The 57,671-nt window shown below is 56.4% G+C and carries 43 protein-coding genes, 2 pseudogenes and 2 riboswitches (1 of these 47 running past the window's edge); of the genes and pseudogenes, 5 read left to right on the plus strand and 40 right to left on the minus strand.

The genetic code is table 11. The features are described 5' to 3' along the window. Positions 1-846: 846 nt before the first annotated feature. Positions 847-2,609 (minus strand): annotated as a pseudogene (gene thiC / locus D3H35_RS10045) (phosphomethylpyrimidine synthase ThiC). 338 nt (positions 2,610-2,947) lie between these two features. Then, positions 2,948-3,053: riboswitch (TPP riboswitch) on the minus strand. A gap of 244 nt (positions 3,054-3,297) precedes the next feature. Here thiC and D3H35_RS10055 point away from each other — a divergent pair. Continuing rightward, on the plus strand, positions 3,298-4,785 hold the full coding sequence (locus tag D3H35_RS10055; RefSeq protein ID WP_147355805.1) for an ABC transporter substrate-binding protein: 1,488 nt from the start codon (positions 3,298-3,300) through the stop codon (positions 4,783-4,785). 203 nt (positions 4,786-4,988) lie between these two features. Here the strand turns inward: D3H35_RS10055 and D3H35_RS10060 are convergent, their stop codons facing one another. The 5 genes from D3H35_RS10060 to D3H35_RS10075 all read right to left on the minus strand — a co-directional run bounded on the left by D3H35_RS10060 (position 4,989) and on the right by D3H35_RS10075 (position 8,943). Next, the gene (locus D3H35_RS10060; RefSeq protein WP_119148954.1) at positions 4,989-5,624 is read right to left on the minus strand and encodes a YcnI family copper-binding membrane protein; all 636 of its coding nucleotides are present in this window, start codon (positions 5,622-5,624) and stop codon (positions 4,989-4,991) included. Positions 5,625-5,739: 115 nt separating this feature from the next. Next, positions 5,740-6,423 carry a response regulator gene (locus tag D3H35_RS10065; RefSeq protein ID WP_119148955.1) on the minus strand — a complete coding sequence of 228 codons (684 nt, stop codon included), beginning with the start codon at positions 6,421-6,423 and terminating at the stop codon, positions 5,740-5,742. Further along, positions 6,420-6,845 (minus strand): sensor histidine kinase, encoded by a 426-nt coding sequence (locus D3H35_RS32220; protein ID WP_233567852.1) that lies wholly within the window; start codon positions 6,843-6,845, stop codon positions 6,420-6,422. The genes D3H35_RS10065 and D3H35_RS32220 overlap by 4 nt, the downstream gene beginning before the upstream one ends. Then, a complete protein-coding gene (locus tag D3H35_RS32225) occupies positions 6,806-7,261 on the minus strand; it encodes a histidine kinase (protein WP_233567853.1) in 456 nt (151 codons plus the stop codon). The genes D3H35_RS32220 and D3H35_RS32225 overlap by 40 nt, the downstream gene beginning before the upstream one ends. A 23-nt stretch (positions 7,262-7,284) precedes the next feature. Further along, positions 7,285-8,943, minus strand: coding sequence for a copper resistance CopC/CopD family protein (locus D3H35_RS10075; RefSeq protein ID WP_119148956.1), 1,659 nt, complete (start codon positions 8,941-8,943; stop codon positions 7,285-7,287). Between the two features lie 154 nt (positions 8,944-9,097). Beyond that, a riboswitch (cobalamin riboswitch) is annotated at positions 9,098-9,247 on the plus strand. Between the two features lie 175 nt (positions 9,248-9,422). Here D3H35_RS10075 and metE point away from each other — a divergent pair. Beyond that, the gene (gene metE / locus D3H35_RS10080) at positions 9,423-11,711 is read left to right on the plus strand and encodes a 5-methyltetrahydropteroyltriglutamate--homocysteine S-methyltransferase (RefSeq protein WP_119148957.1); all 2,289 of its coding nucleotides are present in this window, start codon (positions 9,423-9,425) and stop codon (positions 11,709-11,711) included. Between the two features lie 557 nt (positions 11,712-12,268). Here the strand turns inward: metE and D3H35_RS10090 are convergent. From D3H35_RS10090 to pxpB, 4 genes are all read right to left on the minus strand, one after another. After that, positions 12,269-12,667 (minus strand): gamma-glutamylcyclotransferase family protein, encoded by a 399-nt coding sequence (locus D3H35_RS10090; protein WP_233567854.1) that lies wholly within the window; start codon positions 12,665-12,667, stop codon positions 12,269-12,271. Continuing rightward, positions 12,664-14,757 carry a putative bifunctional diguanylate cyclase/phosphodiesterase gene (locus D3H35_RS10095; protein ID WP_119148961.1) on the minus strand — a complete coding sequence of 698 codons (2,094 nt, stop codon included), beginning with the start codon at positions 14,755-14,757 and terminating at the stop codon, positions 12,664-12,666. The genes D3H35_RS10090 and D3H35_RS10095 overlap by 4 nt, the downstream gene beginning before the upstream one ends. Positions 14,758-14,866: 109 nt before the next feature. Beyond that, the gene (locus D3H35_RS10100; protein ID WP_119148962.1) at positions 14,867-15,640 is read right to left on the minus strand and encodes a LamB/YcsF family protein; all 774 of its coding nucleotides are present in this window, start codon (positions 15,638-15,640) and stop codon (positions 14,867-14,869) included. A 4-nt stretch (positions 15,641-15,644) separates the two neighbouring features. Next, entirely contained in the window at positions 15,645-17,420 is a 1,776-nt protein-coding gene (gene pxpB / locus D3H35_RS10105; RefSeq protein WP_119148964.1) for a 5-oxoprolinase subunit PxpB, read from the minus strand. Positions 17,421-17,549: 129 nt separating this feature from the next. Between pxpB and D3H35_RS10110 the strand changes: the two genes are divergently transcribed. Next, complete coding sequence (locus tag D3H35_RS10110) at positions 17,550-17,864, plus strand: hypothetical protein (RefSeq protein WP_119148966.1); 315 nt, start codon at positions 17,550-17,552, stop codon at positions 17,862-17,864. A 122-nt stretch (positions 17,865-17,986) separates the two neighbouring features. Here D3H35_RS10110 and D3H35_RS10115 read toward each other — a convergent pair whose 3' ends face one another. Then, positions 17,987-18,565 (minus strand): TetR/AcrR family transcriptional regulator, encoded by a 579-nt coding sequence (locus D3H35_RS10115; RefSeq protein ID WP_119148968.1) that lies wholly within the window; start codon positions 18,563-18,565, stop codon positions 17,987-17,989. Between the two features lie 157 nt (positions 18,566-18,722). Here D3H35_RS10115 and D3H35_RS10120 point away from each other — a divergent pair, with 157 nt between their 5' ends. Next, complete coding sequence (locus tag D3H35_RS10120) at positions 18,723-21,773, plus strand: MMPL family transporter (RefSeq protein WP_158594051.1); 3,051 nt, start codon at positions 18,723-18,725, stop codon at positions 21,771-21,773. Here the strand turns inward: D3H35_RS10120 and D3H35_RS10125 are convergent. From D3H35_RS10125 to D3H35_RS10200, 17 genes and pseudogenes are all read right to left on the minus strand, one after another. Continuing rightward, the gene (locus tag D3H35_RS10125; RefSeq protein ID WP_119148972.1) at positions 21,718-22,686 is read right to left on the minus strand and encodes an aldolase catalytic domain-containing protein; all 969 of its coding nucleotides are present in this window, start codon (positions 22,684-22,686) and stop codon (positions 21,718-21,720) included. The two genes, D3H35_RS10120 and D3H35_RS10125, sit on opposite strands and share 56 nt — an antisense overlap. A 421-nt stretch (positions 22,687-23,107) precedes the next feature. Further along, entirely contained in the window at positions 23,108-23,383 is a 276-nt protein-coding gene (locus D3H35_RS10130) for a HesB/YadR/YfhF family protein (protein ID WP_119148973.1), read from the minus strand. Positions 23,384-23,537: 154 nt separating this feature from the next. Further along, complete coding sequence (locus D3H35_RS10135) at positions 23,538-24,515, minus strand: aldo/keto reductase (RefSeq protein ID WP_119148975.1); 978 nt, start codon at positions 24,513-24,515, stop codon at positions 23,538-23,540. 292 nt (positions 24,516-24,807) lie between these two features. Further along, positions 24,808-26,340, minus strand: coding sequence for a gluconokinase (gene gntK, locus D3H35_RS10140; RefSeq protein WP_119149137.1), 1,533 nt, complete (start codon positions 26,338-26,340; stop codon positions 24,808-24,810). 65 nt (positions 26,341-26,405) lie between these two features. Next, positions 26,406-27,767 (minus strand): GntP family permease, encoded by a 1,362-nt coding sequence (locus tag D3H35_RS10145; protein WP_119148977.1) that lies wholly within the window; start codon positions 27,765-27,767, stop codon positions 26,406-26,408. Between the two features lie 120 nt (positions 27,768-27,887). Next, the gene (locus D3H35_RS10150) at positions 27,888-28,577 is read right to left on the minus strand and encodes a GntR family transcriptional regulator (RefSeq protein ID WP_119148979.1); all 690 of its coding nucleotides are present in this window, start codon (positions 28,575-28,577) and stop codon (positions 27,888-27,890) included. Between the two features lie 145 nt (positions 28,578-28,722). Then, positions 28,723-29,241, minus strand: a complete 519-nt coding sequence (locus D3H35_RS10155; RefSeq protein ID WP_158594052.1) for a Ger(x)C family spore germination C-terminal domain-containing protein — start codon at positions 29,239-29,241, stop codon at positions 28,723-28,725. Continuing rightward, on the minus strand, positions 29,205-29,933 hold the full coding sequence (locus D3H35_RS10160) for a Ger(x)C family spore germination protein (protein ID WP_158594053.1): 729 nt from the start codon (positions 29,931-29,933) through the stop codon (positions 29,205-29,207). Before D3H35_RS10160 ends, D3H35_RS10155 begins: the two co-directional genes overlap by 37 nt. Before the next feature lie 5 nt (positions 29,934-29,938). Beyond that, positions 29,939-31,029 (minus strand): annotated as a pseudogene (locus tag D3H35_RS10165) (spore germination protein). Between the two features lie 24 nt (positions 31,030-31,053). Further along, on the minus strand, positions 31,054-32,559 hold the full coding sequence (locus tag D3H35_RS10170; protein ID WP_119148987.1) for a spore germination protein: 1,506 nt from the start codon (positions 32,557-32,559) through the stop codon (positions 31,054-31,056). A gap of 4 nt (positions 32,560-32,563) precedes the next feature. Beyond that, on the minus strand, positions 32,564-32,689 hold the full coding sequence (locus D3H35_RS33455) for a hypothetical protein (RefSeq protein WP_267901373.1): 126 nt from the start codon (positions 32,687-32,689) through the stop codon (positions 32,564-32,566). 115 nt (positions 32,690-32,804) lie between these two features. Then, positions 32,805-33,311, minus strand: a complete 507-nt coding sequence (locus D3H35_RS10175) for a hypothetical protein (RefSeq protein ID WP_158594054.1) — start codon at positions 33,309-33,311, stop codon at positions 32,805-32,807. 321 nt (positions 33,312-33,632) lie between these two features. Beyond that, the gene (locus D3H35_RS10180; RefSeq protein WP_119148991.1) at positions 33,633-36,314 is read right to left on the minus strand and encodes a glycoside hydrolase family 78 protein; all 2,682 of its coding nucleotides are present in this window, start codon (positions 36,312-36,314) and stop codon (positions 33,633-33,635) included. Between the two features lie 123 nt (positions 36,315-36,437). After that, complete coding sequence (locus D3H35_RS10185) at positions 36,438-37,943, minus strand: FGGY family carbohydrate kinase (protein WP_119148993.1); 1,506 nt, start codon at positions 37,941-37,943, stop codon at positions 36,438-36,440. Further along, entirely contained in the window at positions 37,940-38,893 is a 954-nt protein-coding gene (locus tag D3H35_RS10190) for a transketolase family protein (protein ID WP_119148995.1), read from the minus strand. The genes D3H35_RS10185 and D3H35_RS10190 overlap by 4 nt, the downstream gene beginning before the upstream one ends. Further along, a complete protein-coding gene (locus D3H35_RS10195; protein ID WP_119148997.1) occupies positions 38,886-39,755 on the minus strand; it encodes a transketolase in 870 nt (289 codons plus the stop codon). Before D3H35_RS10195 ends, D3H35_RS10190 begins: the two co-directional genes overlap by 8 nt. 1 nt (position 39,756) lies before the next feature. Next, positions 39,757-41,190: an L-fucose/L-arabinose isomerase family protein gene (locus D3H35_RS10200; RefSeq protein WP_119148998.1), complete on the minus strand. Its 1,434-nt coding sequence runs from the start codon at positions 41,188-41,190 to the stop codon at positions 39,757-39,759. A gap of 246 nt (positions 41,191-41,436) precedes the next feature. Here D3H35_RS10200 and D3H35_RS10205 point away from each other — a divergent pair, with 246 nt between their 5' ends. Continuing rightward, a complete protein-coding gene (locus D3H35_RS10205; RefSeq protein ID WP_119149000.1) occupies positions 41,437-42,513 on the plus strand; it encodes a LacI family DNA-binding transcriptional regulator in 1,077 nt (358 codons plus the stop codon). A gap of 155 nt (positions 42,514-42,668) precedes the next feature. Here the strand turns inward: D3H35_RS10205 and D3H35_RS10210 are convergent, their stop codons facing one another. The 12 genes from D3H35_RS10210 to D3H35_RS10260 all read right to left on the minus strand — a co-directional run. Then, positions 42,669-45,308: an SLC13 family permease gene (locus D3H35_RS10210; protein ID WP_119149002.1), complete on the minus strand. Its 2,640-nt coding sequence runs from the start codon at positions 45,306-45,308 to the stop codon at positions 42,669-42,671. A gap of 192 nt (positions 45,309-45,500) precedes the next feature. Continuing rightward, entirely contained in the window at positions 45,501-46,100 is a 600-nt protein-coding gene (locus D3H35_RS32230) for an MFS transporter (protein WP_325050039.1), read from the minus strand. Then, positions 46,001-46,798, minus strand: a complete 798-nt coding sequence (locus D3H35_RS32235; protein WP_233567856.1) for an MFS transporter — start codon at positions 46,796-46,798, stop codon at positions 46,001-46,003. The genes D3H35_RS32230 and D3H35_RS32235 overlap by 100 nt, the downstream gene beginning before the upstream one ends. Before the next feature lie 32 nt (positions 46,799-46,830). Continuing rightward, positions 46,831-48,372 carry a leucyl aminopeptidase gene (locus D3H35_RS10220; RefSeq protein ID WP_119149004.1) on the minus strand — a complete coding sequence of 514 codons (1,542 nt, stop codon included), beginning with the start codon at positions 48,370-48,372 and terminating at the stop codon, positions 46,831-46,833. Positions 48,373-48,408: 36 nt separating this feature from the next. Then, positions 48,409-49,791, minus strand: coding sequence for an ATP-binding protein (locus D3H35_RS10225; protein ID WP_119149006.1), 1,383 nt, complete (start codon positions 49,789-49,791; stop codon positions 48,409-48,411). A gap of 124 nt (positions 49,792-49,915) precedes the next feature. After that, positions 49,916-51,283, minus strand: a complete 1,368-nt coding sequence (locus D3H35_RS10230) for an anti-sigma-I factor RsgI family protein (protein WP_119149008.1) — start codon at positions 51,281-51,283, stop codon at positions 49,916-49,918. Then, positions 51,284-52,078, minus strand: coding sequence for an RNA polymerase sigma-I factor (gene sigI, locus D3H35_RS10235; protein ID WP_119149010.1), 795 nt, complete (start codon positions 52,076-52,078; stop codon positions 51,284-51,286). A gap of 142 nt (positions 52,079-52,220) precedes the next feature. Beyond that, complete coding sequence (locus D3H35_RS10240) at positions 52,221-52,646, minus strand: hypothetical protein (RefSeq protein WP_119149012.1); 426 nt, start codon at positions 52,644-52,646, stop codon at positions 52,221-52,223. 1,069 nt (positions 52,647-53,715) lie between these two features. Continuing rightward, positions 53,716-54,264 carry a peroxiredoxin gene (locus tag D3H35_RS10245; RefSeq protein WP_119149014.1) on the minus strand — a complete coding sequence of 183 codons (549 nt, stop codon included), beginning with the start codon at positions 54,262-54,264 and terminating at the stop codon, positions 53,716-53,718. 125 nt (positions 54,265-54,389) lie between these two features. Next, positions 54,390-55,469: a 3-isopropylmalate dehydrogenase gene (gene leuB, locus D3H35_RS10250; RefSeq protein WP_119149139.1), complete on the minus strand. Its 1,080-nt coding sequence runs from the start codon at positions 55,467-55,469 to the stop codon at positions 54,390-54,392. Between the two features lie 178 nt (positions 55,470-55,647). Beyond that, a complete protein-coding gene (locus D3H35_RS10255; protein WP_119149015.1) occupies positions 55,648-56,844 on the minus strand; it encodes an aminotransferase-like domain-containing protein in 1,197 nt (398 codons plus the stop codon). Between the two features lie 17 nt (positions 56,845-56,861). Beyond that, a protein-coding gene (locus tag D3H35_RS10260) for a 2-isopropylmalate synthase (RefSeq protein WP_119149017.1) crosses the window boundary here: on the minus strand, positions 56,862-57,671 show its 3' portion. It continues 744 nt past the right edge of the window; only the last 810 of its 1,554 coding nucleotides appear in the window; its start codon lies off the right edge, out of view; its stop codon occupies positions 56,862-56,864.

A 57,671-nucleotide genomic window follows, 5' to 3' on the forward strand; every position in this document is an offset into this window, starting at 1 on the left:
CGGTACCTCATACCACTGTTGAGCACTCGTTCACACTTTCCGCCGAATGTACGGTACCTCATACCACTGTTGAGCGCTCGATCGCACTTTCCGCCGAATGTACGGTACCTCATACCACTGATGCGGGCTCGTTCACACTTTCCGCCGAATGTACGGTACCTCATACCACTGTTGAGCGCTCGTTCACACTTTCCGCCGAATGTACGGTACCTCATACCACTGATACGCGCTCGACCTCACTTTCCGCCGAATGTACGGTACCTCATACCACTGATGCGCGCTCGACAGCACTTTCCACCGAATGTACGGTACCTCATACCGATGTTGAGCGCTCGACCGCACTTACCGCCGAATGTACGGTACCTCATACCACTGATGCGCTCTCGACCGCACTTTCCGCCGAATGTACGGTACCTCATACCACTGTTGAGCGCTCGATCGCACTTTCCGCCGAATGTACGGTACCTCGTACCACTGTTGAGCGCTCGTTCACACTTTCCGCCGAATGTACGGTACCTCATACCACTGATGCGCGCTCGACCGCACTTTCCGCCGAATGTACGGTACCTCATACCACTGATGCGCGCTCGACCGCACCCGCTTTCCGCCGAATGTAAGGTACCTCATACCACTGTTGAGCGCTCGTTCGCACTTTCCGCCGAATGTACGGTACCTCATACCACTGATACGCGCTCGACCGCTCGACCACATTGAAGTAGGAGCTGTCCCTATTGTCTTGCAGACCTTTTGGAATAGCTCCTTTCTTCTGGTGTCCTCCATATGCCGGGCCAGCGGCGCGGCTAGCGCTTCCGACCCGACGACGATCAATGCGCAGCATGCGTCCGGTCAAGCATAAATCCGGCTTCCCGAATCCTTGAACGATTCCGCCTTCTCCTTCATCCCCTCCTCGATAGCTTCTTCCGTCTCCAGCCCGTGCTCGGCGGCATAATCCCGGATGTCCTGCGTAATGCGCATACTGCAAAATTTCGGACCGCACATCGAGCAAAATGCGCCGATTTCGCCGCTTCGGCCGGCAGCGTCTCATCGTGGTACGACATCGCCCGCTCCGGATCGAGCGACAGATGGAACTGGTCGCGCCAGCGGAACTCGAATCTCGCCTTCGACAGCGCGTCGTCGCGCAGCTTCGCCCTCGGATGCCCTTTGGCGAGATCGGCGGCATGAGCGGCAATCTTGTAAGCGATAACGCCGTCCTTGACGTCTTCCTTGTTCGGAAGGCCCAAATGCTCCTTAGGGGTTACGTAGCAGAGCATTGCCGTTCCGAACCAGCCGATCATCGCCGCTCCGATGGCGGACGTAATATGGTCGTAGCCCGGCGCAATATCCGTCGTAAGCGGGCCCAATGTGTAGAACGGAGCTTCCTTGCACAGCTCCATCTGGAGATCGACATTTTCCTTGATGAGATGCATCGGAACATGGCCCGGCCCCTCGATCATAACCTGCACGTCGTGCTTCCAGGCGATATGGGTCAGCTCTCCCAGCGTCCTTAGCTCCGCGAACTGGGCTTCGTCGTTGGCGTCGGCGATCGATCCCGGACGAAGGCCGTCCCCGAGCGAAAAGGCGACATCGTATGCTTTCATAATTTCGCAAATCTCTTCGAAATGAGTGTAGAGGAAGTTCTCCTTGTGATGAGCGAGGCACCAAGCCGCCATGATGGAGCCTCCGCGCGAGACGATTCCCGTCACTCGCTTCGCCGTCATCGGTATGTAGCGCAGAAGCACGCCCGCATGAATGGTGAAATAGTCGACGCCTTGCTCGGCTTGCTCGATCAGCGTGTCGCGGAATACTTCCCAGCTCAGATCCTCCGCCTTGCCGTCCACTTTTTCGAGCGCTTGGTAAATCGGAACCGTGCCGACCGGCGCCGGAGAGTTCCGGACGATCCATTCGCGCGTCGTATGAATGTTTTTTCCGGTCGACAAATCCATAATCGTGTCCGCTCCCCATCGGGTCGCCCACGTCATCTTTTCGACTTCCTCCTCGATGGAGGAGGCGACGGCGGAATTGCCGATGTTGGCGTTGATCTTCACGTGGAATCGGCTTCCGATAATCATCGGCTCGGTTTCTGGATGGTTGATGTTCGCCGGAATGATCGCGCGGCCGCGGGCGACCTCGGAACGTACGAATTCCGGGTCCATCCCTTCCCGTATGGCGACGAACTCCATCTCGGGGGTAATAATCCCTTGGCGGGCATAGTGAAGCTGCGTAACGTTGCGCCCCGGCTTCGCCCGGAGCGGCTTGCGGTTCAACCCTGGAAAAAGCTCCGCTCCCTTGAGGCTCGCCCTTTCGATCGTGGAAAAGCCGTTATCCTCCGGCTTCACCTCCCGACCCTCGTACGTCTCCGTATCGCCGCGTTCGGCAATCCAGCCGCTGCGCAGAGCGAGCAGCCCTTGCCGGACATCCGCCGTATAACCTTCGTCCGTGTACGGACCGCTCGCGTCGTAGACGGCGATCGGCTCGTTCGGCTGCGCCGAGCCATCCCTTCCTTCGCTGTCGGCAAGAGCGATTTCGCGCATCGGAACCCGGATATCTTCCCTTGATCCCATCACATACGTTTTGCGGCTGCCCGGCAGCGGCGTCGTCAAAATCGGCATAACGAAAAACCTCCCGTGAACATTCGATTGGATTCGGAATGTCCCCTAGATGGCCTCTGTACGGATATGGACTTACATGCGCGGAGCTGCCGAAAAGCGGCTGCCTTATTTCGCGAAGCTCCTTTCACCTTGCGGACGCTTGACGCCGTACTCGCATTTCGAATACGGGGAAGCTCCCGGCGCTCCTACGAAACGATTCCCCGCCGACTCCGCCAATAAAACGGAAACAACGAAAAGCCGCCCCATAGGGAGCGGCCTGAGGTGTCGGGATACGGAACGGACGAACGGAATGCATGCCCGTTGCCGGGCGAGCACACCGTTCCTCCTGCCTATCGCTGACTCGCACAAGTCCACTTTCCTACGCTGGCATGACCCAGATCAGGTTCAGAGGGACCAAGGCGGTCTGCCTTATCTCAGCCCTTGCGGGCGCCCCTAGTGGAATTCCTAGTCAGACTTTACCTGTGATCGATACGTGCTGTCAAGACGTTTTTCGGATAACAAATCGGTCATATGGGACAACGCCGCACAACTTCCGCTCATCCGATTGCTTCGAAAGGGGAGTCCTTAAGAAAAAATTAATATAATCTTTAGCTGGAATTAATGCCCTAGAAATGCAGATTAGCGACAATGTTATGGTACAATCATACATATTTAGCCATAATATTTCCAATGTTTGAGAGAAAAGGGAGTGGATGAATTGAAGGTTTTCCACAGAAAGCGCCTTACGGCTCTGTTCGCTTTATCGGCGACCCTCATGATGACGGGCTGCAACATAGGCGGGACGGAGAACAAATCCGAAACTGAGAAAGCGACTATCAAAGTAATGTATTATGACGAAAGGTCGTTCTTCGACCAATTCGGCATGCTCTATTCCGCTCTTCATCCGGAAGTCGAATTTCAAATCGTCACCCAGCAGTATAACAATAGCGAGCCCGGAAAAGACTTGGAAGCGGAAATGACGAAATTCATCGATGAGAATAAGCCCGACATCCTATTTCTGTCGTCGGAGCAATTGACCAAATACGGGAACGACGGCAAGCTTCTCGAACTCGACTCCATGGTTGAGGACAAGAAATTCAACAAAGAAACCTTCATTCCCGGCTTGATCGATTATTTCAAGGAATTGGGCGGAGGCAAGCTTTACGGACTCACCCCCAACTACTACAGCCAGGTTCTCTACTATAACAAGGATTTGTTCCAAAAGTACTCCGTAGATCTTCCGACGGACAAGATGAGCTGGGAGCAAATGCTCCAACTTGCCCAACGGTTTCCTACGACCGGCTCCAAGGAGGAGCGGGTTTACGGCTTGAGTCTCGGCTACAATAGCGATCCATATCAATTCGGCAGCATGATCGGAGCCTCCAGCAACCTTAACTTCGTCAACCCGACTACGGCGCAAGTTACGATCAACACCGACGCCTGGAAGAAGACGTTCGACCTAGCCTTTAAAGCGTTAAAATCGGGAGCGCTTCATACCCAGGATCCATCCGCTCCATCGGCCACTTCATCTTATGAGGATTATCTGCTTCAGGATCCTTTCGTTGCCGGTAAAGTAGCGATGAAGTTGGAAGGCAATTATTTGATCGATCAGATCAAGCAAGCCCAGCAGCAAGTCAAAGACAAAGCGATCAAAAATTGGGACATGGTAACCGTGCCGGTCAATCCTCAAGCTCCCGATAGCAGCCCTAACGTCGGACTCAGCCAATTTTTTGCCGTCAGCTCCCAGAGCGCCAATGCAGATGCGGCCAAAGAGTTCCTTCAATACGTGATGAGCGACGAGTATGCGAGAGTGACCTCGAAGCTGAACCGCGGCAATCTGCCGGTAAGAACGACCTATTACAAAGACGACGAAGGACATAACATGAAGGCTTTCTATACTTTGAAGCCGACGGAATCGACCATCTACAAAAATTACGACAAGCTTCCGTCCGATTTTCTCATGCAGTTCATGACCATTGCCCAGCAGGAGCTAAAGTCGGCGTTCGACGGCCAGATTACACTGGATGATGCGCTGAACAACGCGCAAACGAAGGGGCAAGCCGCGCTGCTGCAAGGACAAGCCCAGCAGAAGGACAAGGAAGCTGCCGCTCCGGCATCCGGCCAAGCGAGCGCTCAGTCATCCGTCCAAGCCGGCGTTCAAGCGGAAGCATCCTCCAGCTCGGCGGAAGCCAAATAAAGCGACAGTCTGCTGACAAAATGAACAATAGGCAATCCCTAAGCCGTTCGGCCTTGGGATTGCCTATTGTTTTGGCGGCACTTTTCTGTTCGATGCATCGCGGACCGTTGCTGCCCCCATTTGCCTCCTCCGATCCGGTTTTGTGAGAATAAAAAAACCGTCAAAGAGCGGATCAATCGCTCCTTGACGGTTTTCAATATTCGTTACGCCCGCTTGCCGCCGCGGCGAAACAGCGCTACTAAAAGCGCCAGAACGCCAGCCGCAAGTCCGGCAATCGCTAGAGACAGCGTGAGAGTGTCCCGATCCGAGCCGTTATCTCCGTCGTCATGAGCTGCGCCGCTCGCGCTTCCTGCGGCTCCGTGGCCGTCGGAGCCCTCGACCTTCGCCGTCACGGTCGTTACGGATGCCGGCTTCTCGGCGTCCGCAGCGCCCGTCCATTCGACGACGCTGTTATCGGCGTACGTCTGGTACGATTTCCAGACAAGCTCTTTCGCCTCGTCAGCCACTTTCCCCTGGAAGAGGAACTGCCCGAATTCCGTCGCGGACAAGCCTTTGCCCGTCGATTTCCAAGTGACGGATACGATCTTGCCGTCTGCGTCCTTCTCTAAATCATAGGTCCAATCCGACTTCGGCTCGAATCTCGATACCGTTACTTCGGCTGGAACTTCAATTTTCACCTGGGTTGTGGCGACATCTTTTTCCGTCGGCACCCGAAGCGTGAACACTTGATAGGAGCCAGCGGCTACCTCTTGGGGCTGTACGGTGACATGCGCGCTTGCCAGCCCCGCTCCAGCGATTGTGAACAATAATACCAATAAGACGACCAGACTTTTTTTCAACTCCGACTCCTGCCTCTCGCTCTATTTATTTTTCATAATTCGAGTATAGCTTGAGCCGGAATCTCGCGCATGACTCGAAAGAGTCAGTCCGGACAAAAAATATCGGCCGGGGCGATTACTCGCCCTCGACCAACCCTTGCTCGTACGCATATCGAGTCAATTGAACCCTGTTGTCGAGATGCAGCTTTTGCAAAATGTTCTTGAGATGGTTTTTCACCGTATGCTCGGACAATCCGAGAACGGCTGCTATTTCGCGATTTTTTTGCCCTCTTGCGACCTCCTGCAAAATGCCGCGTTCCCTCGGAGTCAGCCCTTCCTGCATAACCGTGCCGTCTTCTCCCCGAGCTCTCTCCGAAGCCGACGCCGGCTTTCGTCCCGAAAATTCCCTCAGAATGGACAGCGCCAAATCGGCGTTGAGCGGAGCCTCGTCGAACGCCACGCCTCGCAAATAGTCTCTCCACGCGGACGGGTTCAAGTTTTTAAGCAGATAGCCTTGCGCCCCTTTTTTGAGAGCTTCGAACAGATGGGCCGCATCGTCGGATACGGTTACCATGACGATTTTGATAGGAGGATGCCTCCCCTTAATCGTCTTGACCGCTTCAAAGCCGCCCATTCCCGGCATGTTGATGTCCATCAGGACGAGGTCCGGCAGCAGCCGGTCGACCAGCTCTATCGCTTCTTCCCCGCTTGCCGCCTCGCCGACGACCTCCATATCCGGCTCGGCCCCGACGATTTCCGACATCGCCTGCCGCGCATGCCGATGGTCGTCCGCCAGCAGCACTCGTATCGGACCGTTCATCCCTGCTTCTCTCCCCGCTTCACGATTTCCACGACCGTTCGGCCGCCCCTCCGCTCGGCCGTGAACGACCATCCCATCCCGCGCGCCCGGTCCCTTACCATGCGCAGGCCGAACCGTCCGGGAGCTTGCAGCGGATCTCCGGCAAAGCCGACCCCGTCGTCCTCTACCGCGCACCGGAAGCCGCCCGAATCGTCGGTTTCGCCGACGACGAGCACATGCGCCGCCTTCGAATGCTTCCGAACGTTAATAAGCGCCTCCCTCAAGCAAGCGTGCAGCTCGACCTTCTCCTTCTCGGACATGCTCCGGTCCGGAATCGACCACCGGAATTCGGCCTCCGCCTCGGTTACCTGCGCGGTTTCCCCAAGCAGCTCCCTGAGCGGGACTACCCACGCCGAGACGGCAGTCGTAGGCGGCAACCGCAAATTCGCAATCGCTTGCCTGACGTCCTCGTGAACGACTCGTACCGTTTCCCGCAGCTGCGAGGAAAGCTCCATGACCGGGCCTTCGGAGCGATCCGGTCCAGCTGATCAAGCTTTACCGCGAGCAGGAACAGCGATTGCGCAATGCCGTCGTGAAGCTCGCGCGCAAGCCTCTCTCGCTCTTCGAGAGCAGCGCTTAGCGTTCGTTCCGCCTGAAGCGCAACTTGCGAATGCTCCAAATGGGAGAACAGCCCCCGCACAACGGTCAACGTAACAGCCAGCACGATAAACGGTGCGAGAAGATTTCCGAGATCCATCGTCATATAAGGCAATAAGAACGCATGGCGCACGTATTCCCACAGTCCGATCGTCAGCGTCGGAATGAGCAGGATGAGCCACTTGATTTTGCGATTGAACATCCCGCTCCTCCTTTCCCGAGCCGCTAATAAACCCGGAACGTCGTTTCTCTCACCAGCTCGGTGCCTTTCGAATCCGTTACGCGAATTTGCGCTTTCCATTCTCCTGCGAACGGCATATACGGACCTTCGGCTTCGAATGCAAACTTCGCATATTCCGGAAAGCTGTCCATTTCGTCGTCTTCGAACGCTTTAATCGGAACATCGATAAACCCGACATCCTCGCGCCCCGCAGGCAATAGCCTCAGTTGGACCTGCTTCGGATTTCCGAGCGTCTCGGGCAGCCACACCTTCAAAATATAGGAGTTGTCCCCCGGCGCGTTGGGAGTGACCCGCAGCGTCACGTGCAAATCGGCGCCCATCTCATGATAGTGAAGCGGTTCGTTGGCCGGAAGCGGCGTTTGATACGTCAAAATTCCAATCGTCAATACGATCGCAGCCAGCAAGCCGACGTCCGCTTTCAGCAGCCCGTTCGGCGGCAAATCCCCGCGTGCGAGCCGTCTTCGGATGAGAAAAGCGGCAATGGCGACCAGCAGCGAAATCGCTGCCTTGGCAATAAGCCATTTTCCCCAAGCGGTGTAGAACAGATAAGCAAGCGACGGCAAAAAGTCGAGCGTAGACAAAATGCCGGTTACCCACAGCACGAGGAATGACAGCAGCGCCCAGCGGGAAAAGACGAGCGCAAACCTTCCGGCTTCCGGCCTTTCCTTGCGCCATACGACATACAGAAGGATAAGCCCCCCTGACCAAAGAGAAGCGGCAACCAAATGCACGTAGTCAAGACCAACCGTATAGATGACGGGCTTGAAAACAGAAGCGTGCCCCGACCAAGCCTCTACGAACAGCATGACGGCTGTCCAGAACAGCCTTGCCGCCAGCCCGATTCCGCCGACGAGCGGCGCCGCAAAGCCAAGCAGGAGCGTAGCCGCGTAAAGCCGTCCCGTCGTCGTATCCGTCAAAATATCCAGCCAGGCCGACACCGGCTCTCCCCTCATCAAATCCATCATGCTGATGAACACATAGGCGAGCGCCGCAAGCAGCATGAACTTGCCCGCTATATCAATCGCCTTGTCTCTGGCTTGCTTTAACGTTTCGCTTGGGCTGCGCTGGACGCTCCATAGGAGCAGTCCAGCGAACACTAGCAGCGCCGCATAATAAACGATTCTCGCGGCATAGAGCAGGAATAGCCGGTCGGTCAGCGCCGTACCGCCGTGATCGTGGCTCGAATGTCCTACCTGCTTGTGGGGATCGAGCTGGCTCGCGTCCGGAAGCGGAGCCGGATTTCCTACGGTGAACACGTAAGCCCCCGAAATGGGATGACCGTCCTCCGAGATAACCGAATAAGAGACGGTGTAGTGTCCTTCCCCGAGCTTGGGCAACGGAATTTGCAGCCCTTTGCCCTGCTCGATACGCTCGGGATCCCTGCCGCCTGCGACCTGCTTGGACAATTCGTCAAGCACGAACAGCTTCGCTCCGCCCGTATCCAATCTTTCGTTGAACACGATCCGGACGGCTTCGGGGCTCGCGTCCATGCGAGCGTCCGCGGAAGGCTCCGTCTTGGTAAGCGATGCATGCGCGCCGGCCGTCGATGCTCCGGCGAACAAAATCGCCCCTATCGCAATTAATCCTAAAATTAGCCAAGCAAATCTGTGCGTTCTCCATTGTCCATTCCATGGCTGGATCATTAATAAGTACCTTCTTCCGCGTCCAAGAGTCCTATTCGAAAGGAGCCAAACAACTCCATCGTAACTGAAAGAAATAGTCTCTTCAACCGAACCTTCCGTGACGAAAGCGGTATTGCATATGTATACATTGTTATGTATACTTATTAAGCCAACCGCATAACTAATGAATGAAGGCACCGCAGCCGAAGAAATTCGGCGGTGAGCGGTTTAATAGGAAAGCCGGTGAGAATCCGGCGCGGTCCCGCCACTGTAAGAGGAGTCGTCTCCTCCAGCCAGAGAAGCCTGCCTTTATTCATTTTAGCCACGGAACCTACGGTAGATAGGGATTTTCCGGCATTTACACGCTTATTTGAGTTTTTCAAAAAGCATGTTTGCCCTCCCCGAACCGACGACAGGAGCGCAAGGATGCTTTTTTTTGTTGCCCTCGTCACGGCTCAGGCAGGCGGTTGATTTTATGGAGGGAAAGGTGTGTTGCAGCAATGGCCAACGTCTTAACGGCCGGATTGGGCTACCCGAGAATAGGGGAGCAACGGGAATGGAAAAAAGGATTGGAGCAGTTCTGGGCGGGCAAGCAGGATGAGGAAGCTTTCCGCAAGGAAATGCGGGAGCTGCGGATTCGCCGCTTGCTTCGGATGAAGGAATCGGGAGTCGCTTTGCTGCCTTCCGGCGATTTCACGCTGTACGACTCTATGCTGGACCATATCGCGGCATTCGACCTCGTTCCCGAGCGGTTCCGCAAATTTGGAGCATCCGACTCTCTTGCCGTTTACTTCGCCATGGCTCGCGGCAAAGAAGGAGCGCCCGCGTGCGAAATGACGAAATGGTTCGATACGAACTACCACTATCTCGTCCCCGAGCTTGCCTCGAAGCCGCAGCCGCGTTTGGCGTTCAACCCTTGGCGCGATGCATTCCTGGAAGCGAAAGAAGAAGCCGGATTGACGACGCGTCCCGTGCTGATCGGACCTTATACCTTCGTCCGACTTGCAAAAGGAGTTGCCAAAGGCGAATTCGCGAACGTTGTCCGTTCTTACATTGCGGTCTACAATGCCGTTTTGGCCGAGCTGGCTCAAGCGGGCGCCGAGTGGGCTCAGCTGGACGAGCCTTCGCTCGTAACGGATGTTCCCGAAGAGCATCTGGCTCTGCTGCATGAAATATACGATGGCTTAAAAACCGCCAATCCCGGCTTGAAGCTGCATTTGCAAACGTATTTCGGCTCGGTCGAGCATGCCGAATCCGTGTTCGCGCTGCCGGTCGACGGAATCGGACTTGATTTCGTTCGCGGCGGAGAAGAAAATCTAAAAGCCGTCAAAACGGTCGGATGGAGCACGGGCAAAAAGCTCGGCGCCGGAGTCGTTGACGGCCGAGGCATTTGGCGCGTCGATCCGGACCGCGCTCTCACTGTGCTGGAGGCGCTTGCCGCTCTCGTTCCTGCCGGAGACTTGATCGTTCAGCCGTCTTGCAGCCTGTTGCACGTTCCTGTCACATCGAAGGTAGAAACGTCGGGCGATCCCGTCGTTCGCGAATCTCTTGCATTCGCAGACGAGAAGCTGCAGGAGATCGTCTCGCTCGCCGAGGCTTTCGAAGCTCGCCTCTCCGGCAACGGCGCGGCCGCTTTGCCTGCCCGCTTGGAAGAAAACCGCACAGCGCTGGAGGCGCTTCGCAACCATCCGGGACGCCAGCGCGCCGCTCAAGCTGCTACAGCAGATGCTTCTTCCGCCCGCGCCGCATTCGCGCAGAGACATGTCCTGCAACGAGAGCGCTTTAAGCTTCCGCTGCTGCCTACGACGACGATTGGCTCGCTTCCGCAGACGGCCGAAGTGCGCAAAGCGCGTCTCGATTGGCGTCGCGGCAAGCTGTCGGAGAACGACTACCGCTCGCTCATCAACGGCTTGATCGAAACATGGATTCGCCGTCAGGAAGAGCTCGGCATCGACGTGCTCGTACACGGGGAATTCGAGCGCACCGACATGGTCGAGCATTTTGCCCACTTGCTTGACGGGTATTATTTTACGTCCAACGGCTGGGTGCAGTCTTACGGCTCCCGCTGCGTGAAGCCGCCGGTTATATTCGGCGACGTCGTCGACCGCGGCCCTATGACGGTAGCCGAGACGGTATACGCGCAATCGCTCACCGACCGTCCGGTCAAAGGCATGCTGACAGGTCCGATTACGATGCTCGCCTGGTCGTTCTACCGCGACGATCTGTCCCGTCGGGAAATCGCCGAGCAGATCGCCCGGGCTCTCGATGCCGAAGTGCTGCGCCTGGAAGCGGCGGGCATTGGTATGATTCAGGTCGACGAGCCGGCACTGCGCGAAATCGCGCCGCTCAAAAAATCCGAATGGCCCGCCTATCTGGATTGGGCGGTCGAAGCCTTCCGCACGAGCGTGTCCGGCGTACGCAACGAGACGCAAATTCATACTCATATGTGCTATTGCGATTATCACGAAATCATCGATGCGGTTGAAGCGATGGACGCCGACGTCATCTCTCTTGAGACGTCCCGCAGCCACGGCTCGCTGATCACTGCGCTTCACGATCAGCCGTACGGCAACGGCATCGGTCTCGGCGTCTACGACATCCACAGCCCGGTCGTACCGGAAGTAAGCACAATGCTCGATGTCATCCGCGATTCTCTCGCCGTCGTTCCTGCCGACCGCCTGTGGGTCAATCCCGATTGCGGATTGAAAACGCGCGGCGAGCCGGAGACGATCGCAGCCCTTCAACGGATGACCGAAGCGGCCGCTTTGGCCCGTCAGTCTCTCCAATAGTTTCGCAAAAAAAAGGATTGAGCGCCTGCTCAATCCCTTTTTCATTCGAACACACCCCATGCGGCAATTGTACGGGAGCTATTCCCCCTGCTCAGCCAATCCCCCAGCCAACCGCCGAATGTACGGCACCTCTTCCCACTATTCCGCCGTTCCGCCTGCCGACCGCTGAATGTATGGTACCTCTTCCCACTGTTCCGCCGTTCCGCCTGCCGACCGCTGAATGTATGGTACCTCTTCCCACTGTTCCGCCGATCCGCCTGCCGACCGCCAAATGTACGGCACCTCATCCCACTGTTGCTCCGATCCGCCTGCCGACCGCTGAATGTATGGTACCTCTTCCCACTATTGCGCCAATCCGCCTGCCAATCGCCGAATGTATGGTACCTCTTCCCACTATTGCGCCAATCCGCCTGCCGACCGCTGAATGTATGGTACTTCTTCCCCCTACTCAGCCGATCCGCCAGCAAACGGCCGAATGCGCCTCTCCCCGCAATAAAACCAAAGAACAGCGCCAAAGTCCAATAGACCGTTGACGCTGCCCTTTTTCGCTGCATGCATTATTCGTTCTTCCTCGCCCATACCGACACCCAGCATTCGCTGCCCGCCCAAGGGTATCCTCGCGTATCCGCCCATACGTAGACCCATCCCGACAATGCGGGGTCGGCCGAGTCGGTCATCCACACCCGCTCGTAGTCATTGGCTTCCTCGATGCCGACGAAGCCTTCGAGCTCGTCCAGAACGGGCAATCCTGCGCGGCGAATGTCCACCCACAGGCCGCGAACCGTATGCTTATCGTCCTGAACCACAGCCGGGTATTCCCCAACATCGACCAATCGGCCCCGAACGCTTCCCGGTACGCAGGCAAGCCAGAAAGGCTCAATAACCCCATGATTGCTCAGACCGGGAAGGAGGGAGCCGTAAATGAAGAGACGTTGGCTGCCGTTCGTATGCATCATATCGCGGCTTCCTTCGCAAACAAACGAACGAACATATCAGGAGCTACCGGCTTGGAAAAATAATACCCCTGCGCTTCCTGACACCGCTGCAGCTTCAAAAATTCCACCTGACCTTCGCTTTCGACGCCCTCAGCCGTTACTCTCAAATTCAGGTTGCGCGCCATCGCCGATATACCCGACACGATAGCCGCATCGTTGCGGTCGCTGAGCACATCGCTCACGAACGAGCGATCAATTTTCAGCTTGTCGATCGGAAACCGCTTCAAGTAATGCAAAGAGCTATAGCCCGTCCCGAAATCGTCGATGCTGATCCGAACGCCGATGTTCTTCAGATTGGCCAGCATATCTACGGCAAAAGCGACGTCGGCCATAATGCTCTCCGTTATTTCAAGCTCCAGCCATTCCGGCTTCACGTCGGCTTCCTGCAGCGTCTTGCGAATCCGATCACACAGATCGTGCTGACGGAACTGCCGGATCGACAAGTTGACGGACATTATGATCGGAGGGTAGCCTGCCAATTCCCATTCTTTCATCTGACGGCAAGCTTGCTGCAGCACCCATTCTCCAAGAGGCAAAATAAATCCGTTCTCTTCACAAATCGGAATGAACTCGGCCGGAGAAATTTCCCCACGCTGCGGATGATGCCAACGGACCAGCGCTTCCGCGCCGACCAGCTTGCCGCTTTCCAGATCGACGAGCGGTTGGTACACGAGACGAAATTGATCGAGCTCCAAGGCAATTCTCAAATCGTTCTCGAGCAAGAGCCGTTCCTTAGCTCTCAAATTCATGTCCGGGGTATATCGCGTCCACCCGTTCCGCCCTTCTTTCGCCCTGTACATAGCGGTGTCCGCGTTCTGCAGCAAAAGATCGAGGGACGAGCCGTCGTCCGGATACAGCGCCATACCGACGCTTCCGGTCAGATGAAAGGCGGATTGCCCAAGCTTGATCGGGGTATCGAGCAAGCTCACGAGCCGATCCGCGGCCGATTCGGCCGCCCGCTCGTCCGGTACGCCGGGAAGCAGAATCGTAAACTCGTCGCCCCCCATTCGAAAAACGTTTTCCCTCCGATCAGAAAATTTTTCGAGCCGCAAGGCCACTTCCGCGAGCAGCTTGTCTCCGAATGCGTGCCCCATAGAATCGTTGATCGTCTTAAACCGATCCAAGTCGAGCCACAGCAGCGCGAACCGATGATGGCCGAGCCGGGCCCGATCCATCTCCGACTGCACCCGTTCCTTGAACAGCCGTCTATTCGGCAGTCCCGTCAGCTCGTCGTGATAGGCGAGAAAATGAATTCGCGCTTCCGCTTTCTTTTGCCGCTTGAACGGCTCTTCGATCAGCACATAATAGATGCCTTTAAGCAAATGGTAGTAACCGGCAAGCTTGAACGCTTCGGACAAAAGCATGTGAGCGTCGTTCGCGCCCGCCGCCATCTCCAGCTTCGAGAACAGCAGCCAGACGAGCGCCTGGACGATCGTCAGCATCGCTTGGGGACGTTCTCTGCGGTGCCGGTACAAAATAATGGCGATGGTCGCCGCATACAAGGTAACGACGGCTCCTTGCACGAACGGCCGCAAGGCGTCGATCCACGCCGTGTTCCAGTTGTTCGCCCTGAACACCGCCAAGCTGACGAGCGACACGACCGCTACAAGTGCAGCTAGCGCATATAGCCGCGAACGCGGCGAGACCGGTTTGTTGCGCAGCGAAAAAATAGCGAGCAAGCCCGCCGATCCGAACAGCTGCGATATCCACCCTAACGCGATCATTGGCGATTCGCCGGCAGCCTCCCGGTATAACGGCATTCCGTAAGCGCTAAGTCCGTGAAGCAGGTCGAACACGCCTATCGCCGCGAACAAGGCCGCGATCATAAGACGCTGCCTGCATAACGTCGGCACGAATATCATCCAGCCGAAAGCGAGCACGGCGACGCAAATGGCGAAGCCTACGATCTCCATCGCCAATTGAAACGTCGTCTGGTCCAGGGCGGCGACCCATTGATCCAGCCAAGCCCCGTTCCACTGCAAAATGGCAAATAAAAGAGATGCCGCAAGGATGATCCAGCCAGTCTTCATTTCCGCTCGATTCATTAACATAGGAAGGCCTCCGCAAATCGGTAAAAGCTGTTGCTTAGTCCTTTTCAACACGGATCGTCATTTTCCTGCTTGCTAACCATTATTAGCCATTGCTTCGCCAATAAATGACTTATTTCCGGGGAAATGAGGTCTTTATTCCGGCTGCTTCCAGCCCTTGCTTCAATTGTCTGGCCCGCTCCGCCGCGTTCGCCGCGTCTCCGTGCAAGCAGATGGTTTCGGCTCGAACCGCAGCCCACGATCCGTCAATGGCAACCGATCTCCCTTCTTTCACGATGGATACCGCCTGGCTGACGGCTCGTTCCGTCTCTTCTATGACGGCTCCGGCCAATTGGCGAGGCGCAAGCCGTCCATCCGGCAAATAAGCCCGATCCGCAAATCCTTCCGCCACAAAGCTCACACCTTGCGACAAAGCCGCCTTTTCCAAAAAAGTGCCTGCCGGGCCGAAAAGAAGCAGCGACGAGTCGACGGAACGGATTGCTCTCGCAATCGCTTCGGCGATTTCCGGTTTCGCCGACGCCATATGATACAGCGCGCCATGCGGCTTGACGTGACGGAGAACTCCGCCGGCGGCCGCAACGAAAGCTTGAAGCGCTCCAATCTGATAGACGATCCAGTCCGCAACTTCTTCGGGGGACGCCGCCATTTCGCGGCGGCCGAATCCGAGCCGATCCGGCAGGCCCGGATGCGCTCCGATCGACACTCCCTTCGATAGGCAGCGCTCAACTGTCCGTCTCATCGTGTGCGCGTCTCCCGCATGAAAGCCGCATGCGATATTGGCGGACGAGACGACTTCCAGCAGCTCGCCGTCGCAGCCGAAGTCGTACAAGCCATACCCTTCTCCGATATCCGCGTTCAGATCGACGGTTAATGGCCTTTGAGTCATCTCTTCACCTCGCTGATGATATTCGTTCCATGTCCGCTCTTATCTTCAAAAGAACCCCTGCCTTAAGCTCCGCCAATTCCCCGTCCGCCCGCCGAGCTTCCTTCGCCGCTTCTTCGCGATTCGTCGGAACGAAGCGGACGAGCGCTCCCGGAGCGGCCTGGCCGAGAAGCGGCAAATCCGAGCCGATAACATGCGCCAGCTTCGGGTATCCTCCGGTAGGCTGGCATCCTGCCCCTAGAATGATCGGCTGCCCACCGGGAGGCACTTGAATCGTTCCTGCGGCAACTCCGTGGGAAGACAGCTCGACGGCGGCTTCGATTCGAAGGGGGCTTCCCTTAAGCCGTATGCCCATCCGATCGGAAGATACGTCGACACGGTAAGGCTGCTCGAACAGCCTTGCCCGCGACTCGGGAGCGAACCTTCCCCATTCCGCTCCGCGGAGCACGCGCAGCGAAATGGCAGAGGCGCTTCCCGGGTTTCCTTCCGAAAAGCTCCCCTTCCGAACCGTTGACGCGCTCCAAGGAACCGTTGTCCAAGCCCGGTCCTCTCGGAGCGACTTGTTGCGAAGCCACTGGTGCAAGATGTGCGACTGCTCGGACAGAGCTCCGCCCTGAAGCCGAGTCCCGCGCTCAAGCGGCTGGCCGCCGACGCCTCCGATTCGCGCCCTTACGTCGGTGCTTCGGCTGCCCATAACGACCGGAACGTCGATTCCTCCGGCGATGGCCAAGTAGGTTCGGCACCCGGCGCTCATGCTCCCGAAGGAAATCGTCGCGCCCGCGCGCACCCAAACCGGACGCTCCGCAGGCAGCCGCTCCCCGTCAATGCTCGCAGCGGACAGCCCCCCGCTGACCGCAAGGACCGTGTCCCGCTCCACTCGGAAGGCTGCGCCGACGAGAGTCATTTCCAGACAGGCGGCTTCCTCGCCGTTGCCCGCCAGAATATTCGCCGTCCGCAGCGCAATCGAATCCATCGCCCCTCCGACGGACACTCCCCATGCCTGCCAGCCCGGCCTGCCCAAATCCTGCACCGTCGTCAGCAGCCCGGGGCTGACGACGGTTAAGACGGCTGCGCCCTCGCCTTCCGCCTCCTGCTCCCTAGCATTCGCAGACTGCGGCTCGTCCGCAGCGTCCAGCTTCGCCGCCGGAACGAAACGAACCCGATCGCCGGGCGTCAAAGCGAACGGCTCCTCCTCGCCGGGTCGAAACAAGCGCTCGTCCGTACGTCCGACGATTTGCCAGCCTCCGGGCGAAGCAACCGGGTAGATGCCGGTCTGCCCGCCCGCAATGCCGACGGACCCGGCGGGCACCCGCTTCCGGGGCGTCTCGTGACGGGGCTGCGCCAACGCATCGTCCAAGCCCGACAAATAAGGAAAGCCGGGGGCGAACCCGATCATCGCAACCTCATAGACCGTTCCCGAATGCCGCTCTATGAATTGCTCCTCTGTCAGACCGCATCTTGCGCAGCAGGCTTCCAAATCCGGCCCGTCCTCGCCGCCATAACGGACGGGCACGGTCAGCGTGCGCGGCTCCGGCAGCTCCGCCCCTTCGCAAGCGGCGATTCTCTCGGCCAAAGCTGCCGCGGCTTCCTCCGCCGGCGAAGCTCCGCGGCAGTGGACGGCGATCGTAGCGTAGCCGGGAACGACGTCGCCGATCCACGGCACCTTCCACTGCCGAATTTGCGCCGCCAAGGAAGCCATGCTCGCTTTCGGAACGACTCGTTCGTTCCAAGCGAACAAAAGCGCACGATCGCCAAGATGCCGAATGAACATCCCGTTCGCCATGTTTGCCGCCCCCTTTTCCCCGATTCGATTGCATCCTGCCTCTTCGAACCTATACAATATCTAATATCGGTCAATCGGCTCGCAAGCCGTTGCCAAAAAATATCTAATAGCAGCGGAGGAACCAACTGCGTGGACACTTACGAACTTGCCTCACTATCGGTCGCCCAAGGCTCCGAAGCTCTTCCGATCTCATTCTCCCGCGCGAAGCTGATGGTCGTCTCCGACTATGGGACGCGCCTGTGGTTCATCGACGTCGAAGGCGTCGCGGACGAGCAATTGCTGCAACGGTTCGCCGTTTCCGAGGAAATCGGCGTTTCCGTAAAAGCAACGACGATCGGAGGACGCCGGCTGGAAGGACACGGCTTCTTCCATCCGAATCCCATTCATCGCGCCGCCGCCATTCGCGGCAACGGCGAGCTTGAAGGCTACGGCAATCCGGCCTGAAGCCCGTTATGCCCTTCCTTTGCTCGGCAACGAAGGCTGCCCCGGGAACAGAGATTTTGTCTGTCCTTGGCGCAGCCTCGTTGTCTTTGCCGATGTTGGCAAGCTTACTCAATAGCTTTCATTCAAGGGCTGATCCCGCGAACGAATACTTCGAAGGTTAACGTCATTTGTTCCGGAAGCCCCGGCTCTCCCTGCTCGTTCGCCCAGCTCATCAGAACGCCTAGGTAAGCCTGCACCGCCAGCTGAGCGATCTTTTCCGCCGGCAAATCTCCGCGAATTTCTCCTCTGCTCTGCGCGTTAACGATCAGCGGGACAAAGCTCTTGGTCAGCTCCTGACAGCGCTCCTGCTGAACCTCTCGCACCCGTTCGCTGCCGAAGATACCTTGCAGAACGGCTCGGGTAACCGAGCGATTCAAGACGAATTGACGAGCGTGCTCGAACAGCACCGACTGCATTCGAGGAATGACCGGCCCGGGTTTGCCGGAGACGTTCTCCATCTGCTGAAGAATCATCATCCCTTGCAGCTCCATAATCAAGTCCTCTTTGGACGCAAAATAATTAAAAAAAGTCCCTTTCGCCACTTCGGCCCGGTCCGCAATATGCTGCACGGTCGTTGACTCGTACCCCAACTCGTCAAAAAGCTCGATAGCCGAATTCATAATTCTTTGATGAGTTTGAGCTTTTTTTTCATCCCGTTTCATGCGCAGCCTCCTTCATTTCATTCATTGTAGCACACGTTGTCCAGATTCTCTTTAAATAAATGACCAACGGTACAAAATTATTGATTTCCGAGTTTAGTTAAGGTATAACAAATACATGTCGGCATACGGAATTAGGAAAGGCATGAGGAGGTCACGCATGGAAAAATGGGTAAAATGGACGTCGCGTTTCCGCTTCGGAATACTCGCGTTGTGGCTCGGCCTCGCGGCCGTATCGGTAATAGCGCTCCCTGATCTGCAAGCCATCGTCGAAAAAACGGAACAAAAATTTTTGCCTGCCGATTCGGAATCTCAGCAAGCCCTTCGGCTTCTGGAGCAGCTCAATCCCGATGCGAAATCCCGCTCCACCGCCGTCATCGTTCTCTCCCGGGACGGAGGGTTAAAGCAGGCGGACAAAACGTGGATGAACGACTTGCTCGCCGGAATAGAAACCGACAAACAAAGGCTTGGCATCGCATCCGTGCTGTCTGCCAATACGCAGCCCGAATTGTCCGAACGGTTCGTCAGCAAGGACGGTACGACGACAATTGCGATGGTAAACCTTCCGAAAGAGACCTTCGAGGAAGACACGAAGGAGACTGTGACCGAGCTGAAAAAGCTGCTGGCCGATTCGCCGGAAGGAGCGAAGGCTTCCTTGACGGGGAGCGCTCCGATCTCGCAGGACTTTCAGCAATCGTCGCAGGACGGATTGGCGAAGACGGAGCTCATTACCGTCATACTCGTCTTTGTTATTCTGCTGTTCGTCTTCCGCTCGCCAGTCGCTCCCTTCATACCGCTCATTACGATAGGAATTAGCGTCGTTATTTCCCGCGGCCTGATCGCCGTCGCCAACGATTACGGAATGCCGGTATCCAACTTCACGCAATCGTTCCTCATCGCGGTGCTGTTCGGAGCCGGAACCGATTACTGCATCCTGCTGATTCAGCGCTTCCGGGAAGAGCTGGTCAAGGATGGCGATCGGATCGCCGCTCTTTCGCGAACGATGAGAGGAGTCGGCAAGACGATTTTCTTCTCGGCCAGCACCGTGTTCGCGGCCTTTTTCCTTATCGGATTTGCGAAATTCGGCATTTACCAGTCTGCTGTCGGCGTATCCATTGGGGTAATTGTCACGCTCATTGCCGGCGTTACGCTTGCCCCCGCCTTGCTGCTTATGTTCGGAAGAGCCGCTTTCTGGCCTTTTCGCGTCGAGCAAGGCCGCGGACACGGCGATTCGAAGCTTTGGACCGCCGCCGCTCGTTTCTCCGCGAAGCGGGCCGGTCTGATTATCGCGGCGGCAATCGTCTTGCTGGCGCCTCTGACGCTGCTCTTTCAAGGCAAGCGATCCTTCGACGACATCGCCGAAATCAATCCGGGCTTGAGCTCGGTCTCGGGCTTCCGCCAGGTGGAGAAGGCTTTCGGCTCGGGCGAGCTTTTCCCCGTCACGCTGGTCGCGGAGTTCCCTTCCTCCGTTCGGACGCCGGAAGCGCTCGCTGCGATTGAACAAGCCAGCGCCGAGCTGGCGAAGCGGCCCGACGTGCAGGAGGTCCGGAGCGCCGTGCGGCCTCTCGGACGCCAATTAACGGAGCTGACCGTATCCGATCAGCTCGGCAAAACGAACGATGCCCTCGGCGAGCTTAAGCAAGGCGTCTCCGATGTCGGCTCCGGCTTGAGCGAAGCGCAAGCCGAGCTTAGCAACGGCCGAAAAGACGTCGAAAAGCTGACGGACGGCCTGAACCAACTAGCGACGGGCGCCGTCCAATCGCGGGACGGAGCAGGGAAGCTCGCGCAAGGGCTGGAGCAAAGCCGGGACGGAGCCGCTTCGTTGAATTCAGGACTGCAAGGAACGAGCAAAGCCGTCTCATCGATGAAAACCGATATCGACGAGCTGCTCGCCAACCATCCGGAATTGAAAAACGATTCTAACCTGCTAGCAATCGCAGGCAAGCAGCAGGCCGTCGCGGAGGGCTTGAAGCAGATTGCGGTCGGCGCCGCTCCGCTTAGTCAAGGGCTGATCGCTCTGGCACCCGCGGCTCGCCAACTGGAGAGCGGCTTCGCCAAGCTGGCGGAAGCGCAGCGGCAAGCAGCCGCAGGAAGCGCAACGTTGGAGGACGGCCTGGGGAAACTGACGGAAGGATTAAAGCAGGGCGCCGATGGGCTCGGCCGGGTAACTGACGGACTTGACCAAGTGCGAACGGCGCAGGAAAGCATCGCCAAGGAAGGCGGCAAGCAAATAGGCGGCTGGGTGCTGCCGGCCGAAGCGCTTAATTCCGAGCAATTGAAGCAAGCGCTCGACGCTTATGTGTCGTCCGACGGCAAGACGGCGAAGTTCGACGTCATCTTGAAATCCAATCCGTATGCAGGCGAGTCGATGGATGCGACGGAAGAGCTGACGTCGGCGCTTCGCGAATCATTAGGCGGCATGACTGCCGTCGCAGGCGCGAAAGTGTACGCGTCCGGAACGACGGCGCAATACGCCGAGCTGCGGGATATTTCCTTTAACGATTTCGTCCGCACAGGCGGGCTGGTGCTCGCGGGAATCGCGCTCGTGCTCATGCTCCTGCTTCGGTCCGTGCTCGCGCCCATTTACGTGCTGCTTTCTCTGGGTTTCAACTATTTCGTAACCATGGGATTGATGGAGTTTCTGTTCGTCAAAATACTCGGATATCCGGGGCTATCATGGACGGTATCTTTCTTCGTCTTCCTTATCATTGTCGCTCTGGGCGTCGACTACAGCATATTCCTGATGGCCCGCTTCAAGGAAGAATATCGCCCTGGAGGCGTGAAGGCGGCAATGGCCAAAGCGATGAAGACAACGGGCGGGGTTATCGTCTCGGCTGCTGTCATCATGGGCGGGACGTTCGGAGCGATGGGCTTCTCCGGAGTCGATACGCTCGTTCAAATCGGGGTAGGAACGCTGATTGGACTTCTGCTCTACGCTACCGTCTTCATGGCATTGATCGTCCCTTCCTTCTCGTTCTTGCTGGGAGAGGCCAATTGGTGGCCCTTCCGCAAGCGCGGCACCGATCAAGTAAGGGGGCCGCGTCAGCCGAGCTCGAATAGGCCGATAGCCGATCAATTGCCGAAGCCATGCTTTACACGAACAAAGGCTGTCCTTCCCGCTTGGGAGAGGACAGCCTTTTGTTTGATTGTTCGATTTAAGATTTCGCGCCGAACACTTCCGGAGTCATCATCTTGTCGTAGAAGCCCGTGAAGTTGTCGCGGTCGGCGGAAGCGCGCAGCGCCATAGCCGAACGAGGATGCTCGTCGAGCATTCCCGTGATCATGTCCGGAATGAGGTAGCCCCATTCTTCCTTCTCGCGCAGCTTCAGCATGTGTTTCTCGATCATGCCGAGTACCGGACGAAGATCGTAGCCCGGCTTCGTCAGCTTGGCGAGCAGCAACTCGGTCGGCGTATTGCCGGCCGCGCGGCCCATTCCGTATACGGAAGCGTCTAGCAGCTCAACGCCCAACTGCGCCGCGGTCAGCGTGTTGGCAAAAGCAAGCTGCATATTGTTGTGCGTATGAACGCCCAAACGTTTGTTTTTGAGAGCGCGGCGGAATTTCTCGACCAGGTAGCGGAAGTCATCCGGATCGAGGCTGCCGAAAGAATCGACGATGTAGACGATGTCCACCGGGCTGTCATTGATAATGGCGAGCGATTCGTTCAACTCGTTGTCCATAACGTTGGACAGTGCCATAATGTTGATCGTCGTCTCGTAGCCGCGGTCGTGGAACAAGGAAACCAGTTCCGTCGCTTTGGCCGTATCCCGGGCGTATGTCGCAACGCGGATCAGGTCGAGCATCGACTCGCTGCGGTTCAGCACGTCGGCTTCGTCCACGCGTCCGATGTCCACGAGGGCGGACAGCTTCGTTTTCTTTTTGTCGATGATTTTGCGCAGGAAATCGTCGTTCAGAAAACGCCAAGGTCCTTCGCTTCCATCGCTTTTCAGCAGCTTGGCCGAGTTTTTGTAGCCGATTTCCATATACTCGACGCCTGCTTCGTTCAGCGATTCGTACAGATCCTGAACGAACGGTACGCTGAAATCCCAATTATTAACCAGACCGCCGTCACGCACGGTGCAGTCGACGATTTTGCAGTGGTTGTATTTGCTATGCTCGCTCATAAACGTTTCAATCTCCTTTGACCCATCGATTCGGTTGCTTGACGCATATCCTCATATTTTACACCAGTCCGACCTTTTTTGCTATCTGTCCTGTAAAAATGTAGGGATTTCGGGAACTTCGGAAAACTCTGGCTATGGTGGTGGGTGAGATGCGTATTCAAGCTGTAACCGTATAGACACCGCTCATGTGGGTTCGACTGGCCTACGCTGATCACGCCAAACTGGAAACCAGAGCCGAAGCCTCTGCTAATAACGCGGCTTCCAAGCGGCAAGCAAAAACGACTTCGGTGTCTCTTGGACGTTGAAGAAGCTTTGCGACATCGGTAGACGATTGCTGGTGCCGCGCAGCGGCATGTAAGTCTAATATTCAAAAAAAAGAGACCGCATCGCTGCGCCCCCTTCTTCTATTCCCTCTACATCGCTAAATGACATGAAATACGATATCTTCCCCTCGGCAATCCAGCACCAGGCTGCTTCCGTCCAGAAACCACAAATCTTTGCGCTCTACAAAAAAAGTAAGCTTTCCGGCAGTCGTCGTCAAGGCGGCTTCCTGCGGCGTATCTCTCGAAATGCCGAAGGCGAAGGGTGATTCGCCTCCGCTTACGTAACGGACAAACACGCGAATGTGCTCGCCTTCGTCGAAGCCCCATTCCTTTTTGAAGCAGGCCAGCGCGGAAGACGTAACGGTCAGCTCCACAACGTTCACCCCGATCGCTTATTTGGCTACATCTTTATTTTATACTTCCGTACGCCCATTAATGCAAGCGTTTTCAAGCGCCATATTCCAACATGGGTTCTCGTCGTTCGGGCCTTTCCCCTCAGGAGTTCTCGCATGAACACGCGCCGTCGCATTACGGCATTTTCCGTCCGCGAGAGGTCGTGTACAGCAAATACCATTCTTCCCTCGACAGCTCAACGTCCGTTGCCTTTCCGCTTGCAATAATGCGTTCCGGCTTAACCGTGCCGATGACAGGTTGAATGCCCGCCGGATGGCGCAGCAGGAACGCCAGCACGATCGCTTCGCGGGACGTGCCTTTCTCTTCCGCGAGCTTGGCGACGAGCGCCGCCGTATCTTTCACATTAGAGGCCGCCCCTTCGAGGCTCGCGCCGCTGAACAATCCCCGGGCGAGCGGAGACCACGCCTGGATTTGCACATTCTCCAAACGGCAATATTCGGTCGTCCCCTCCGGATAGCTCACTTGCTTGCCCGCATCTTGGTTGACGTGCACGACGCTGTCGAGCCAGTCCAGCTTCAGCAAGCTGAGTTCCAATTGGTTTGCGACGAGAGGCTCGTCCAGCGAGGCTTGAATAAGCCGCATCTGGGCAGCGCTCATGTTCGATACGCCGAACCTCTTCACTTTGCCGGCTTGCTTCAGCTTGCCGAACGCTTCCGCGATTTCGTCGGGCTCCATGAGCGGGTCGGGACGGTGCAAGAGCAAGACATCCAGCTGCCCGACGCCGAGTCGCGACAAAATGCCGTCCACGCTATTCAGAATATGATCCTTGGAGAAGTCGAATCGGTTCGACTGCCCTTCGGCCTGAGCGAGAACGATGCCGCATTTGGACTGAAGTATGATTCGGTCGCGAAGCTCAGGCCGCTCCTTCAACACTTCTCCGAATACTTGCTCGGCTTTGCCGAACGTATAAATGTCGGCGTGGTCGAACATGTTGATCCCGGCTTCCAGCGCGGCATCTACCGCCTCGTGGGCTTCCTTGACGTTCGCCGCCGTTACCGGGTTGCGGTTCCAGCCGCCTCCGAGGCCCATGCAGCCGAGAGCGAGCCTGCTTGCGTTGATTCCATGCTTATGTAGGGAGATGCTACGACTCATTATGGATCACCTCATCGCAAATTTAGAACGCCTTGAGTCAAATCTCTCTAATTCTAAAGGCTGTGCGCCGGAAATGCGACGCCTTTCATCACAACTCCTCCGGAAAATCCGTCCGCGCTCCGACTTTGTGACGCCTTGCACCACAACTCCTCCGCAAATCCGTCCGCACACCGACAGTGGAAGCCGCTTTTCTAATTATATCGAAGCGGCCCGCGCGATGTAAGGAAGCCGCTGGAAACAAATACGGCTGCCTGCCTTCCTGGAGAAGGCAAACAGCCGCGTTGCGCAGCCGTTAGCGCGCAGAATACTTTTCTTGAAATTTGGCGATATGCTCGTATTCTTCCTCCAGCTTGCGGGATAGCCGAACGTAAATCGGCAGCAGCTCCCGATAGATCGCCGCCGATTCCGGGTTCGGGGCGTGCTCGTGCGTCGTACCGACCATACCGGCGACGGCGCCGCTAAGCGAATCGGTCTTGCCGAACGCGTACAGCCCAAGCACGACCGCACCGAGACAGGAGCTTTCGAAGCTTTCGGGGATAACTACCGTCTGACCGAAAATATCCGCCATCATTTGCCGCCAGAGGGGGGAGCGCGCAAAGCCGCCCGTCGCCATTATTTTTCGCGGCACTCCGATCGTCTCCTGCATCGCCAAATTGACCGCGTATAGATTATAGATGACGCCTTCCAGAACAGAGCGAATCATATGCTCCTTCCGGTGATGCAGCGTAAGTCCGAAGAAAGATCCCCGGGCATCGGGATTCCATAGCGGCGCCCTTTCTCCCGTCAGATACGGATGAAAAAGCAGACCGTCGGAGCCGGGACGCACTCTTTCGGCTATTTTCGTCAGCACGTCGTAAGGACTGATGCCAAGCCTAAGCGCCGTCTCGGTCTCCGATGCGGCGAATTCCTCCTTCACCCAACGAAAGATGACTCCCCCGTTGTTGACCGGGCCTCCGATCACCCATTTGCTATTTGCCAGAGCATAGCAGAAATATCTCCCCTTCGGGTCCGTAATCGGCTTGTCCACCACCGTGCGAATGGCTCCGCTCGTGCCGATCGTAACCGCGACGACGCCCGGATCGACCGCGTCGACTCCCAAATTCGACAGCACCCCGTCGCTTGCGCCGACGACAAAAGGCGTGGAAGGAGACAGTCCCATCTCGGCGGCGTAACGGGAATCGAGACCGTCCAGCCGGTAAGTCGTCGGAACGAGCCGCGACAGCCGTTCCGGGCCGACTCCTGCGACGGACAGCGCTTCTTCATCCCAATCGAGCGCGTTCAGATTGAACAGTCCGGTCGCGGAGGCGATCGAATGATCGATGACATATTCGCCGAACAGCTTAAATAAGACATACTCCTTGATCGATACGAATTTCACCGCGTCGCGAAAAACGTCGGGACGATCGTTGCGAAGCCATAGCAGCTTGGACAACGGGGACATCGGATGAATCGGCGTTCCGGTCCGCAAATAAATGGAATGTCCGCCCATGTCCGCCTTCAGATTGTTCGTCCATTCAGCGCTGCGGTTATCCGCCCATGTCAGACAGCGCATTAACGGCTTGCCGTCCCCGCTCACGGGGATAACGCTGTGCATCGCCGAGCTGCAGGATACGAACATGACCCGCTCCGGCGGAACGCCGCTTTTGTCCATCACTTGTTTGACCGAACGGACGGCGGCGGCCAATATCTCGTCCGGATCCTGCTCGGCTACCGAAGGCGCCGGCGTGTACAGCGGATATTCGTTATTCGCTGTCGCGACAACGGCACCGTCTTCCAGGTACAGCACTGCTTTCGTGCTGGTCGTTCCGATATCGATTCCGATCATGCAATCGTGCTTTGTCAAAGTAACGTCCTTCTCTCCCTGTAAAATGGCCGACTATCGACTAACGACTATACGAATGCGCTGACCGCCAAAATAAAGATCAGTCCAAGTACGGACAGCAGCGTCTCCATGACCGTCCACGTCTTCAACGTCTGGGACACGGACATATTGAAAAACTCCTTGACCATCCAGAACCCCGCGTCGTTAACGTGCGACAGCACAAGCGATCCGGCTCCCGTCGCAAGCACGGCCAGTTCGACGTTAGCTCCCGGAGTAAGGGCAAGCACTGGAGCGACGATTCCGGCGGACGTTGTCATCGCGACGGTCGCCGAGCCGGTGGCGACGCGGATCAAGCCGGCTACCAGCCATGCGAACAGGATGACGTTCACGTTCGCGTGTACCGCCATTTCGGCTATCGCTTTGCCGACTCCGCTGTCGATCAGCACTTGCTTGAACGCTCCGCCTCCGCCGATGATAAGAACGATTCCTGCAATTGGCGCCAAGGATTCGGATGTGTACCGTGAAATTTGCTCCTTCGTGAAGCCTCTCGCATAGCCAAGCGAGAAGAACGAGAAGACGACCGCGATCAGGAGCGCGATAATTTCATGGCCGATGAACTCGCACAATCGGGTGAATCCGCTCGTCGCCTCCGGATCGGCAATGGTCGCTACGGAGCCTATGAGCATAAGAATAACCGGAAGCAAAATCGTGAACAACGTAATCCCGAAGCCCGGCAGCCGCCGTTCTTCCTTCATGGCGAATTGTTCGACGAGCTGCTCGGACGGCTCCACCTGTATACGGCGTCCGATCCACTTGCCGAAGACGGGACCGGAAATCAGTGCGACCGGAATTCCGATCAGGAACGAATACAAAATCGTTTGGCCCAAATTCGCGTTATAAGCGTCGATGGCGATCATCGGAGCCGGATGCGGAGGGACGAGTCCGTGAACGGTAGACAGTCCGGCAAGCACCGGTATGCCGATTTGCAGAAGCGGCATTTTCGTTTTGCGGGCGACGATGAACACAATCGGGATAAGCAGAATGACCCCAACCTCGAAAAAAACCGGAATTCCGACGAGAAAGCCGACTGCGAGCATGGCCCAATGTACCCGCTTGTCTCCAAACTTATCGATAAGCGTAGTCGCGATCCGCTCGGCTCCTCCTGACTCCGCCATCATTTTGCCGAGCATTGTCCCAAGCCCGATGACGATCGCAATCGTTCCGAGCGTACCCCCGAGCCCTTTCGTAATCGAAGCTACCGCGTCCGAAGGCTTCATTCCCGCGAGAAGCGCCAGCAGAATGCTGGCTAGCAGCAGAGTAACGAACGGGTTCCATTTCAGCTTGGAAATGAATCCGATAAGAAAGACGATAGCGACCAACGTCCAAATCAGAAGCGTCGCGTTGTGGCTTAAGCCGAATATGGCGCTCATAAAATCCTCCTCTGGCTGTATAAAGCTGTCATCATGTAGTCTGGCTAATTCAAAAAAAATCCAATCTGTATACTTGTCGACAAGTTAAGCCGAAGAAGACGGCGAAAACCGTCACCCTGCTTAATCTTGGGGAATGCTGCTCTTCAGCGTGACGAAGGAATCGGAAAAATAGTCGCGCACCGCGCTCTCAATCTTACTCTCGTCCTTGGAAGAGAGCACATGAACAATCGTCCGATGCTTGCTGATGACGGCGCCGACCCGTTCGTCGCCCGAATCGAACACTTCCTCGGTCGTGATCAGCATGACGATCAGCACGACTTGGCTAATTCCTTTCCACATTTGCCAAATGCGGGAGTGACCGGATTCCGCGATTATCGTCTCGTGAAAGGAAAAATCCTGGGCCGAAAATTCGGAAACGTCGTGATGCTTGGCCGCGAGCTCCATCTTGTCGACGATTCGGCTCAGCTTCGCGATCAGCGGCTCCAAATCTCCGGTCGCCAATCTGCGTTGGACGAAGCTTTCGATAAGATAACGAACGTCGTAAAGCTCCTCGATTTCCTTCGGGCTCAATCCGATCACGACGGCTCCCATTCTTTCCAGACGAATCAGCCCTTCGGCAGACAGCGCTTTCAGAGCTTCCCTGACCGGAGACCGGCTCGTGCCGAACTCGGAGGCAATGCCGTTCTCGGATAAGACCGCTCCCGCAGCCAAGCTGCCCCGCACGATCCGAAATCGCAATTCGCCGGCGACAGCCTCTCCCAGAGAAGCTCCCTTCAACCACTCGGCAGGGTAGTTTCTCAAGTGCTTCATCCCGCTCACCCTTTGCGCGAACCTCTCATTGTGTACTTGTCGACAACTTTCCGTCTTATTTTATTCCGTTCTATGGCGTTTGTAAACGAGGAAAATGCTGCCCATTTCCGGGAAGAACCTATAGAACCGCCTATGTCCTCCTCGCTTACTCTTTGACAAGTCCGCTCGATGCCCCGTAATCCGTAACGGAAAGCTTGACGTCGAACGTTACCGGAGAGTCGCGGAAAGTCTCATCCCATTCGCGCTTCACCTTTTCCCATACTCTGGGATGCTGAATGCGCACCCGGTCTCCGAACCCGGCGGCGTCCACTCCGTACTGCTCCTGCATTTTGTCCAAGGCACGCTCCAACGTCATCTTAAGCTGCTTCTCGAACGTTTCATCCACCCGTTTCAAAAACGCTTTACGGCTCGGCACCCCGCCAGGAACATCGTTCTCGATGAGCCTTCCCTCGGATTCGATCTTGACGCGAAAAGAAACCCGGCCGCCGCTAACCTTCGAAGAGATCGTCGCATTCGACGATACGACCTCGTAAGTGATGAGCCGCTTCGTCTGTTCGTCGTAGCTTTTGATTAAGCCTCCTCTGGCTTTGCCCATCATCCATATAATTCCGCTCAGTTCTTCCTCGTCTAGAAACCCGATGAGCTTTTTGCTCTTCCCGTCCATGACCGCCGCTCCCGCAAACTTGACTTCCCCTTCCGCCGAAACGATGTTTTGAAGCAAAAAGCTTCTGTCGGCCCGCATAAAAGCTTCCAATCTTGCCAGCGATACGGGGGCAGCAGCTTTAGATTTCGAAAATAATTGTCCGTAATTCCGAGAATTCGAATGGCCGGAATCGTCTCGGATACGTTCGTCTCCAACGTTTTCGCCGCCCTCCCGTTGCTGATGAATACGAGGCAGCTTGGCCTGATATCGTTGTCCAACAAGTAAAAATCGAGGAGCCTGCTCAATCCGTAGCTTTGCGCAAGCCGGGAGCCGATTACGATCAGCTTCAAATGGCTTCCGAGCGGAGGGCGATCGGTTCTAAGAGACAGCTCTCTCAGGATTTCAAAGGGAGAATCCCCCGTTTGCGTAATGTTCAAATACGGCTTTTTCTGCTCCCCGGACTTTGTCGATTCCCCGCCGCCTCCCGAAGGCTTCAATACTTGAATCGTTTCGGTAATCGCGTCCTTGGTGTAATCCCCTCTGCTGCGCTCCTCCATTTCCTGCTCTATGTCCGCCCGCTCGCCAATATCCATAGCTAGCCCTACATAGATGCTTTGGGTTTCGATTTCATGGCTGCTCCAGCAGCCGGTTTGGAAAGCCAGCATAATGACAATCGACGCGTATGCGAGTGGACGGAATTTGCGTCTTGGCATCGGGTTCACTTGCCTCGTCCCCTCCATTTCGCCGCGATCAGACAAAGCAGCGGGAATAATCCGAAGTACCATAGCCCGAAATTTCCGATAAAATCTCCGATCGAGAAGACGTCGTTAACGCTTTTGGGTGCCATGGCGACGATGAAAATAATCGGAAGCAGCCCGTACGCGAACGGCGAAATATCTTTCTTGAACAATTGAGCCAGCCCCAAAGCCGCGCCGTAATGCGCCGTCGTGTAGGTAGAAAAAATTTGCATAATCCAAATGACGAGCAAGAGCGATTCGAACCTCTCAAAGAAAAGCCCCTGCAGCTCGAAGCTTCGGAGCACATCTACCGTCGGCCATGTCCTTGCCTCGGTGCCCTCTAACGAAAGTGCGCCTATAACGATAACGAACGTAATCAAATAAAAAACGACCGTGAAAGCGACGCCGGAAACGACGGCTTTCACGCCTTTGTCCGGCTTTTGCATGAACGCCACCAAAAACAGCATCACTTCCGAGCCCAGAAAGTATAGCGCCGACTCCTTCATCCCCTCGAACACAGGCCAAAGCCCAAGTCCCAGAACCGGACGCAAACGATCGATATCAAAAATGTGGAACCCTAAAAATATCGCAATCAAAAAAACGAGCGCTGTAATGGGCAGAATCAATTCAAACAAGCGGGCAATCGGTTGAATGCCTCCCAGCATCAAATATAACGCTACCCACATGAGCGGCATGATAACCGCCCACGACGGCGTGCCCTCCAGCAAGAAGAAGTTCGTCACTTCCGCCATCATTCTAATTTCGAATGCGGACAAAACAAGAAAATAACCGATTACCAGTATGCTGGCAAAAATGCCGACCCATCGGCCGACAATTTCTTGGCTATATTCGAAAAAGGTTTTTTGAGGAAACCGTTGGCTGAGCTTTACGATAATGATCCCCTCAACCATGGCGAGTCCTCCGCTTAAGAGGATGGAGATCCACCCGTCCGGCGTTCCCATCCTCTCCGAAATCACTCTTGGAAAACTCAAAATTCCGGCCGCAAGAATGAAATTAATAATAATGACCCCGGTTTGGACGTTGTGATCCGTTCGTCGGAACGCGTTATCATCTTATCCCCCCTTTGTCATACGCGTCATTTTTTTCGGATCGGATCTTGCGGATGCAGCAGCTCGGGACGTTTCTTCATCATTCGGAGCGGAGCGCGAATCAACAAGTCTTTCCAAATGCTGACCCGATAAGGAATGGACGGACTCGCGTAAGGGACGCCGAAGCTCTTCAGCTTAACTAGATGCGTGCTAAGGAATAGGAAAAACAGGACGACCCCGTACAGACCGAACAAAGCCGCGCAAAACATGGCGACGAAGCGCATGTACCGGAATGCAAGACCCGCGCTGTAAAAAGGAATCGTAAAGGTGGCGATTGCCGTTACCGCGACTACGATAACCAGGATCTGACTGACGATGCCAGCTTGCACGGCGGCTTCGCCGATAATAAGACCGCCAACGATTCCCATCGCCGGACCGATCGGCTTAGGAAGACGGATACCCGCTTCCCTTAATATCTCAATGGCGATTTCCATAATAAGAGCTTCCATCAGCGCGGAGAAAGGAACGAACTCCCTCGACTTGATGATGGATATAGCCAGCTTGGTCGGAATAAGGCCCGGATGGAACGAGATGAAGGAAATGTACAAAGCAGGAACGAACAGCGAAATGAACACTGCGAAAAAACGGAGTAGTCGTACAAGAGATCCGACAATCCACCGTTCGTAATAATCTTCGGGAGACTGCAGCAGCATGCTGAACGTAACCGGAACGAGCAGTGCGAACGGCGTCCCGTCCAGCAGAATGGCGACCCGGCCTTCCATCAAGGAGCTGATGACGCGATCAGGACGCTCCGTGGATTGCGCCTGGGGAAAGGGACTAAGGTAGTTGTCTTCGATCAGTTGCTCCACGTATCCGGACTCCGGCAAGTTGTCGATATTGATTTTGGCGATCCTTCGCTTGACTTCATCGACCAAAGCAGGGTCGGCGATATCCTCCATGTAAGCGACCGCCAAATCCTTCTGCGCCCGCAAGCCGACTTTGAATTTAACGATTGCCATGCTGCCGTTCTCGCCGTGCCGCCTTAACAAAGCGGTATTATCGCTGAGCGTCTCGTTGAAGCCGACTCTAGGCCCTCTGATCAAGCCTTCCGTTTCCGGCTCTTCGACGGTTCGTGTTCTTCCCTTGATTGAACCGATCAACAAAGCCGTCGGCACTCCATCGATAATAAGGGCGGTGGATCCAACCAGCACTTTCAGCATCGTCTCTTCGATGAGAGACGCTTCGCTCATTTCGCTGAGAGGTAAAATTTGGTCTCGGATCGTTTCCAGCAGCGGGAGACGGTTCGTGCTCCGTATTTCGCTATTTGGTTTTCCGCTCCACTCCGCCATTAGCGACAACAGAATCTGCTCTTCGATCAACTCCTTGTCCGAGAGGCCGTCCAGGAAAAAAACAGCCGCGCGAATACCCAGCCGTCCCAAATCGAACTCGCGTACATGGACGTCGCTGTTCGTTGCCATCGTGCGGTTGAGCGCTGCGACGTCCTCGTCGTATCGGCCCGTTATCGGCGTCCGGCCGTCTTTCCACTGCTTCATTCGCTCACTCTTCTTCCGATTGACGGATATAACCGAAAAACTTGGCGATTCCCAACGGGACGATTAACACAACGAACGCTTCCAACGCTTCTTTCCAATCGGGCATATACTCGGCGGCCAGATTCCACAATGGAAATCCCTCCCTCGGCATCGATCCCGCAAGCGAGTTCCGTTTTATTTTTTCCTGTCTATGGAAATTTATTACGAAATTTGCGAAAGCAAAAACGTCTGGCGTGTTATCGTCCCTAGCCCGGTTTCGCCCGCTTCGAGCGGCACGTTTGAACGAAGCCGATCCCACTGTGGCTCCAATCCAGCAGCCGACCTCCGAATGTATGGTACCTCGTCCCACTGTGGCTCCAATCCAGCAACCAATCGACGAATGTATGGTACCTCGTCCCACTGTTGCGCCAATCTCGCAGCCAATCGACGAATGTACGGTACCTCATCCCACTGTTGCGCCAATCCAGCAACCAATCGACGAATGTATGGTACCTCGTCCCACTGTTGCGCCAATCCAGCAGCCAATCGACGAATGTACGGTACCTCGTCCCACTGTTGCGCCAATCCAGCAACCAATCGACGAATGTATGGTACCTCGTCCCACTGTGGCGCCAATCCAGCAGCCAATCGACGAATGTAGGGTACCTCGTCCCACTGTTGCGCCAATCCAGCAACCAATCGACGAATGTGCGGTACCTCGTCCCACTGTTGCGCCAATCCAGCAGCCAATCGACGAATATACGGTACCTCATCCCACTGTGGTGATCTCGACCGCACTTCTCGCCAATTGTATGGTACCTCGTCCCACTGTGGCGCCAATCCAGCAGCCAATCGACGAATGTACGGTACCTCATCCCACTGTTGCGCTCTCGACCGCACTTTTCGCCGAAAGTATGGTACCTCGTCCCACTGTTGCGCCAATCCAGCAACCAATCGACGAATGTGCGGTACCTCATCCCACTGTGGCGATCTCGACCGTACACATTGAAAAAGGGCTGTTCCCAAAGGTCTTTGCAGACCTTTTGGGACAGCCCCTGCTTATTTTTCAACGGTGGTGCCAATATCCCCTTCGCTCAGATGCCGGGAGCGGTCTCGAAGACATACTCGCCCGAGCCTACGACAAAGCGCGACTCGCCGTACAATTCGCCCTCGTATGCCCAGCCGTCGCCGCTATCGCCAATGCCGGACACGGCAACGCCGTCCACGGTCGCGCGGACGCCGGGAACGTCAACGGCAGCCGTCGCGTTCGCCGGAACGACGACCCGCAGCCGGAAGCTGCCGTCGGGGCGCTTTTCCCATTCGGAGACGATCGTGCCGTAGAGCGACTCGTAGGATGCCGAAGCGCTCGTCACTCGTCCGCCCGGACGAGGGCGGACGACGGCATGCCGAAAGCCCGGACGGGCCGGATCGGCTTCGATGCCGCCCATGTAACGGAACATCCACTCGCCGACAGAGCCGAGGGAATAGTGGTTGAACGAGTTCATCGTCGGAGTCTGGAAGCCGTTATGCTCCGTCCAGCCGTCCCACCGCTCCCAGATCGTCGTCGCGCCGTGCTTGATCGAATACATCCACGACGGGAACTCCTCCTGCGTCAGAAGCCCGTAAGCAACGTCCAGCCGACCGTTGTCGGTCAGAGCGGGCAGCAAGTAGCCGACGCCGAGGAAGCCGGTCGACAGACGGTCGCCCTTCCTCGCGATATCGTCCGTTAAGTGCCCGATCGCGAGCTGTCGCAGCTCTTCGGTCAACAAGCCGAATTGCAGCGCGAGCACATATACCGTCTGCGTCTCTCCCTTGATGCGGCCGTCGCTGCCGACGAACGCCTTGCGGAAAGCCTCTGCAATGGATTGGAACAGCGACTCGTACTTCGCTTCGTCCTCAAGCTTGCCGAGCACGCCCGCTATTTGCGAGAACAGCTTCGTGCTATAAGCGAAGTAGGCGGTAGCGAGAACTTCATTCGGCGTATCGGCGCCGATCGACAGCCAGTCTCCGTAATTGGCGTAATCCGGACGGATGAGGTCGGCCGTCGTCTGCCTCAAATATTCAACCCAGCGTTCCATCGCGCCGTAGTGAGTTTCGAGAATGCGGGTATCCCCGTACATCAAATACAGCGTCCAAGGAATAACGACGCCCGCATCGCCCCAGCCCGCGTTGTCCGGCGCGAACCAGTTGAGCCTCGTGTTCCACATTTTGTGGCGAATCCAGCCTGCATCCGGAGCGACGTCCGTGAACGCCCCCGATGGCTGCTGACTGTCGATCATATCCCACATGAACTTGGTGAAAAATTGCGAGACGTCCATGTTGTACGAAGCCGTCCGGGCGAAAATTTGCGCATCTCCCGTCCATCCGAGCCGCTCATCGCGCTGCGGGCAGTCCGTTGGGACGGACAGGAAGTTGCCGCGTTGCCCCCACGTGATGTTGGAATACAGCTTGTTCACCATCGCGTCGTTCGTCTCCAGCGTCCCCGTGCGAGGCGTATCGGAATGAACGACCTTGCCCGCAATCGTGTGCAAATCCGGTTCGCCCGGATAGCCGACCAGCTCGACGTAACGGAAGCCGTGGAACGTGAAATGCGGCTCGTACCGCTCTTCCCCTTCGCCCTTCAGAATATAGTGCTCCTGCTGAACCGCGACGCGCAGATTATCCAGATAGAGCGTCCCGTCGGGATTGAGCATTTCCGCATGGCTCAGCGTAATTTTCGTTCCGCGCTCGCCCCGAACTTTCACTTCCGTCCAGCCGACCATATTTTGCCCCATATCGTAAATATAGGTTCCTTGCTCCGTGCGGCGGACAGATATCGGCTTCATCGTCTGGGTAATGCGTACCGGAGGCTCGACCATCGACACGAGAAGACCGTTATAGCCCGAGCGTACGTCCGGCGTCTCCCATTCCGAATCGTCGTAGCCGGGCCGATCCCAGCCTGTCAGTTCCTCTCTCGCATCGTACGTTTCTCCCAGAATCATGTCTGAATATTGCAAAGGGCCCCGAGCCGTTCTCCAGCTCGCGTCGGTCACGACGCTTTCTTTGGAGCCGTCCGCATACTCAAGATTGAGCTGCAAAAGAAAGAATGGACGCTCCCCGTAAACATGGTTGCCAAGGAATCCAACCGTTCCGCAATACCAGCCGTCTCCAAGGACGGCGCCGACGGCGTTATCCCCTTCCGTCAGAAGGTCCGTTACGTCGTAGGCTTGCACTTGCACGCGCTTGTCGTAATCGGTAAAACCGGGCGCGAACAGATCGCCGACCTTCTTGCCGTTTACATGGAACTCGTAGAGTCCAAGAGCCGTCGCATAAGCGGTCGCGCGAGCGACCTTGCCTTTGGCGGAGAACGCTTTGCGCAAGAACGGCGACGGCTGCATATCGGCATCAGGCTCTTTTTTTCGTCCGATCCACGAGCCTTTGTAAGCTTCCCGGCTCAGCAAGCCCATCGTCCAGAACGCGGTCTCGCTCCAGTCGGAAGCGCGGTCTTCGCCGTCCCACGCTTGCACTTTCCAATAGTAGCGGCCTTCCGCCTGGAGCTTCGCCCCTGCGTAAACGATATGTGCGGATTCGCCGGATAGCGTCTTCCCGCTGTCCCAGCAATCGCCTATGTTTTGAGCAAGCGCTTCCAGAGAAGTCGAGACGAGAATGCGGTAAGCGCTCTGACGTTCGCTGCGATCTTTCCCTGCCAGCCGCCAAAACAAGCGGGGCTCAAGCTCATCCAGCCCCAGCGGATTATCGCGATATTCGGTTCGAAGTTGTATCGGTTGTATCGGCATAATGTCAGTTCCTCCTGTTGCCGCTAATAGATCTAGCTTTTCTGCCTGTCTTCCAGTGTATACGTTGCCTTCACGGAACGGTAGACCCGGATTCTCCGGGCACTGCTGTTATGTCCAAGTCCGTCAGCCGTTCAAGTGATCTTCCGCCGCAAGCACGCCTTTGACGGCCGCTTGCCAGCCCCGGTCAAGGCGCGCCCGTTCGTCTGCGTTCATCTCCGGACGATAGATGCGGCGGCTGCGGTAAAAACGATTCAGCTCCGCCGCGCTATCCCATACGCCAAGCGCAAGGCCGCCCATGAACGCGGAGCCGAGCGCGGACAATTCCGCCGCTTCCGAGCAGACGACCTCCGCGTTAAGCAAATCGGCCTGGAACTGCATGAGCAGCTCGTTCGCGGATGCTCCGCCGTCGACGCGAAGCTCGCCGACCGGGATGCCGGTCTCGCGCTCCAGCAGTCGGACCGCATCCGCAACCTGATAAGCGATGCTCTCCACGGCGGCGCGCAGCAGGTGCCTCCGGCCGGTCGACCGGTTCATGCCGATAATCGCGGCCCTTGCTCGCGGATTCCAATGCGGCGCGCCGAGCCCCACGAAGGCGGGAACCAGGTAGACGCCGCCGGTATCGCCCGCTTCCGCGATATCCCGGTTCAGCTCGTCATAGCTTTGGAACAGCCCCATCTGATCGCGCGCCCAATTCAAGCAATCGCCCGTAGAGTGGATAATCGCTTCAACCGCGTATTCCACCCGTCCGAAAGCGCCCCAAGCAATCGCGGACACGAGTCCGCCTCCCGCCGCGGCCGGCTTGTCGCCGACGTGCATCAGCACAGACGTGCCGGTTCCGTACGTCCCTTTGGCCATGCCCGGCCGCAAGCATTGCTGGCCGAACAAGGCGGCTTGCGAATCGCCGATTACGCCGGCGATCGGCATCGGCGACGCGAATAGCCCGACGTCTTCGATGCAGCCGTAAATCCGGTCGCTCGGGTATACGTCCGGCAGCATGGAAATCGGCACTCCGAACAGCTCGGCAAGTTCTTCATCCCATTGCAGCGTATGAATATTGAACAATTGGGTACGGCTTGCGTTCGTATAATCGGTCGCGTGCACGCGGCCGCCGGTCAGCTTCCATATGAGCCAGCTGTCGATCGTGCCAGCGAGCAGCTCATCGTCCGATGCCCCGTCTTCGCGGTTATCGAGCAGCCAACGCCATTTGGCGGCGGAAAAATAAGGATCAAGCAGCAGCCCCGTCTTTTCCCGAATAAGCGGCTCATGGCCTTCCCGTCTCAGCTTGTCGCAAAAATCGGCCGTTCGGCGGCACTGCCACACAATCGCATTCGCGACAGGCAGCCCCGTGCGCCGATTCCAGACGACGGCCGTCTCGCGCTGGTTCGTAATCGTCACTCCTATGATCGATTCCTCGCCGACGTTCGCCTTCTCCATAACGTCTCTGATGACGGTCTTCACGTTGTCGTACAGCTCAATCGGGTCGTGCTCGACCCAACCGTCCCGGGGATAAATCTGCCGGTGAGGAACCCCGTGCCGATGGCGAATGCGCCCGTCGGCATCGGTCAGCACCGCTTTCGTACCCGCCGTGCTTTGATCGACGGTCAGCAGGAAGCGGTCGCCGCCGCTCATCCTTTTACAGCCTTCGCTTCCAGACGCTTGACCGCGATGTCTCGGACATTCTCGGACGTAATGCCGTAATGGGCGAAAATTTCGGACGTCTTGCCCGCAATCGCCGGTTCGTCCGGGATTCCGAGAATATGAACCGGAACGGGACAATGCTGCGACGTTACTTCCGCAACGGCCGCTCCGAGACCGCCGTGAACGCTATGCTCCTCCAGCGTGACGATCAGACCCGTCTCAACCGCGGCAGCGACGATCGCCTGCACGTCCAACGGCTTGATCGTATGCATGTTAAGAACGCGTGCGCGGATGCCGCGCTCTTCAAGCAGCTTCGCCGCGTCAAGCGCTACGCGGACGGTCTCTCCTGCCGCGATGATCGTCAAGTCGCCGCCTTCCTTCATTCGAACTGCTTGGCCGATTACGAATTCGTAATCCTCGGACTCGTACACATCCTCGACCGGATTGCGTCCGATACGGACGTAGGCTCCGCCTTCATACTGTACGAGAGCTTCCGTTAGCTTCTTTGTCTCGTGGCGGTCCGCCGGAACGACAACGGCAAGCCCCGGAATCGCGCGAGTAACCGCAAAATCCTGCAAAGAATGATGCGACATGCCGAGCGCGCCGTAGCTGACGCCGCCGCTAATGCCGACCAGCTTCACATTCGTGCCCGAGTACGCCACGTCGACTTTAATTTGCTCGATGCTGCGCATGCTCAGGAAGCAGGCGGGGGACGTGACGAACGGGATCTTGCCGCTATGCGCGAGACCCGCCGCTATGCCGACGATGTTCTGTTCGGCGATACCCGTTTCCACGAATTGCTCCGGGAACTTGTTAGCGAAAGGTCCCATTGCCGCCGACCCTCTGGAGTCGCTTGTCAGCACCATGATGTTCCGATCTTCTCCGGCCAATTCCAGCAGCTTTTCGCACATCGCCTGCCGATTCGGAATCGTATTAGCCATTCGTTCCACTCCCTTTCGCAGCTGTAGCTTCAAGCGCGGAAGCCGCAGCCGTCAATTCCTCGATAGCTTGCGCCAGCTCGGCGTCGTTCGGCACATGATGGTGCCACGCGGGCACGTTCTCGGCGAACGAAACGCCCTTGCCTTTTACCGTGTTGGCAATGACAAGAGTCGGCTTGCCTGGCTGCGCGGGAGCCGATTCGAACGTATGCAGCAGCTCGTCATAATCGTGACCGTCGATTGAAACGACGTTCCAGCCGAACGCCTCCCACTTGCTGTCGAGAGGGTCTAGCCCCATGACGTTTTCCGTCGTGCCGCTAATTTGCAGCCGATTGCGGTCGATAATGCCGACCAGATTGTCGAGCCGGTAATGCGCTCCCGCCATGGCCGCCTCCCAGACGGAGCCTTCCGCCTGCTCGCCGTCGCCCATGATGCAGAAGACGCGATAAGGACGATTGTCTTTTTTGGCCGCCAGAGCCATGCCGACCGATACGGACAAGCCATGGCCGAGCGCCCCGGTGTTCATCTCGATGCCCGGCACCTTGTTGTTCGGATGTCCGATCAGGCGCGTGCCGAATTGGCAGTAGGTGCTAAGCTCGGCTTTCGGAAAATAACCGAGATCGGCGAGAATGCACCACAGCGATTCGACCGAATGGCCTTTGCTGGCGATAAAACGGTCGCGATCCTCCCACTTGGGACGGGCGGGATCGTGACGCATAACGCCGTAATAAAGCGCCGTCAGCACGTCAGTGTTGCTTAACGAGCCTCCCGTATGGCCCATCTTGGCATCGTGGATAAGACGCAGCAAATCTTGACGGATTTGAATCGCCTTCAGCTTTAGCTCGGTTGCCGTTGCGTTTGCCATCTTACACACTTCCTCTCAGCCAGGCTTTGATTTGCGCTTCCGTCGGGTCGACCGGATCGGGCGTCAAGCCCGGAATATAGGAGCACGCTTCGTACAGCGCGGGAATAACGTTCGCATGAATGCCGACCGAATGATGGACATAAGGTCCTTTGACCAATTTTTCTTCCCACAGCGGCCAATCGTTAACTTCAACCCACACATAAGAGCCGCGGGTATAAGGGCCTTGAATGCCTTTCGCTTTGCCGAGGAACAGCGAATATTCGCCGTGGTCGCCGTCGAACCGGGCCAACGTCATATCGCCGCCGCGAATTTCGCCTTCGTGAGTTCCCGGAGCATGATCGTCAAAAAGGAAATGACGGCGCATCTTCGGCTTGTCCTCGACGGACAGCGATACCGGGAAGTTGCCGCAATGGAACAGCAGCTCTCCGTTCGGATTGTCGGGGTGGCGAATCGTAAGATCGGCGAAAAAGGTCGGAGCCTCGTTCATCGCGCCCGCCTGTACCATAACGGAAGTAATTGCGCCGTGAATATCGGTTTCGCAAGTAACCGGAATTTGCTCGTCCGTCAGAATCGCGTTGGCGAGGCAAGGCATAATGCCGATTGCATCCTGCAAAGCGGACCAGCATTGAATCGCGATCGCGGTGCTGCCCGACGCTTCGGCGTAGTTTTTCATCGCAACCTTCAGCGCGGCGACGCGGGTAACCGCTTCGGGCGGAACTTCGGCCATCACTTCGAGCTTGTTGTGAATGTAGGAGACCGCTTCTTTCAGCGCCGGGCCGTTTGCTTTTTCCACTTTTTTCGCGGCGTTCTGGATGTCGATGAGAGTGATCGGATAAAGCTCGATGCCGAACCGCTCCAGCAGCTCGCCCTCGTTGCACATCATCGTCCAGAACGAAGTCGGGCGAGGCCCGATTTGCAAAATGCGCAGCTTACGGAATTGGCGGACGACGTTGGCGGCGGCAACGAAATTTTTGAACCCTCTTTCGAAGACGAGGTCGTCGACGCGGCTGTTCGTCACGTATGTGAACGGCACGTTGAAGCGGCGCAAAACTTTGCCTGTCGCGAACAATCCGCATTGCGTGTCGCGGAGCCGCATGCCGTCTTCAAGAGGCGCCTCGTCGCGCGGTCCCCAAAGCAGCGTCGGCTTGCCGATCGCTTTCGCTACGCGAGCGACCGTGTCCTCGGTCCCGAAGTTGCAATGAGGGAAAAAGACCGCGTCTACATCCTCCTTGCGAAACCGGTCGACGATTTGATCTGCGCCGATGTGGTCGTCATAGAGCAAACCTTCTTCGTTCAGCCCTTCGAGGTCGACGATGTCGATGTCCATCCCGAACGATTCCATTTTCTCGCGAATAAGCACCTTGTACTTGAACGCATCGACTTCGCTGAATGTGAATCGCCGAGTCGGCGCGTAGCCGAGCTTCAACTTTTTCATATGGTTTCGCCCCCCATTTTACTAAACTAAACTAAAATATTTTCAATAAGTTAAGTGGTATCCTTCTTGTTTTTGATACTATCACCCCTTTTCCGTGTCGTCAATGCGATTTTTTATTAAAATTTAGTTGAATAATTGATTTTGTTTACTAAACAAATGCTAGGAATGGTTGCGAAAATAACTAAACGACTGTAAACTAAACGTAACTAAAGTTGAGTTTATTCGTTATGAACGGAGAGGCCTCCTATGAAAATGGAAGATATAGCGCGATTAGCCAACGTTTCGAAATCCGCCGTCTCCCTTGCGCTTAGCGGCAAGCCCGGCATCGGCGCCGAGACGCGCGAGCGGATCATTCAAATCGCGAACGAGCACGGTTACGAAGGGAAAGCGAAAGCGCCCGTCTCTGCGGACAAGCTTTCTCGTTCGCTGCTTTTTCTCGTATTCGCGAACTCCGGCATCGTGCTGGAGCATTATTATCAGCAGCCTTTTTTCCGGGAGCTCATTCATTACATCGAGGAACGTTGCCGCTCGAAGGGCTTCACGCTTCAATTCACCTCCGTCGACATGGAATCGATCGGTTCCATACCCGCCATCGTAGAGGAGAACCGCTCAAGCGGCGTGATTCTGCTAGGAACGAATTTGAGCAGGCAGCATATTGCGGATGTCGCCGAGAAGCTTCCTAGACTCGTCGTCCTGGATACCTGCTTCGAGACGCTGCCCGTCTCGTTCGTGGAAATCAACAACGCGATGGGCGCTTACCAGGCCGGAGCGTATTTATGCGGAATGGGCCATCGCGACATCGGTTACATCGCCTCGAATGTCCGCATTCATAACTTCGATGCGCGCAAGCAAGGCTTCGAAGCCGCTCTCCGAGAAAACGGCCTTGAGATTGCAAGCGAGCGAACGTTCGCGGTGGCGCCGACGATTCTTTCGTCGCAGGAAGCAATGAAGGAGCAGTTCGAGCGCTATTTGGCAACGTACGGCAAGCTGCCGACCGCCCTGTTCTGCGAATGCGACTACATCGCCATCAGCGCGTTGAAGACGCTGACCGAGCTCGGCCAGCGCGTGCCGGAGGACGTCTCCATCGTCGGCTTCGACAATATTTCGGAGGCGGTTATCGTATCGCCCGAGCTGACGACCGTCCACGTCGAAAAATCCAAGCTCGCCTACTCGGCGGTCGATCTGCTCGTCGAACAAATCGAGACGAACGCCGACGTCTCGGTTAAAACGCGAGTCGATACGAAGCTCGTCCAGCGCCTCTCCTGCCGCGCTCCCGGGCAGACCGCCCGCCCGACATACGAAAAACAGCCCGAACGCGCTTAATCGCGCGTCCGGGCTGTTTTTATGTTGCGACGTTGCTTCGTTTTCGATGAGATCCCTCGCCTCTAACCATGCTGGTACCTCATACCACTATTCGGCGCTCCAGCGTGACTTTCAGCGAATGTGCGGTACGGCGTACCATTTTCAAAGCGAAATAGCTAATGAATGAGTCCGAGCCACTTCCAGTAAGGAACGCTCACAATCGTGACCGCCAAGACAGCGAGCGCGTAGCCTAACGCGACCATGCGGCCTTGGCGATGGCTGAACGATTTCCCTTCGGAGCTGTAGTAGGCCGTCAAGTAAGTAGGCGACTGATACGAGAAAAAGAACGGATCCGTCGAAAGCAAAATAACGAACACGACAATCCAGGGATGAATGCCCGCCTGATCCGCGAGCGGAATAAGCGCGGTTACGAGCAGGATGACGGCCGGGTCGTCCCGTACGACCAGCGTAACCGCGAACGAAAGCAGGACGACTATGGCCAGGAACAGCATAGGCGACGAAATGAACATTCCCATATGATCGCCGAGAAAAGCCGACAAAGCATCGGCGATGCCAAGCTCTCCGGCCGCATTCGCAAAGCTGAAGGCGACCCCGAGAAACAACAGGAAGGTCCAGTCGATGCCCGACTTTAATGTGCGCGAGTCGAGAACTCCGCTAACGACCAGCACGGCGAACCCCGCAAACATAACCCAGGCGCTGTCGATGCCGTGAAGCGGCTCCAGCATCATGAGCAACACGCAGCCGACGACCGTCCCGATCGAGATTCGTTCTTCCGACGAAAGAGGCCCGAGCAGCCGGAGCTGTTCGTCCAGCACCTTCAAGGAAATGCCCTTTGTCGTCGAGACTCCCTTGAACATCATCCCCAGCACAGCCAGCATAACCGCCGCAAAGACGAAAAACGCAGGGAGCGCGTACAAAGCCCACTGAAGCCACGATACCGTCGAATGACCCGTGGCCAGCCCAAAAGCCATCACGTTCGTGTAAGACCCCGTCATAACGAAAGGGGCGGTAAACCCGTAAAAAATCATGGCGGTAAGGCCCAGTCCCGCCGCTCCTCGGCTGTTGTCCTTGAAGCCGAGCGACTCCGCCAGCGACCTCGCGATGGGAACCCCTAACGATACTTTTGCGGAGGAGGATGGGATGAGCGGATTAAGTACGATCGCACCGGCTACGATTCCGCTTATTTGCCCCCTATAGTGGGGAGGGAACCTTTTCAGAGCGTGCAAGGAGAGCCGATACAAGATACCCGACTTCGTAATGACGGCGCTGAGCGCCATAATGAAAATCATATAAAGCCACGTTGGCGAGGAAAAGCCGGACAACGCCGACTCCGGCTTCACGATGCCGAACAGCACCCATAGCATCGCCATCCCCAAGGCGACGATATAATCCGGTATGATGTTGACGATCCAGAGAATGACCCCCGCCAAACCGATCCCGATAAAATCCATAGCACCGCGCGATAATCCGGCAGGCTCCGGAAGAAAGTGAAAGAGCAGTATGCACCCAACGGCAAGCGCGACGGCAAGCCACCCCGTCCATGAGTTGGATTCGGCCAGCCGGTTCGCCTGAGCAGCGAGAAATTGGGTTCGGTTCGCGGCCAGCTTCCGTTTGGCGAGGCTGTAATGCCGCTCATCGTTCGTATCGGCGACTGCAGTCCCTTTCGAAGCGGAACCGGCAGCCTCCTCGGCCAAGCGCAAATATTCCATCGCTTGCTGCTTCCGATTCAAAATCCGGCAAAACCCCGATGCCCCCTCATAAAGAGCGACGAGCTCCGCCCCCTTGTAAGAAGAGCCGCTCCGACCGAGCGCGCTCTCGATAACAGCCAGCCCGAATTCAGACGAACGGCTGTCGTTCAAGCAGCTCGTTACAACTCTCTCCAGCACGCTATACCGGGAGACGAGCCAATCCGCCGGGCATCGCTTCAACGCACGCGCCAGCCGCGCTTCTTCAGCGCTCGTCAACGGGGAATGGAGCAGATCGAATGCCCGCAAAAACGCATCGAAATCCTTCAGCTCAACCGAAAGCGCCAGAGCTCCCTGCCAATCTCCTTCGGACTCATAAAAGGCGGCCGCTTCCTCCAGCCACGTCTTTTTCCGATCGTAACCGTACTTCTCGACGCCGTAATCCGAGAGCACCGGTCGTACTTCGCTTTTCAGTCGGATCCCTTCGGTCTCCCGATTCTCGTTCCTATTCTCAACATGAAGGAAATGCAAAAGATCAGGGTACTTCGACGTCGTCGAGACAAGGTTGTAGCCGAACCGCTCCAGCGCCAGCTTTTCGCTTATATACGGGAGCTTTTCGCACCATACGAGAAACTGCACCCATTCGTCCGGCAACTGTTCCAACTGCTGCCGGATCCATAAAACTTTGGACTCCTTGGAAGCTTGAAGGCTGTCGTTCGTTCGGATCAGCCGTTCGGACAATAAGCGTATGAAATACGCGGAAATTCCCGGCTGTTCCGCGACGAGCCAATCGAACGTCTCGCGATCGATCTTGTACAGCACCGAATCCGTAGACGCCACCGCTGTCGCCGACCGCGTCTCTCCGGTTAGAAGCGCCATCTCCCCAAGGCTTCCGCCTTCTTCCAAGCGAGCAAGCGAGTGACTTGTTCCGTCCGCTCGGGCGAACAGCTCCACTTCCCCGCTTTCGATCAAATACATGCTGTCACCGGCGTCGCCCTGCTCGAACAGGACGGCACCCGGAGCCAGACTCAGCTTGTCCATTTTTCCGAGCAGCTTCGACAGCTCGAGATTGGAAAGTCCTTTGAACATTTCGATTTCGGTTAATTTCACTGGAGGACATTCCCCTTGCTCCTGATGATTACTCCATTATACAAAATGCGGAAGCTATCGTCCCTAACCCGCGCAAAAAAGCCCCCTTTCGGAGGCTTATCCATATGGCTTCGCTTCTAGATCATCTGGCAAGCAGTCTCGATACTTCCGATTCAAGCTTTAACAGTTCTTCCACCGTCCTCCGCTTTTATATCACGCTCCATGAGTCGATTGGCAGCCGCTCCTCTTGCGGAATACGATCGGCGCCGCCCCAAGCGCCAGCACGAGCATCGCCAGTCCCGTCAATGCCGTAAGCCCGTAGCGCTGCACCCATTCCGGACCGCCTTCCGCTTGCCCGTACAGCCAGCCGCCGATGACCGGGCCGAAAAATCCGGCAAGACCGGTCAACGCCGAAAACACCGCTACGTACATCGGTCGTTCGGACTTCGGCGAATCCCCAATCAGAAAGTTGAATACGAGCAGGTTATACCCCGCTTGTCCAAAGCCGAGCAGAATGTGGACGACGATCAGCACCGCAAGCGCGGGCAACGCCGCCATGCCGACCCATGCGAAGCAGGAGGCGGCTATAAGCGGGAACGTCCACAAGAGCAGCGTTTGACTCTCGTAACGACCGTTCAACACTCCCCAGTAATAATAGCTGATCATCATGACGATGTTTTGCAGCATAATGATCAAAGTCACTTCGGAGGCGTTCATATCCAGTATGCTGAGCATGACATAGGAAAAAAGCGGAACGGCGATATTTTGCACCAAAATGAACGACGCGATGAAGAAGGTAGCGGAGCGGAACATCCGGTCGGCGAACGGCTTGAGAAGCATGGAAAAGGACGGCCCGCCGGCCGCCGGCTCGAACGGCGGATTCGGATACCGCAACAAGAGCCATCCGTTCCACAGGACGCATGCTCCGCTGACGGCGAACAGCACGACGAATCCTCGGCGCCCGGCAGCCATTCCATGATCTGGCCTCCGGCGAGCAGCGTAAAGCAGATGACTGCCCAACTATTCATATTGCGAATGCCGAAATATTTGCCCCGAATGGACGGCGGAACGACATCGGCCATCAGCGAGGTCCATATAATCCCCGCAGCTTGGCCGCTGGCCATCGACAACAGCCAAAGCGCGATATAGATCGGAACCCACGAATCCTCGGGAAAGAACAAGGGAATAAGTCCGGTCGCCACCCATAACGAGCGGTGGACGACAGCGAATAGAGTAATGTAAAATCGTCGATCCTGCCATTTTTGCATGGCGAACGCAATGGCGATTTGAATAAGAAGCGTGAACGGAGGAATAGCCAGCACGAGACCGATATGAAAGGCGCTGAAGCCCAAATAGGTCAAGTACAGCGTTTGCAACGGACCTCCGAGCAAATTGGCCAAAATGCTTGCCGGCAATCCTTCCAACAGCGAAATGCGCAGACTTCTGCGGCTTGCGGATTCCTTGGCGCGGATTTCCGTCATTTGACGGATAGCGTGCAAGTAACGGTTCATTGGTGTTCCCCCATAAGATGCGAATGAAAATGTTACGCTCCCGCCAATGCCTCGGATTCCAAATATTCAATTAGAGTTCTGACCATAACTCCCGTACCGCCGGCCGGCTCCAAATCCCGGTCGCTCCACATCCATGCGGTGCCGCCGATGTCCAGATGGATCCATGGGCGATCCTCCGCGAACGCGCCTACGAACAAGCCTCCGAAAATCGCACCGCCCCACTTCGAGCCCATGTTTTTCAAATCGGCTACGTCGCTCCGCAGTGCCTTTCGGTACTCGGGATGCGCAGGAAGCTGCCACAAGTATTCCCCGGCGCGCCGCGATGCCAGGTCAAGCTGTGACAGCCACGTATCGTCGTTCGTGACAGCGCCCGTAGTGACGTCTCCAAGGGCTACCATGACAGCGCCGGTCAAAGTCGCGATGTCAATCAATCGCGTCGCACCCGCTCGGATCGCGGTCGTCAAGCCGTCGGCCAGGACGAGACGGCCCTCTGCATCCGTGTTCAACACCTCGACCGTCTGGCCCGAGTACATGCGAATGACGTCCCCCGGCTTGAAGGCGTTGCCCGACGGCATATTCTCGGCTGCGGGAATAACAGCGGTTACATTGACAGCCAGCTTGCGCTCGGCAACCGCCCGCATAACGCCGAGTACAGCCGCGGCGCCTCCCATGTCGGAGATCATCTCTTCCATGCCTTCCGGCTTCTTCAAGGAAATGCCGCCCGTGTCGAACGTAACTCCTTTGCCGATCAACCCAATCGTCTCCGTGGAATTCGGCGCTCCCTTATGGCGAAGCACGATCATTCTCGGAGGATTGACGCTGCCTTGACCGACGGCAAGCAAGCCGCCCATTCCTTCGGCCGCAGCCTCGATCTCGTCGTAAATCCGGCACTCGAGTCCGAAGCGCTCCGCCAGCGATTCCGCTTCTTCCGCGAGAGTTGCAGGCGTCAGCCTGTTGCCCGGCAAGTTCGTCAGCTCGCGGGCGTAACAGACCGCATCGGCAGTCTTGACGCCGCGTTCGAATCCGCGACTCCAAGCATCCGCGCTCTCGCCATTTTCCAGATCGAAAAAAAGCTTTGGCGAAGGCAGCTTCCTCCCCTCCGCGGAACGGCTGTCTCTCCGGTAGCTGGCGAGCAGCAGCCCCTCCGCGACGGCCGATGCGGCTTCCGGGACGGTCCCGTCGAAAGCGTCAGCCGTAAGCGCTGCAGGGATGACCCACGTTGCCGACTCCGCCTTGAGTCCGGCCAATGCCTTTCCGACCGCCCCGGCCGCAAGGCGAAGCTCACGAATTCCGAACGATGCGGCTCCGCGCCCGGCAGCGATTACGTAAGCTTCCGGCAATAAGCCGAGCGAAGGCAGCATCGCCGTCTCCCCGGCGTTCGCGCCAAAAGATCCGCGACGAAACAAGTCGCGGAGCGCGCCGTCAAGCGCAGGGTGTACCCAAACGCCTGTGCCTTTCATATCCTCGGGACTCGCAAATACGATTGTTGCCTCGGCAATTGGCCCGTTGCCGCGCGCAGCTTCCACGTCCGCTCTCGCCACCGACCATTCGACCTGCCATCCTGACCATTCCATGACATCACACCCAATGCCTTATGTTTTACCCCGATTCTACTCCTTGATATCGGTATAAGGCAAATAGATCATGAACTCCGTCCCTTCGTTAGGAACGCTGTCTACGTGAATAATCCCCCCATGGTTATTAATGATTCGATAACTGACCGAAAGCCCGAGTCCCGTCCCGTCGTCTTTTGTCGTGAAAAAAGGATCGAACAGCCGGTTTAACGTCGTACGCTCCATCCCTTTGCCGTTGTCCCTGATGGAAATAAGAGCGTACCTTCCCTCTCTGCGCGCGGAAATATCGATTCGTCCGCGACGGCCGTCCCCGGTTTCCTCTATCGCTTCCATTGCATTTTTCATAATGTTGAGGAGAACCTGCTTGATTTGCTTCACGTCGATCCCGATCGTTACGTACGGGTCGAAAATTTCACAATGAAGCTCGCACCCCTTCATATGGGCTTCGCTCTCCAGCAGCAAAATCGTCTCCTTGATCAGAAGGCCGACCAGAACCGTCTGTTTCATCGGAGCGGAAGGCTTTGATGAGTTCAAAAATTCATAAATAATATCGTTCGCTCTGTCGATTTCCGAGAGGATGATTCGGGCGTAATCCTGCTTGCCGATTTCCTTCAAATAGGGGGAAAGCAGCTGGATAAAGCCCCGAATGGAAGTGAGGGGGTTCCGGATTTCATGCGCAATGGCTGCGGCGATTTTGCCGAGCATGGCCAGCTTGTCGTTCTGGAAAGCCGTCTGCTCGATCTGCTTGTATTCGGACACATCCTTCACGCTGATCAGATAATCGCCGTCCAGTTCGTCGATCCGGGATATGCTTACGAGCAGAAATTTGCCGTGGACGTTCTGAAATTCGCCGTGAAAACGGCGGTACAGCACCATTTCCTTGAACATTCGCAGAAACATTTTTCGAGTGTGGCTTTTCAAATGGGGATGGAAAAAAAGCTGCCGAAGCGTACAGCCGATTAACGAACGACGCGGAACCTGCAGCAGCTTGGACATCTGAACGTTCAAAAACCGCAAATTGCCCGCGCTGTCGAACAGTGCGATACCGCTGTCCATATGCTGAAGAACCGTCTCGAACTTATTCGGCGCCGACTCCTCGAGCGGAACGGAATTAAGAGCCGCGATTCGAAGACGATCGGCTTCAGGCTGTTCGCGCGCCACCGCCACTTCCGGCATCCGGATCGCAAACAAGATATCGGTAATAAACAGAAGAGACCGGTGAACCAATGTCATCCGGTCTTCGGGCTCCGCATACGAAAGCAAGAATCGCACAGTCTCGTCATGATGCTCCACAATGTCCTTCGTGGGCACATCCTTCAATTCCCGACGCAAATCCACCGTCTCGGCATAAGCGTCGTTGCCGCCGGACCGAACGAACTCCGCTAAAATAGGGGTATAGCGTGTCCTCCATGCCACCATGGATCGACCCCTCCCGTCCATACAATGCGTATGTATCTGTTGAAAAACAAGATAATCATAGACATTGTTTGGTAAAACTGTCAACGAGAGAAGTTGTCGACTTCTGCCGAACAATCGCCGCTATTTACGGCTGATGGGATGATTTGCCTCCTTTATCGTCGTCGTTATGGCGAGTATTGCGATCGCGATCCCGATTTTTGTTCCGCGCGTCCTCGTTCTTATGTCCCGATCCGCTCATTTCGGGCTGATCGACGGTAGGCTTCGAGTCCTGCTTTTTGGAGCTGATCTTCTTGGAATCCCGCTCCTTCTCTTGCTCACCGTCGCGTTTTTTATCCGTTTCTCTCCCTTTTTGTCCCTTTTCCTTGTCGGTCTTGGATTCCTGCTTCGAATCTTGCTTCGTATTTTCCTGTTGCGTCCGACCGCCGCTCTTGTTCGAATCGGATTTGTCGTCTTTCTGAGGCTTGTTCTTTTCGGAATCTTCTTTGTTTTTCTCCTGCTTCGGCCGATTTGACTGCTTCGTCTGATTCGTCTGTTTCGTCTGCTGCTTCTGATCTTTTTTCGTTTTCAGATTATCGAGCAGCTTCTTCCAATCGTCGTCTTCTTTTTTATCGTCTTTCGCTTGATTGCCGCTATTTTCTTTTGCATCGTTTTTCCCGGTCGCGATATTGTCCTTTTCCGAAGGAGCCTCGACGTCTCCCGTCATCACTTTGTCGACGCCGCCCCAGGAAGAAGCGATTTTTTTGAGGGAATTCTTTTTGAGCGTATCGAGCGAAACCTCATGGCCTTCGCTTTCCGCTTTCAGCCAGAATGCCATTTTGCCGGAGGATACGCCGTACGTCTTCGCTTCCTCCCGTACCTCTTCAGGCAGCGAAATCTTCGTCACTCGCAAGGCGGACGAGCTTCCGCCCGCTGCGGGAGAAGCGGCCTCCGACAACGCCTTCTCGATGGCGCCCGTCACGTGCCGTTCCCATTCGCTGTCCAGTTGTTTAACGGGGACGCTTGCGATGACAACCTCGCTGTCCCGTTCGCTCAGCACACGGGCCTCTGCCAGCTTATCGGCCAATTGCCGCGCCACGTCTTCGATGGAATGGCCTTTGTAGGCGATCCCTTCGACAATCGGCCGAGCGTCTCTGTTAATAGCCCGGAGCACCCGCACCCGCTCCTTTGAATCCAGTCCCAGCTCCACGCTCGGATTAATGTCCATGCTCACGTAAGCGACCACTTCCGGCGGGCGAAGCGACCAGATTCCAAATAAGAGAACGAACATCGCCGCGACAGAGGCGGCCGTTAGAACCCATCGGCGAGGGAGTCCGATTATCGCCTTGCGTACGGCCAAACCGTAGCTCCCGCTGCTCGCCAGCTCGGAGGAATCCCAAGCTACCTCCAGGCCCAGCTCATGTCGATCCGTCTTTTTCAGCCGAACGAATCGTCCGTCCGAAGTCATCACGACCGCCGTAGACCGGTCGATGCTCATCACGATGCCTTGGCTCATTCAGATTCCCTCCTCTCCGCCGCGATTCATTCCGATATATTCCTTCAAAAAAGGGAACGGCCCTCTTGCGATTAGCGCAACCGTTATAATGTATTTCCGATGGCGTTCGACCGTCTTTCGGGAGACGTTCCCCGTCTCGCACAGCTCCTTGACCGGCAATTGCTTTTTGTCCGCCAGCTTCTCGAACAAGGGGTCCGATTGCGCCAGCAAGCCTGCCAGCTTCAGGAGCGCCCGTCTGGAATCCGCATGGCGGGGCGACTGCTCCGTCAGCTCCGGGAAGCCTATGCCGTAGGCGTCGAGCTGCTGCTGCAAAGCGACGATTTCCGTTCTGCGCTCTTCCGCCTCCCGCTGCTGTTCATAGACTTCCAATGCTTGAACCGCTTCGACTTTGTCGAGCTTGTCCGCTCCTTCGCTGCCATTGCCCGCAACCGCGCTGTAAGGAATCGAAGCCGAATGTCTGCCTTCCTGTCTGGCGTAGTCGATCAGCCTTCGGGTAATGACCTTTTCCGAAAAACCCAAAAAACGGCGACCTCCATCCGGGGAAAAACTGGAAATCGCCTCATTGAACGCCGCGAGCGCAACGCTGAATTCGTCGTCCCGCTCCGGATCGATGAAGCGCCGGCTGAATCGGCTTGCCGTCTTGGCAATATAAGGTTTGTACTTCGCGATCAATTCGTTGCGCAAGCCGTCGTCGCCGGCTTGAATAGCCGCCACCATGCTTTCAGGAGAGCCGTCGTCCTTGCGGACGCCGTCCTCCTCCAGGGGAAACCACTTTCTCCATAATAAGAGCAGCACTCGCTCACCCCTCAGTCATAACATTCGCGCGCGTCCATTCGTTTCGGGGGGTACGTTCGAAAAAAAAGAAAGAACCGCTCGGCCTGGCGGAACGAATTCCGCAGCCGGACGGTCCGTATACAATCTCTCATCTGCCGGCACTCTATTTCGTTCCGCCGGAAGTTCGCTTCTGCCGCAGCTTGAACCGGCGCTGGCTGAGCACGCCCAGCCGCCGCTTGAGCTGCTGCTCCCATTCGGAGTCGCCGAGCTCTCGCGCGAACGTAAGCAGGTCGAGCGCCATATCAATCTGGCTCTGGACAACGGCTAGTGGGTCTTCGTTCTCGTTGTTGACCGAATTTTCGTTCAGGGATTTGTCCGACTCATCCACGTAATCGTGGAAATCGACTTCGGAAGCGCCGTCGCCATGAGCGTATTCCGCCAAGATTTCGTATTCGTTCTCCACCAAATAGTGAACCTCCACCCGATGGCAAACCGGGCAAAACAGAATAGGTACGTTGTGAATCCGCGTCCGGTAATGCTTCAAGGTTCCCTTCGTTCCGATCATGCTGGCGCCGCAACAAAAGCTCATCGACTTCCCCTCCCAACACGCCAATCCGGCTTCGTATTTACTCTCTATATTCTATACCCAACTTGCGGATTCCTGCCTTTTTCGCTCAATAATCTCCTTAGAAGAAAATGCCTGCCCGCTCGGCGGACAGGCAAGGCTTGCTTATTGCACGGCTGTCACCGCTTCTTTGATCATCTCTTCGTCCGACAACAAGCCGCCGCCCGACAAATACCAGCAGCCTGCGTCGAGGTACTATCCGCCGGTAGCATCCGTTGTGCTCGTATTCGTCACATTTACTCAAGGACTCCCCGTCGTCAGCTTCCGTTGTGCTCGTATGCGTCACATTTACTCAGGGACTCCCCGTCGATAGCCTCCGTTGTGCTCATATGCGTCACTATTACTCCCCAACCAACCGCCGACAGCATCCGTTATGCTCATATGCGTCACTATTACTCAAGGACTCCCCGTGGACAGCCTCCGTTGTGCTCATATGCGTCACTATTACTCTCCAACCAACCGCCGACAGCTTTCGTTGTGCTCATATGCGACACAATTACTCAAGGACTCCCCGTGGACAGCCTCCGTTGTGCTCATATGCGTCACTATTACTCCCCAACCAACCGCCGACAGCATCCGTTGTGCTCATATGCGTCACTATTACTCCCCAACTCCCCGCCGACAGCTTTCGTTGTGCTCGAATGCGTCACAATTACTCCCCAACCAACCGCCGACAGCTTTCGTTGTGCTCATATGCATCACATTAACTCCACGACTGCCCGCTGACTGCCTCCGTTGTGCTCATATGCGTCACTATTACTCCCCAACTCCCCGCTGACAGCTTCCGTTGTGCTCGTATGCGTCACATTTACTCCCCGATTAACCGCCGACAGCCTCCGTTGTGATCAAATGCGTCACAATTCCCCTGCCAGCCGCCGTCATGCATCCGTTACAATCGATAAGTTAACTTGGAGAGTCATAGTCTGTTACCGATAAGCCTGTGAGCCAGCGGCACGTCGTTACATAAAAAAACCGCCATTCACCCGGTGAAGGATGAATGGCGGTTTTTGAAAAATCGGCGTAGGAACGCCTCTTATTTCGCTACGAGGTGGCCTTGACCCGGTTTCCAGTTCATCGGGCACAGTCCGCCGGATTGAAGAGCTTGCAGCACGCGGAACGTCTCTTCCACGCTGCGGCCTACGTCGTTGTGGTTAACGACTTGGTATTTCAGCTCTCCGTCCGGATCGATGATGAACAGGCCGCGAAGCGCGATGCCTTCTTCTTCGATCAGAACGCCGTAATCGCGAGCGACTTGCTTCGTGATGTCGGCAGCGAGCGGGAAGTTCAATTGGCCCAGACCGTTGTCGTTCTTGGCCGTGTTGATCCAAGCGCGGTGGCTGTGCTTGCTGTCTACGCTGACGCCCAGAACTTCGGCGTTCAGCTTGCGGAATTCGTCAGCCGCATCGGAAAGCGCCGTGATTTCCGTCGGGCATACGAATGTAAAGTCCAGCGGATAGAAGAAAAATACGAGCCATTTGCCTTTGTAATCGGACAGCTTAGCCGTACCGAATTCCTGGCCGTTGCCAAGAGCAGTCTCCAAGTTGAAGTCCGGAGCCGGACGACCTACCAAACGTTCTGCCATTGTTACATCCTCCTATTCAGCCCGGCCTTGTCGCCGGTGCGTCATGTTCACGAACAAAATCGTAACATTCGGGCAAGCTCGCGTCAAGATGTAATCATTATCTTATTAGAATTATTTTAATTAAGTTAGCGAGCCATCGCGTTCACGATCAATTCGCCCATCGCAACCGTGCCGATCGACTTGCTCTTGTCGACGGCGATGTCGCCCGTGCGGTGGCCGGCGTCAAGAACGTTCTTGACCGCGCGTTCGATGACGTCAGCCGCTTCGGCATAGCCGAACGTCAGACGGAACATGAGGGCGACGGACAAAATCGTCGCGATCGGGTTCGCGATGCCTTGACCTGCGATGTCGGGAGCGGAGCCGTGAACAGGCTCGTACAGCCCGAAGCTGCCTTCGCCCATGGAGGCGGATTGCAGCATGCCGATGGAGCCCGTCAGCATAGCCGCTTCGTCGCTCAGAATGTCTCCGAACATATTTTCCGTTACGATGACGTCAAAGCTGGAAGGACGGCGCAGCAACTGCATCGCGCAGTTGTCGACGAGCACGTGCTCGACTTCAACGTCCGGATATTCAGGAGCGATGCGGTTAACCGTCTCGCGCCACAGGCGGGACGTCTCAAGCACGTTTGCTTTGTCGACGGACGCGAGCTTTTTGCGGCGCGTGCGGGCAACCTCGAACCCTTGGCGCACGATGCGCTCGACTTCGGTAACGTTATAGACGCAAGTGTCGACCGCTTCTTGACCGTTCTCGGTGTCGCGGCGGAACTTCTCGCCGAAGTAGATGCCGCCCGTCAGCTCGCGAATAACGATGAGGTCGGTTCCTTCCAGAACTTCGGGCTTCAACGTGGAAGCATCTTTAAGGCAGTCGAATACGACCGCCGGACGAATGTTGGAGAACAAGCCGAGCGCTTTGCGAATGCCGAGCAGGCCGGTTTCCGGACGAAGCTCCTTCGAATTGTTGTCCCATTTCGGACCGCCTACGGCTCCGAGCAGGACAGCATCTGCCTTTTTACACAAATCGAGCGTCTCTTGAGGAAGCGGCGTTCCTTTCTCGTCGATAGCGATCCCGCCGAACAAGCCGTGCTCCAGCTCGAATTGATAGCCGAACAGCTCTTCCGTCTTTTTAAGTACTTTTTCCGCTTCCGCGACCACTTCGGGTCCGATTCCGTCGCCTGCGATAACGGCGATTTTTTTCACTTCTGCCATTTCCGTATTCACTCCTATAGGTTGTCCCTTGATATTCTCTCTCATTTGTAGCACATTTCGTCCTCAGTGGCAAAATAGATAATAGCTATGGTCTCTATAGGTATCGCCTATCTCGCAACGAAAAGACTATTCCTCGGCCGCATCGGGCCTGGAATAGTCTCTCTTCATGGCTTCCCAATCACTTGACCAGAACGCTTTCCAGCGCCTGCGACAGACGCTTCATTCCGACGATGGTTCCTTCGTAATCGGTATGGGTGAAGTTCAGCCGCATCGTATTTTTCTGCGGATCTTCCGCGTAGAACGTGCCGCCCGGAACGAACGCCACGCCAAGCTCGACGGCGGTCTTCAGCAGCTCCGCCGTGTCTACCGCTTCCGGAAGCTCGAGCCAGAAGAACATGCCGCCCTTCGGCTCGTTCCAGGTAACGCCAGGCCATTGCTGCTGCTCCAGCAGCTCTGCCATCTGTCGCATACGCGCTTCGTACTCTTTGCGCACGAATTCGATATGACCGTCCAGATCGTAATGTTCGATCAGTTGGTACAGTGTCTGCTGATCCAGCGAGCTGGAATGCAGATCGGCCGCCTGCTTCGCGCGGGCCATATTGCGGATGATCTCCGGATCGGCCATAACCCAGCCGGTGCGGAGAGCCGGTGCAACCGTCTTGGAGAACGTGCTCGTATAGACGACGCACGAGCCGTTCGGGTGTTGATCGAGCGAAAACAGCGACGGATAGGTCAGCGAGTCGTCGCCGAAGCGAAGCTCTCCATAAGGATCGTCCTCCAAAATGACAGCTCCCGCCCGGCGGCACAGCTCAAGCACGCCCTTGCGGCGCTCGAGACTCCATGCTTTCCCCGTCGGATTCGAAAATGTCGGGATGACATAGACGATTTTGGGCTTGTATTTCTCAAGCTTCTCTTCGAGATCCTTGAGATTCAGGCCGTCCTCGTCCCCGTCGACGGACACCGCCGTCGCGCCGTTGGAACGGAATACTTGAAGCGCTGACAAATACGTCGGGCGTTCGACCAGAATGACGTCGCCCGGATCGATCATAATTCTCGTGAACAGGTCGATCGCCTGCTGCGAGCCCGTCGTCAGCAGCATCGCTTCGGGTGTAACGGTGACGCCCTTCTTCTTCATGCGTCGGCAAATACTTTCGCGAAGCGGCAAATAGCCTTCCGTCAGCCCGTATTGCAAAGCGCTGTTGCCCGCGGCAAGGACGCGCTGGAACGCTTCGCCCACGGCATCGACCGGAAAATGCTCTTCGGCCGGCAATCCGCCCGCGAACGAGATGATCGACTTGGACTGCGTCAGCTTCAAAATTTCTCGAACCGCCGAAGACGAGAAGGTGCCCAGTCTTGCGGAAAATGGATAGTTCATGCAAGCTTCCCCATTTCTCAGATCAAGGTCATATTGTCTCTGCGGCCGCGGGCAGGCGCTTTGCGCTTGTCGACAAGCCGGTTCAGAGCGTCCACATACGCGCGCGCGCTGGCCTCAAGGATGTCCGTGCTGACGCCGCGGCCTTGCGCGGACAGCTCCCCTTGCTTCAGAACGACATGCACCTCGCCAAGGGCGTCGGTGCCGTCGGTAACGGATTTGATCGAATAATCGTCCAGCTCTACGGCTTCGGCCGCCAAAGCGTCAATCGCCTGATAAATGGCGTCCACCGAGCCGTTGCCTTTGGACTGCTTCTCGACGATGCCACGATCAGCGATTTTCAGCCGCACCGTTGCGGATGGAGTCTCATGGCTGTCGAACGCGACCGTAAGCTGTTCGAGCGCGTATATTTCGGGCGTCTCGGTCAGCTTCTCTTCGAGAAGAGCGCGAATGTCTTCGTCGCTGACGGTTTTTTTGCGGTCGGCCAAATCCTTGAACTTGCCGAACGCCGCGTTCACTTGCTCTTCGTTCAAGCTCTCGTAGCCGAGATCGACCAGCTTCTCGCGGAACGCGTGGCGTCCGGAATGCTTGCCGAGAACGAGCTTGCTGTCCTTGAGACCGATCGTGTCCGGAGAAATGATCTCGTACGTCGTTTTCTCCTTCAGCATGCCGTCCTGGTGAATGCCCGATTCGTGCGCGAACGCATTCGCGCCGACGATTGCCTTGTTGCCCGGTACGGGCATGCCCGTCAGCTTGCTGACGAGACGGCTCGTTTTGGCGATCTCTTTCAAATTCAGCGTCGTCTTCGCCTGGAAATAATCCGAACGCGT

This window comes from Cohnella faecalis, assembly GCF_003570905.1.
Classification (GTDB): Bacteria; Bacillota; Bacilli; order Paenibacillales; family Paenibacillaceae; genus Cohnella; species Cohnella faecalis.

Bases quoted from the DNA above. Each gene is read 5' to 3' on its own strand.
- D3H35_RS10065 (WP_119148955.1), bottom strand. From the start codon at position 6,423: ATGAACGGTCCGATACGAGTGCTGCTGGCGGACGACCATCGGCATGCG.
- D3H35_RS32225 (WP_233567853.1), bottom strand. From the start codon at position 7,261: ATGTTCAATCGCAAAATCAAGTGGCTCATCCTGCTCATTCCGACGCTG.
- D3H35_RS10075 (WP_119148956.1), bottom strand. From the start codon at position 8,943: ATGATCCAGCCATGGAATGGACAATGGAGAACGCACAGATTTGCTTGG.
- metE (WP_119148957.1), top strand. From the start codon at position 9,423: ATGGCCAACGTCTTAACGGCCGGATTGGGCTACCCGAGAATAGGGGAG.
- D3H35_RS10090 (WP_233567854.1), bottom strand. From the start codon at position 12,667: ATGATGCATACGAACGGCAGCCAACGTCTCTTCATTTACGGCTCCCTC.
- D3H35_RS10095 (WP_119148961.1), bottom strand. From the start codon at position 14,757: ATGTTAATGAATCGAGCGGAAATGAAGACTGGCTGGATCATCCTTGCG.
- D3H35_RS10100 (WP_119148962.1), bottom strand. From the start codon at position 15,640: ATGACTCAAAGGCCATTAACCGTCGATCTGAACGCGGATATCGGAGAA.
- pxpB (WP_119148964.1), bottom strand. From the start codon at position 17,420: ATGGCGAACGGGATGTTCATTCGGCATCTTGGCGATCGTGCGCTTTTG.
- D3H35_RS10115 (WP_119148968.1), bottom strand. From the start codon at position 18,565: ATGAAACGGGATGAAAAAAAAGCTCAAACTCATCAAAGAATTATGAAT.
- D3H35_RS10120 (WP_158594051.1), top strand. From the start codon at position 18,723: ATGGAAAAATGGGTAAAATGGACGTCGCGTTTCCGCTTCGGAATACTC.
- D3H35_RS10125 (WP_119148972.1), bottom strand. From the start codon at position 22,686: ATGAGCGAGCATAGCAAATACAACCACTGCAAAATCGTCGACTGCACC.
- D3H35_RS10135 (WP_119148975.1), bottom strand. From the start codon at position 24,515: ATGAGTCGTAGCATCTCCCTACATAAGCATGGAATCAACGCAAGCAGG.
- gntK (WP_119149137.1), bottom strand. From the start codon at position 26,340: ATGATCGGAATCGATATCGGAACGACCAGCACGAAAGCAGTGCTGTAC.
- D3H35_RS10145 (WP_119148977.1), bottom strand. From the start codon at position 27,767: ATGAGCGCCATATTCGGCTTAAGCCACAACGCGACGCTTCTGATTTGG.
- D3H35_RS10150 (WP_119148979.1), bottom strand. From the start codon at position 28,577: ATGAAGCACTTGAGAAACTACCCTGCCGAGTGGTTGAAGGGAGCTTCT.
- D3H35_RS10155 (WP_158594052.1), bottom strand. From the start codon at position 29,241: ATGGACGGGAAGAGCAAAAAGCTCATCGGGTTTCTAGACGAGGAAGAA.
- D3H35_RS10160 (WP_158594053.1), bottom strand. From the start codon at position 29,933: ATGCCAAGACGCAAATTCCGTCCACTCGCATACGCGTCGATTGTCATT.
- D3H35_RS10170 (WP_119148987.1), bottom strand. From the start codon at position 32,559: ATGAAGCAGTGGAAAGACGGCCGGACGCCGATAACGGGCCGATACGAC.
- D3H35_RS10175 (WP_158594054.1), bottom strand. From the start codon at position 33,311: ATGAGGTACCGTATATTCGTCGATTGGCTGCTGGATTGGCGCAACAGT.
- D3H35_RS10180 (WP_119148991.1), bottom strand. From the start codon at position 36,314: ATGCCGATACAACCGATACAACTTCGAACCGAATATCGCGATAATCCG.
- D3H35_RS10185 (WP_119148993.1), bottom strand. From the start codon at position 37,943: ATGAGCGGCGGCGACCGCTTCCTGCTGACCGTCGATCAAAGCACGGCG.
- D3H35_RS10190 (WP_119148995.1), bottom strand. From the start codon at position 38,893: ATGGCTAATACGATTCCGAATCGGCAGGCGATGTGCGAAAAGCTGCTG.
- D3H35_RS10195 (WP_119148997.1), bottom strand. From the start codon at position 39,755: ATGGCAAACGCAACGGCAACCGAGCTAAAGCTGAAGGCGATTCAAATC.
- D3H35_RS10200 (WP_119148998.1), bottom strand. From the start codon at position 41,190: ATGAAAAAGTTGAAGCTCGGCTACGCGCCGACTCGGCGATTCACATTC.
- D3H35_RS10205 (WP_119149000.1), top strand. From the start codon at position 41,437: ATGAAAATGGAAGATATAGCGCGATTAGCCAACGTTTCGAAATCCGCC.
- D3H35_RS32230 (WP_325050039.1), bottom strand. From the start codon at position 46,100: ATGTTCCGCTCCGCTACCTTCTTCATCGCGTCGTTCATTTTGGTGCAA.
- D3H35_RS32235 (WP_233567856.1), bottom strand. From the start codon at position 46,798: ATGAACCGTTACTTGCACGCTATCCGTCAAATGACGGAAATCCGCGCC.
- D3H35_RS10220 (WP_119149004.1), bottom strand. From the start codon at position 48,372: ATGGAATGGTCAGGATGGCAGGTCGAATGGTCGGTGGCGAGAGCGGAC.
- D3H35_RS10225 (WP_119149006.1), bottom strand. From the start codon at position 49,791: ATGGTGGCATGGAGGACACGCTATACCCCTATTTTAGCGGAGTTCGTT.
- D3H35_RS10230 (WP_119149008.1), bottom strand. From the start codon at position 51,283: ATGAGCCAAGGCATCGTGATGAGCATCGACCGGTCTACGGCGGTCGTG.
- D3H35_RS10240 (WP_119149012.1), bottom strand. From the start codon at position 52,646: ATGAGCTTTTGTTGCGGCGCCAGCATGATCGGAACGAAGGGAACCTTG.
- D3H35_RS10245 (WP_119149014.1), bottom strand. From the start codon at position 54,264: ATGGCAGAACGTTTGGTAGGTCGTCCGGCTCCGGACTTCAACTTGGAG.
- leuB (WP_119149139.1), bottom strand. From the start codon at position 55,469: ATGGCAGAAGTGAAAAAAATCGCCGTTATCGCAGGCGACGGAATCGGA.
- D3H35_RS10255 (WP_119149015.1), bottom strand. From the start codon at position 56,844: ATGAACTATCCATTTTCCGCAAGACTGGGCACCTTCTCGTCTTCGGCG.